The 54993-nt window shown below is 60.0% G+C and carries 71 protein-coding genes and 1 other annotated feature (1 of these 72 only partly in view); of the genes, 4 read left to right on the top strand and 67 right to left on the bottom strand.

The window, feature by feature from the left end:
- Positions 1-147: the end of a polysaccharide deacetylase family sporulation protein PdaB gene (gene pdaB / locus BM063_RS12230; protein ID WP_092039410.1), read on the top strand. 618 nt of this gene lie to the left of the window's left edge; the window shows 147 of its 765 coding nt (coding positions 619-765); the start codon falls outside the window, past its left edge; the stop codon is at positions 145-147.
- 62 nt (positions 148-209) lie between these two features.
- On the opposite strand, the gene BM063_RS12225 is transcribed toward pdaB, so the two are convergent.
- Entirely contained in the window at positions 210-845 is a 636-nt protein-coding gene (locus tag BM063_RS12225) for a KinB-signaling pathway activation protein (protein ID WP_092039408.1), read from the bottom strand.
- A gap of 166 nt (positions 846-1011) precedes the next feature.
- Between BM063_RS12225 and gerD the strand changes: the two genes are divergently transcribed.
- Both gerD and BM063_RS12215 read left to right on the top strand, forming a co-directional pair.
- The gene (gerD, locus tag BM063_RS12220) at positions 1012-1626 is read left to right on the top strand and encodes a spore germination lipoprotein GerD (RefSeq protein WP_342713751.1); all 615 of its coding nucleotides are present in this window, start codon (positions 1012-1014) and stop codon (positions 1624-1626) included.
- A gap of 403 nt (positions 1627-2029) precedes the next feature.
- Complete coding sequence (locus BM063_RS12215; protein ID WP_092039403.1) at positions 2030-3067, top strand: ImmA/IrrE family metallo-endopeptidase; 1038 nt, start codon at positions 2030-2032, stop codon at positions 3065-3067.
- Between the two features lie 65 nt (positions 3068-3132).
- On the opposite strand, the gene BM063_RS12210 is transcribed toward BM063_RS12215, so the two are convergent.
- The 3 genes from BM063_RS12210 to BM063_RS12200 all read right to left on the bottom strand — a co-directional run bounded on the left by BM063_RS12210 (position 3133) and on the right by BM063_RS12200 (position 5596).
- Positions 3133-4239 (bottom strand): P-loop NTPase, encoded by a 1107-nt coding sequence (locus tag BM063_RS12210; protein WP_092039428.1) that lies wholly within the window; start codon positions 4237-4239, stop codon positions 3133-3135.
- A gap of 48 nt (positions 4240-4287) precedes the next feature.
- Complete coding sequence (gene cwlD, locus BM063_RS12205) at positions 4288-5034, bottom strand: N-acetylmuramoyl-L-alanine amidase CwlD (RefSeq protein WP_092039401.1); 747 nt, start codon at positions 5032-5034, stop codon at positions 4288-4290.
- A 97-nt stretch (positions 5035-5131) separates the two neighbouring features.
- Positions 5132-5596, bottom strand: a complete 465-nt coding sequence (locus BM063_RS12200) for a hypothetical protein (RefSeq protein WP_143085336.1) — start codon at positions 5594-5596, stop codon at positions 5132-5134.
- Positions 5597-5765: 169 nt separating this feature from the next.
- On the opposite strand from BM063_RS12200, the gene BM063_RS12195 reads away from it, so the two are divergent.
- Positions 5766-6080, top strand: coding sequence for a YbjQ family protein (locus BM063_RS12195; RefSeq protein ID WP_092039397.1), 315 nt, complete (start codon positions 5766-5768; stop codon positions 6078-6080).
- 257 nt (positions 6081-6337) lie between these two features.
- Here the strand turns inward: BM063_RS12195 and rpsI are convergent, their stop codons facing one another.
- The 63 genes from rpsI to BM063_RS11875 all read right to left on the bottom strand — a co-directional run bounded on the left by rpsI (position 6338) and on the right by BM063_RS11875 (position 54684).
- Positions 6338-6730 (bottom strand): 30S ribosomal protein S9, encoded by a 393-nt coding sequence (gene rpsI / locus BM063_RS12190; RefSeq protein ID WP_092039395.1) that lies wholly within the window; start codon positions 6728-6730, stop codon positions 6338-6340.
- Positions 6731-6754: 24 nt separating this feature from the next.
- The gene (rplM, locus tag BM063_RS12185; protein WP_092039393.1) at positions 6755-7198 is read right to left on the bottom strand and encodes a 50S ribosomal protein L13; all 444 of its coding nucleotides are present in this window, start codon (positions 7196-7198) and stop codon (positions 6755-6757) included.
- Between the two features lie 147 nt (positions 7199-7345).
- Positions 7346-8146, bottom strand: a complete 801-nt coding sequence (gene truA / locus BM063_RS12180; protein WP_092039391.1) for a tRNA pseudouridine(38-40) synthase TruA — start codon at positions 8144-8146, stop codon at positions 7346-7348.
- Between the two features lie 96 nt (positions 8147-8242).
- Entirely contained in the window at positions 8243-9040 is a 798-nt protein-coding gene (locus tag BM063_RS12175; protein WP_092039389.1) for an energy-coupling factor transporter transmembrane component T family protein, read from the bottom strand.
- A gap of 68 nt (positions 9041-9108) precedes the next feature.
- Entirely contained in the window at positions 9109-10011 is a 903-nt protein-coding gene (locus tag BM063_RS12170) for an energy-coupling factor transporter ATPase (protein WP_092039386.1), read from the bottom strand.
- Positions 9987-10832: an energy-coupling factor transporter ATPase gene (locus BM063_RS12165; protein ID WP_092039426.1), complete on the bottom strand. Its 846-nt coding sequence runs from the start codon at positions 10830-10832 to the stop codon at positions 9987-9989. The genes BM063_RS12170 and BM063_RS12165 overlap by 25 nt, the downstream gene beginning before the upstream one ends.
- A gap of 114 nt (positions 10833-10946) precedes the next feature.
- Positions 10947-11336, bottom strand: a complete 390-nt coding sequence (gene rplQ / locus BM063_RS12160; RefSeq protein ID WP_092039384.1) for a 50S ribosomal protein L17 — start codon at positions 11334-11336, stop codon at positions 10947-10949.
- 21 nt (positions 11337-11357) lie between these two features.
- Positions 11358-12302 carry a DNA-directed RNA polymerase subunit alpha gene (locus BM063_RS12155; protein ID WP_092039382.1) on the bottom strand — a complete coding sequence of 315 codons (945 nt, stop codon included), beginning with the start codon at positions 12300-12302 and terminating at the stop codon, positions 11358-11360.
- Positions 12303-12432: 130 nt separating this feature from the next.
- Positions 12433-12831, bottom strand: a complete 399-nt coding sequence (rpsK, locus tag BM063_RS12150; protein WP_092039380.1) for a 30S ribosomal protein S11 — start codon at positions 12829-12831, stop codon at positions 12433-12435.
- A gap of 18 nt (positions 12832-12849) precedes the next feature.
- A complete protein-coding gene (rpsM, locus tag BM063_RS12145; protein ID WP_092039373.1) occupies positions 12850-13218 on the bottom strand; it encodes a 30S ribosomal protein S13 in 369 nt (122 codons plus the stop codon).
- 16 nt (positions 13219-13234) lie between these two features.
- Entirely contained in the window at positions 13235-13348 is a 114-nt protein-coding gene (gene rpmJ, locus BM063_RS12140; RefSeq protein ID WP_003322638.1) for a 50S ribosomal protein L36, read from the bottom strand.
- 50 nt (positions 13349-13398) lie between these two features.
- Positions 13399-13617, bottom strand: coding sequence for a translation initiation factor IF-1 (infA, locus tag BM063_RS12135; protein ID WP_092039372.1), 219 nt, complete (start codon positions 13615-13617; stop codon positions 13399-13401).
- A 4-nt stretch (positions 13618-13621) separates the two neighbouring features.
- The gene (locus tag BM063_RS12130; RefSeq protein WP_092039371.1) at positions 13622-13936 is read right to left on the bottom strand and encodes a KOW domain-containing RNA-binding protein; all 315 of its coding nucleotides are present in this window, start codon (positions 13934-13936) and stop codon (positions 13622-13624) included.
- On the bottom strand, positions 13936-14697 hold the full coding sequence (gene map / locus BM063_RS12125; RefSeq protein ID WP_092039370.1) for a type I methionyl aminopeptidase: 762 nt from the start codon (positions 14695-14697) through the stop codon (positions 13936-13938). Before map ends, BM063_RS12130 begins: the two co-directional genes overlap by 1 nt.
- Positions 14694-15347, bottom strand: coding sequence for an adenylate kinase (locus BM063_RS12120; protein WP_092039369.1), 654 nt, complete (start codon positions 15345-15347; stop codon positions 14694-14696). Before BM063_RS12120 ends, map begins: the two co-directional genes overlap by 4 nt.
- Before the next feature lie 115 nt (positions 15348-15462).
- The gene (gene secY, locus BM063_RS12115; protein WP_092039368.1) at positions 15463-16776 is read right to left on the bottom strand and encodes a preprotein translocase subunit SecY; all 1314 of its coding nucleotides are present in this window, start codon (positions 16774-16776) and stop codon (positions 15463-15465) included.
- On the bottom strand, positions 16776-17216 hold the full coding sequence (gene rplO / locus BM063_RS12110) for a 50S ribosomal protein L15 (RefSeq protein WP_092039366.1): 441 nt from the start codon (positions 17214-17216) through the stop codon (positions 16776-16778). Before rplO ends, secY begins: the two co-directional genes overlap by 1 nt.
- 31 nt (positions 17217-17247) lie before the next feature.
- Entirely contained in the window at positions 17248-17436 is a 189-nt protein-coding gene (gene rpmD / locus BM063_RS12105) for a 50S ribosomal protein L30 (RefSeq protein ID WP_092039364.1), read from the bottom strand.
- Between the two features lie 12 nt (positions 17437-17448).
- On the bottom strand, positions 17449-17940 hold the full coding sequence (gene rpsE / locus BM063_RS12100) for a 30S ribosomal protein S5 (RefSeq protein ID WP_092039424.1): 492 nt from the start codon (positions 17938-17940) through the stop codon (positions 17449-17451).
- A 17-nt stretch (positions 17941-17957) separates the two neighbouring features.
- Positions 17958-18326 carry a 50S ribosomal protein L18 gene (gene rplR, locus BM063_RS12095; protein ID WP_092039362.1) on the bottom strand — a complete coding sequence of 123 codons (369 nt, stop codon included), beginning with the start codon at positions 18324-18326 and terminating at the stop codon, positions 17958-17960.
- Between the two features lie 30 nt (positions 18327-18356).
- Positions 18357-18893: a 50S ribosomal protein L6 gene (gene rplF / locus BM063_RS12090; RefSeq protein WP_092039360.1), complete on the bottom strand. Its 537-nt coding sequence runs from the start codon at positions 18891-18893 to the stop codon at positions 18357-18359.
- A 27-nt stretch (positions 18894-18920) separates the two neighbouring features.
- Positions 18921-19319 (bottom strand): 30S ribosomal protein S8, encoded by a 399-nt coding sequence (gene rpsH / locus BM063_RS12085; protein ID WP_092039358.1) that lies wholly within the window; start codon positions 19317-19319, stop codon positions 18921-18923.
- Between the two features lie 24 nt (positions 19320-19343).
- Positions 19344-19529 (bottom strand): type Z 30S ribosomal protein S14, encoded by a 186-nt coding sequence (locus BM063_RS12080; protein ID WP_092039356.1) that lies wholly within the window; start codon positions 19527-19529, stop codon positions 19344-19346.
- 81 nt (positions 19530-19610) lie between these two features.
- Positions 19611-20159, bottom strand: a complete 549-nt coding sequence (gene rplE, locus BM063_RS12075; protein ID WP_092039354.1) for a 50S ribosomal protein L5 — start codon at positions 20157-20159, stop codon at positions 19611-19613.
- Between the two features lie 28 nt (positions 20160-20187).
- Entirely contained in the window at positions 20188-20544 is a 357-nt protein-coding gene (rplX, locus tag BM063_RS12070; RefSeq protein ID WP_245752257.1) for a 50S ribosomal protein L24, read from the bottom strand.
- Positions 20545-20592: 48 nt separating this feature from the next.
- Positions 20593-20961 (bottom strand): 50S ribosomal protein L14, encoded by a 369-nt coding sequence (gene rplN / locus BM063_RS12065; RefSeq protein WP_092039351.1) that lies wholly within the window; start codon positions 20959-20961, stop codon positions 20593-20595.
- Between the two features lie 30 nt (positions 20962-20991).
- The gene (rpsQ, locus tag BM063_RS12060) at positions 20992-21255 is read right to left on the bottom strand and encodes a 30S ribosomal protein S17 (RefSeq protein WP_092039350.1); all 264 of its coding nucleotides are present in this window, start codon (positions 21253-21255) and stop codon (positions 20992-20994) included.
- On the bottom strand, positions 21252-21464 hold the full coding sequence (gene rpmC, locus BM063_RS12055) for a 50S ribosomal protein L29 (RefSeq protein WP_092039349.1): 213 nt from the start codon (positions 21462-21464) through the stop codon (positions 21252-21254). Before rpmC ends, rpsQ begins: the two co-directional genes overlap by 4 nt.
- Positions 21454-21888 carry a 50S ribosomal protein L16 gene (rplP, locus tag BM063_RS12050; RefSeq protein WP_092039347.1) on the bottom strand — a complete coding sequence of 145 codons (435 nt, stop codon included), beginning with the start codon at positions 21886-21888 and terminating at the stop codon, positions 21454-21456. The genes rpmC and rplP overlap by 11 nt, the downstream gene beginning before the upstream one ends.
- Before the next feature lies 1 nt (position 21889).
- A complete protein-coding gene (rpsC, locus tag BM063_RS12045) occupies positions 21890-22546 on the bottom strand; it encodes a 30S ribosomal protein S3 (protein ID WP_092039345.1) in 657 nt (218 codons plus the stop codon).
- 14 nt (positions 22547-22560) lie between these two features.
- Positions 22561-22893, bottom strand: coding sequence for a 50S ribosomal protein L22 (rplV, locus tag BM063_RS12040; protein ID WP_092039343.1), 333 nt, complete (start codon positions 22891-22893; stop codon positions 22561-22563).
- Between the two features lie 31 nt (positions 22894-22924).
- Complete coding sequence (rpsS, locus tag BM063_RS12035; RefSeq protein WP_092039341.1) at positions 22925-23206, bottom strand: 30S ribosomal protein S19; 282 nt, start codon at positions 23204-23206, stop codon at positions 22925-22927.
- A gap of 153 nt (positions 23207-23359) precedes the next feature.
- Positions 23360-24190 (bottom strand): 50S ribosomal protein L2, encoded by an 831-nt coding sequence (rplB, locus tag BM063_RS12030; RefSeq protein WP_092039339.1) that lies wholly within the window; start codon positions 24188-24190, stop codon positions 23360-23362.
- A gap of 25 nt (positions 24191-24215) precedes the next feature.
- Positions 24216-24503, bottom strand: a complete 288-nt coding sequence (rplW, locus tag BM063_RS12025; protein ID WP_092039337.1) for a 50S ribosomal protein L23 — start codon at positions 24501-24503, stop codon at positions 24216-24218.
- Positions 24500-25126, bottom strand: coding sequence for a 50S ribosomal protein L4 (rplD, locus tag BM063_RS12020; RefSeq protein ID WP_092039335.1), 627 nt, complete (start codon positions 25124-25126; stop codon positions 24500-24502). Before rplD ends, rplW begins: the two co-directional genes overlap by 4 nt.
- A 29-nt stretch (positions 25127-25155) precedes the next feature.
- Entirely contained in the window at positions 25156-25782 is a 627-nt protein-coding gene (rplC, locus tag BM063_RS12015) for a 50S ribosomal protein L3 (RefSeq protein ID WP_092039333.1), read from the bottom strand.
- 37 nt (positions 25783-25819) lie between these two features.
- On the bottom strand, positions 25820-26128 hold the full coding sequence (rpsJ, locus tag BM063_RS12010) for a 30S ribosomal protein S10 (RefSeq protein WP_092039331.1): 309 nt from the start codon (positions 26126-26128) through the stop codon (positions 25820-25822).
- Between the two features lie 704 nt (positions 26129-26832).
- Positions 26833-28446, bottom strand: coding sequence for a peptide ABC transporter substrate-binding protein (locus BM063_RS12005; protein ID WP_245752253.1), 1614 nt, complete (start codon positions 28444-28446; stop codon positions 26833-26835).
- A gap of 414 nt (positions 28447-28860) precedes the next feature.
- Positions 28861-30051 carry an elongation factor Tu gene (tuf, locus tag BM063_RS12000; protein WP_092039327.1) on the bottom strand — a complete coding sequence of 397 codons (1191 nt, stop codon included), beginning with the start codon at positions 30049-30051 and terminating at the stop codon, positions 28861-28863.
- 117 nt (positions 30052-30168) lie between these two features.
- Positions 30169-32244: an elongation factor G gene (gene fusA, locus BM063_RS11995; protein WP_092039325.1), complete on the bottom strand. Its 2076-nt coding sequence runs from the start codon at positions 32242-32244 to the stop codon at positions 30169-30171.
- Between the two features lie 36 nt (positions 32245-32280).
- Positions 32281-32751 (bottom strand): 30S ribosomal protein S7, encoded by a 471-nt coding sequence (gene rpsG, locus BM063_RS11990; RefSeq protein ID WP_092039323.1) that lies wholly within the window; start codon positions 32749-32751, stop codon positions 32281-32283.
- Between the two features lie 53 nt (positions 32752-32804).
- On the bottom strand, positions 32805-33218 hold the full coding sequence (gene rpsL / locus BM063_RS11985; protein WP_092039321.1) for a 30S ribosomal protein S12: 414 nt from the start codon (positions 33216-33218) through the stop codon (positions 32805-32807).
- A gap of 169 nt (positions 33219-33387) precedes the next feature.
- Positions 33388-33639, bottom strand: coding sequence for a 50S ribosomal protein L7ae-like protein (locus BM063_RS11980; protein WP_092039319.1), 252 nt, complete (start codon positions 33637-33639; stop codon positions 33388-33390).
- 163 nt (positions 33640-33802) lie between these two features.
- Positions 33803-37423 carry a DNA-directed RNA polymerase subunit beta' gene (gene rpoC, locus BM063_RS11975; protein ID WP_092039317.1) on the bottom strand — a complete coding sequence of 1207 codons (3621 nt, stop codon included), beginning with the start codon at positions 37421-37423 and terminating at the stop codon, positions 33803-33805.
- Positions 37424-37541: 118 nt separating this feature from the next.
- Positions 37542-41090 carry a DNA-directed RNA polymerase subunit beta gene (gene rpoB / locus BM063_RS11970; protein WP_092039314.1) on the bottom strand — a complete coding sequence of 1183 codons (3549 nt, stop codon included), beginning with the start codon at positions 41088-41090 and terminating at the stop codon, positions 37542-37544.
- A gap of 253 nt (positions 41091-41343) precedes the next feature.
- Positions 41344-41952: a class I SAM-dependent methyltransferase gene (locus BM063_RS11965; RefSeq protein ID WP_092039311.1), complete on the bottom strand. Its 609-nt coding sequence runs from the start codon at positions 41950-41952 to the stop codon at positions 41344-41346.
- 166 nt (positions 41953-42118) lie between these two features.
- Positions 42119-42484, bottom strand: coding sequence for a 50S ribosomal protein L7/L12 (gene rplL / locus BM063_RS11960; protein ID WP_092039308.1), 366 nt, complete (start codon positions 42482-42484; stop codon positions 42119-42121).
- An 87-nt stretch (positions 42485-42571) separates the two neighbouring features.
- Complete coding sequence (rplJ, locus tag BM063_RS11955) at positions 42572-43078, bottom strand: 50S ribosomal protein L10 (protein WP_092039306.1); 507 nt, start codon at positions 43076-43078, stop codon at positions 42572-42574.
- A 16-nt stretch (positions 43079-43094) separates the two neighbouring features.
- Positions 43095-43233, bottom strand: a sequence feature (ribosomal protein L10 leader region).
- 55 nt (positions 43234-43288) lie between these two features.
- Positions 43289-43987, bottom strand: coding sequence for a 50S ribosomal protein L1 (rplA, locus tag BM063_RS11950; RefSeq protein WP_092039303.1), 699 nt, complete (start codon positions 43985-43987; stop codon positions 43289-43291).
- 123 nt (positions 43988-44110) lie between these two features.
- Entirely contained in the window at positions 44111-44536 is a 426-nt protein-coding gene (gene rplK / locus BM063_RS11945; protein WP_092039300.1) for a 50S ribosomal protein L11, read from the bottom strand.
- 241 nt (positions 44537-44777) lie between these two features.
- Positions 44778-45311, bottom strand: coding sequence for a transcription termination/antitermination protein NusG (nusG, locus tag BM063_RS11940; protein ID WP_092039422.1), 534 nt, complete (start codon positions 45309-45311; stop codon positions 44778-44780).
- A gap of 76 nt (positions 45312-45387) precedes the next feature.
- Positions 45388-45609 carry a preprotein translocase subunit SecE gene (gene secE / locus BM063_RS11935; RefSeq protein WP_092039296.1) on the bottom strand — a complete coding sequence of 74 codons (222 nt, stop codon included), beginning with the start codon at positions 45607-45609 and terminating at the stop codon, positions 45388-45390.
- A gap of 26 nt (positions 45610-45635) precedes the next feature.
- Positions 45636-45785, bottom strand: coding sequence for a 50S ribosomal protein L33 (rpmG, locus tag BM063_RS11930; RefSeq protein WP_092039294.1), 150 nt, complete (start codon positions 45783-45785; stop codon positions 45636-45638).
- A 550-nt stretch (positions 45786-46335) separates the two neighbouring features.
- Entirely contained in the window at positions 46336-46995 is a 660-nt protein-coding gene (sigH, locus tag BM063_RS11920; protein WP_092039420.1) for an RNA polymerase sporulation sigma factor SigH, read from the bottom strand.
- Between the two features lie 83 nt (positions 46996-47078).
- Entirely contained in the window at positions 47079-47582 is a 504-nt protein-coding gene (locus tag BM063_RS11915; protein WP_092039290.1) for an NYN domain-containing protein, read from the bottom strand.
- Positions 47582-48331, bottom strand: coding sequence for a 23S rRNA (guanosine(2251)-2'-O)-methyltransferase RlmB (gene rlmB / locus BM063_RS11910; protein WP_092039288.1), 750 nt, complete (start codon positions 48329-48331; stop codon positions 47582-47584). Before rlmB ends, BM063_RS11915 begins: the two co-directional genes overlap by 1 nt.
- Positions 48328-48747: a Mini-ribonuclease 3 gene (locus tag BM063_RS11905; protein WP_245752252.1), complete on the bottom strand. Its 420-nt coding sequence runs from the start codon at positions 48745-48747 to the stop codon at positions 48328-48330. The genes rlmB and BM063_RS11905 overlap by 4 nt, the downstream gene beginning before the upstream one ends.
- Before the next feature lie 50 nt (positions 48748-48797).
- Complete coding sequence (gene cysS / locus BM063_RS11900; RefSeq protein ID WP_092039286.1) at positions 48798-50201, bottom strand: cysteine--tRNA ligase; 1404 nt, start codon at positions 50199-50201, stop codon at positions 48798-48800.
- The gene (gene epsC, locus BM063_RS11895; RefSeq protein ID WP_092039284.1) at positions 50170-50901 is read right to left on the bottom strand and encodes a serine O-acetyltransferase EpsC; all 732 of its coding nucleotides are present in this window, start codon (positions 50899-50901) and stop codon (positions 50170-50172) included. Before epsC ends, cysS begins: the two co-directional genes overlap by 32 nt.
- A 748-nt stretch (positions 50902-51649) precedes the next feature.
- Positions 51650-52129: a 2-C-methyl-D-erythritol 2,4-cyclodiphosphate synthase gene (ispF, locus tag BM063_RS11890; RefSeq protein WP_092039282.1), complete on the bottom strand. Its 480-nt coding sequence runs from the start codon at positions 52127-52129 to the stop codon at positions 51650-51652.
- A complete protein-coding gene (ispD, locus tag BM063_RS11885; RefSeq protein WP_245752251.1) occupies positions 52104-52814 on the bottom strand; it encodes a 2-C-methyl-D-erythritol 4-phosphate cytidylyltransferase in 711 nt (236 codons plus the stop codon). The genes ispF and ispD overlap by 26 nt, the downstream gene beginning before the upstream one ends.
- A gap of 187 nt (positions 52815-53001) precedes the next feature.
- Positions 53002-54087, bottom strand: coding sequence for a PIN/TRAM domain-containing protein (locus BM063_RS11880; RefSeq protein ID WP_092039280.1), 1086 nt, complete (start codon positions 54085-54087; stop codon positions 53002-53004).
- Positions 54088-54168: 81 nt separating this feature from the next.
- Entirely contained in the window at positions 54169-54684 is a 516-nt protein-coding gene (locus BM063_RS11875; RefSeq protein ID WP_245752250.1) for a CarD family transcriptional regulator, read from the bottom strand.
- Between the last annotated feature and the right edge of the window lie 309 nt (positions 54685-54993).

Genomic DNA, 54993 nt, shown 5'->3' with positions numbered 1-54993 from the left:
ATCCTGATGCACGCCAGCGATTCCTGCCGCCAAACCCATGAAGCGCTGCCGGAAATCATCGACAAGCTCCGGGACAAGGGATATGAATTCGTGACGGTCTCCGAGTTGATCGCCGGGACCAAAGTGAAAACCGATCCGATCGAATGACGCGCGAAAAACGCTTCATCCGATGCCGAACCCCTGACTTTCCATCAGCGGATTCGGCTGTTCTATTTTTTGGAGCCGGCCGCCGCCGGAGCAGCCACGCCCTTTTTCTTCCGGCCCTTTCCGCCCTCGGCCTTCGGAGGAGCCACCAGGCGGTGGATCCACAGGATCTGCCATGCATTGCAGACCAGGATCGTCAACACCGTGTACAGCATCATCATCAGGGAGTCCTGTTTGAGGGCGGTGCCGGATTCGAGCAGCGTCGCCACCACCATGAAGAAGAGGGCCGGCACGAACCCCCGACCGTTCGTCAGTTTCATTTTCCAGAAGGCCACCAGCAATCCGGCGGCCAGGGTGATAAATCCGACAAGGGCCTCGGGCACCAGAATCCTCCCCTCGGCATCGGCCAGGTACCCGAAAACGACCACCTCACCCAGCACCAGGAGGAGAAGCAACACCTGGACGGCATGAAACCAGAAATCCTTCCGGAAAAATCCGGAGGCGACCCAATTGAAGATCAGGTAGGCAAAAAAGCCCATCTGCGCCACCGCGCCGAAAAGCAGACCGGCGAGCAGCCGCTGAGACAGGTCGAGTCCCATTTCCCCCATGAAAAGTTCCAGTAAAAAGCCGATCAAAAGCGCCGCGACGCCCCCCAGGGCCAGGGTGGTGACAAACAAAAAAAGCCAATTCCGTATCGTCATTTTCGGTCTCTCCCATCACATTCCGTCCCTTTGATTGTACCAAACCCCTTGTCGCAACGCCAACACGTGCGGCATAAACCGCCCCCCTCCGCCCCATATTAAGGGTAGAGGTTGCATCCCGAACCGTTTAAAAACGCTTCAGTTCATAAAGAAACGGGGGCTTCCCATGCGACACCTTTTATTCTCCGCAATGATCCTCATTCTTGCCACCGCATGCAGCAGTCCGGCCCAACGACCCGAAAGCCAGGGGCCGGATTACCAGCAGATAAAGGAAATGGTCGTGGACGTCCTTGAGACCAACGAAGGGAAAAAGGCTATCCGGGAAATGATGAAGGACCCGGAATTCAAGCGGGAAGTAGTCATCGCCGACAAGGATGTGGAGAAGGCCGTCGCCAAAACGATGCAGGATCCGAAGACGAAAAAGCAACTGGAAGAGATCCTCAAAAAGAGGGAAGTGGCCAAAAACCTGGCCGAAGTGACCCGCAAGGAACAGGAAAAGCTGATGAAGCAGCTGATGAAGGACCCCGAGTACCAAAAACTTCTGCTGGATGTCCTGCGGGATCCGGAATTTGAGGAAAACCTCCTCCACCTGATGAAAAGCCGTCAATACCGCAAAGAGATGACCAAGGTGATGGAAGACGCCCTGGAAACCCCGTCTTTCCAGAAGAAATTCGAGAAGCTCCTGGAGGAGGCGGTAAAAAAAGCGGAACAGAAAAAGAAAAAGGGCGGATCCCAGGACGGCGGCGAACAAGAACAGCAGGGAGGAACCAACAGCGCCTGAGAAAGGGCGCAAAAGGACTCCGATCCGGGAGTCCTTTTTTTGCGGGGCCGTTTTGACGCAAACTTCGCCTCCCGACGGGCCTCGCTTCTTTCATCCGGCTTCCGTCAGCAGGACCACCCCTTCCTATGTACTCCCCGCTCTCTTGCCCGCAGCTGACTTTCCCCCTCCGGATTGCCCGCTTCTCCCGCTCCCGTCTTTCCGGAAGCGGCACAAATTCGACCGCCTCCTGCTTCCGACCTCGGAAGGGAGACTTGCCCCCTCGGTCCGCCGCGCCGACTCCGGAGTCGGTGAAGTCCGCGCCCGCCGGGCATCCATCGACGGATGCGGAAGAAGCGCGCCCCCAACTTTTCCGACCCGAGCGACAGCGTGTACAATGGAGGAGAAGAGGGAGTGTGCAAGCCCCATGGAAACGATGGAAAAAGACCGCATCGGGACCATCCGGGACAACGCCTGGCAACTGATCCGCGAAACGGATATCCGCTGGTTGCCCGTCGATCCCTTTCTCCTCGCCGAACGATTGGGAGTCCGGATCATTTCCGCCCGCCGGATCGCCAAAAGCGCCCATTTCGACCCGCGATCGATGGAAGAGGGGCGCGGCGCGTTCCTTCTCGTTCACCGGGAAAAGGAAACGTTCACCATCGTCCTGGATGACGGGCTGCGTTCCGGGGAGGTTCTCCGCTGGACCGTCCTGCGCGAACTGGGACATATCCGGCTCGGACACGCAGCCGCACCGGCGAAAGACGGGGTCCCCCCGAAGCGTTCCCCCCGTCAAGTCCTGGAAGCGGAACGGTTTGCGGCGGAGGTGCTCGCCCCCTTGCCCCTGCTGCGGGCGGCCGGTGCCACCCGACGGGAGTTGATCGCCTTCATGTGCGAGATCCCCGATGCGGTGGCGGAAGAGAGGGAACAAGCCCTGAACGGATACGACGAAACCTGTCGGGCGGCGGAGGAGTGGATGAGGCGGCAGTTCGCGGACTACCTGAAACCGGTGGCCCACTGTGCCAGTCCCGACGGGTATTACGGCCTGCTGGGAACGATAAAACGAAATCCGGAGGGAAGACCGATGAATCAAAAGCACGCCTACGTCGAAACGGACGAAAGGGGACGGTTCCTCTATTGCCCCCGTTGCGGAAACCGGAATTTTTCCGAGGACGCCAAGTATTGCAAGATGTGCGGGATCTACCTGTTCAACGAATGCACCAACCAGTCCCGGTTTGACGAGCGCATCGGCGCAGACCACTGGTGCGGCCGCATCAATCCGGGGGATGCCCGCTATTGTGAGCACTGCGGGGCGGAAACGATCCTCACTCAGCTCGGACTGCTCAAACCCTGGCAGGAAGTGATGATTCCCAAGAAGGAAGTGGCCACCTCCCGGATTCCCGATCCGATGGAGGAAAACGACGGAAAACCGATCGAAATCTCCAAGGATGAGATGCCCTTTTGAATCGACCGGGAAAGAAAAAGCCGGCGGAGCCCGATGTTCCGCCGGCTTTTCGTATGGGAACCTTTTCAGTTTTTGACCTCTGCAGGGGTCTTTTGAATGATCCTGCGGGCCAACTCGGCATAAATTCGCCCCGTCTCCGTATCGGGAGCATAAACGGAGGGAGAGAAATCGGGATCGTTGATGTCGTTGTCCGGAGCGCCCAGGGGAATCTGGGCGAGCAGCTCCGTTCCCAGTTCCTTGGCCAGCTTTTCGCCGCCGCCGCGGCCGAAGACGTAATCCTTCTTTCCGCAGGCGGAGCAGGCATACCAGGACATGTTTTCCACCACGCCCAGGATCTCGTGTTTGGTGTGCAGAGCCATGTTCCCCGCCCGGGCGGCGACGAACGCGGCCGTGGCGTGGGGGGTGGTGACGATGATCTCCTTGCTCTGGGGAATCAGCTGGTGCACATCCAGCGCCACATCACCGGTTCCCGGGGGCAGGTCGAGAAGCATGTAGTCGAGCTCGTCCCAATGAACTTCGGTGAAGAAGTTGCGAAGCATTTTGCCCAGCATCGGACCCCGCCAGATCACCGGAGCGTTGTCCCGGACGAAGAAGGCCATCGACATCACCTTCACCCCGAACCGCTCGACGGGCAGAATCGTCTTGTCGATCACGACGGGACCCTGCTCGATTCCCATCATGTCGGGCACGCTGAAACCGTAGATATCGGCATCGATGATTCCCACTTTTTTCCCTTCCCGGGCCATCGCGACCGCCAGATTGACGGTGACGGTGGACTTGCCGACCCCACCCTTGCCGCTGGCGATGGCGATAAACTGGGTTTTGGAATCCTCGGCCAACAGCGGCGAGAGGGGAGCGCCGGGTTTGGGCGCGGAACCTGCCCCCGCGCGCTGCTGCCGCAGTCTGGCCGACAGAGCGGCGCGCTCCTCATCCGTCATCGAACCGAAGCGGATATTTACCTCCTCCGCGCCCAGGGCACGGATCGCCTTCTCCACGTCTTCCTGAATCTTCACCTTGAGCGGACAACCCTGTATGGTCAAAATGACGTCCAAAGACACCCGGGAGCCGTCGATCCGGATGTTGCGAATCATGCCGAGCTCCACCAGGCTCATGCCCAGCTCCGGATCCTTCACTCCCCTGAGGGCATCCAAAATCTTTTCCTGCGTGAGCATCGGGAACACCCCATCATCATTTCAGTGCTTTCTGTTTATTATATCATACTATCCGGCGTTCATTTCCGGAGGAATCTTCTCCTCGCTGTAAAACCGCAGAATTCCGAAATATATCGCCGCGGCCAGCTTCTTCTGATACTTCTCGTCACCCAGCCGGGCCGCCTCCTCCGGATTGGACAAAAATCCCACCTCCACCATGGCCGCAGGCACCGGTGAGGCCTTCAGGATAAAAATGTCCCCGCTCTGCTTGGGAAGCCGTTTGGTGTTTTCCAAGGTGCGGATCAGTTCCGCCTGTATGAATGAAGCCAATTTTTTGTTTTCTTCGTTTCCGGGATGGTAAAAGGTTTGCGCCCCCTTCCAGCGGGGAGAGGGAATCGCGTTGAGGTGAATGCTGATCAGGGCATCCGCGCCGCTCTCCTTGACGATCCGCACCCGCCGCATGAGGTCCTGGGTTTTGCGCCGGCTCAGGCCCCGGACGGAGCTGTCCGCCAAATCGGTGTCCTTCTCCCGGGTCATGATCACCAGCGCGCCCGCCTCCTGAAGGTAATCCCGGAGATGCAGGGCGATTTTCAGGGTCACTTCCTTTTCCACCACGCCGGATTTACTGACGGCACCTCCGTCCACCCCCCCGTGGCCGGGGTCGAGAACGATCACCCGGCCGGCCAAGGGCATGTGCCAGACGGTCCGGCTCCACTCCCGGAAAAACGACAATAAGAGCAAAGCCACGAGCGCGGCGGCGACGGCTCCCGCACACAACAGCCTCCATCGATGCTCCTTGAGCGCATCCCAGCTCATTTGTCATCGCCGTCCTTGTCTGACAGGGTTCTGATCCCATGTATATGGGACGAGTCGCCCCTTTATGTGGGAAAACCCGCCCCGGCATGGCGGCGATTCAGATCCTTCGCTGTTTCCGGAGCAGGAGGCCGTACTCCACGCCGCGGATCAGCCAGCGGGGCATCAGATCCTCCATCACGACGATCACCGATTGGCTGAGCCATTCGTCCAGGACTTGAAACAGCTGAAAGTCGTGGGCCGTCTGGCTGATCAAGCGGTCCCCCTCGGCGAGGAAATCCCTTTCCACCCTTTCCTTCCACTGGGATTTCTCCGCCCCGCCCCCCATTTCCCGGTAGATTTTCCGGCTCGCCTGAATCCCCAGCAGGAAGGACTCATAGGCGAGCCGATACACGCTTTCCTCGATCATCCACCGCTTGTTCACGGGCAGTCGGGCGGTGACGGGATTCAAGATCACCCGGGTGTATTCCATCAATTCGTTCCAGGGAAAGCCGGCAAGGGCCCGCTGCCGCAACCGCTTCGCGTGCTCCGCCCTTCTCGATTCCAGGGAGATGATCTTCGCCACCTGCACCGCCCCGTTTCTTCCCCATTTTGTAGAATAGTCTTTCCGAAGCGGCGCGGGCGTCATACTTCGACCCGTTGGCCAAGGCGGGCAATCGGCAAAACCATGTTGAAACGGCCTGTTTTGAGATATATTGAAATAAGGGATGTTTTATCAAGGAAGGAGGATTTCCGTGCTCATCACCACCACCAACACCCTCCAGGGAAAAGAAATCGTGGAATATCTCGGGGTTGCCAGCGGTCAGGCGATCATGGGGGCCAATGTGGTCCGCGATTTTCTGGCGGGAATCACCGATGTCATCGGCGGCCGAAGCGGCGCTTACGAAAGCAAGTTGAACGACGCGAAGGAGATCGCCCTCAGGGAGATGGCTCAGGAGGCGCGAGCCATGGGCGGCAATGCGGTGATCGGAGTGGATCTGGATTTTGAAACGATCCGGGACGGCATGATCATGTGCATTGCAACGGGGACCGCCGTCCGGATAAAATAAGCGGGAAAAATGAAGGTGGCGCGATTGTTCGCTCCTCTCCATGCAGCAGGGCCCTTCGACGACACATCGCACTTCCCGCCCACTTGAGTTGGACAGATCTCAGAGGAGACGTTTCCGCGCGCTCAATCAGAACACTTCATATCACGCCGGAGAAAGTGCCGTGACCTCCCGGCGCTCCCCGCCCGCACGGGTGCAAGGCGGACCTCCGTCAAAAGACAAAAATCCCCGCAGGCTTGCGGGGATTTTTTGTGTCCAAATTACCGTTTGGAGAATTGGGGAGCGCGACGGGCCTTTTTGAGACCGTACTTTTTCCGCTCTTTCATCCGCGGGTCGCGGGTCAAGAAACCGGCCCGCTTCAGGGTCGGACGCAGTTCCGGATCCACCTTCAACAGCGCCCGGGCGATTCCATGGCGGATGGCTCCCGCTTGACCGGTGAATCCGCCTCCGCGCACATTCACCAGCACATCGTAGCGGTTCACCGTATCCGTCAACACCAACGGCTGGCGCACGATCGCCTTCAGGGTTTCCATGCCGAAATAATCGTCCAGGTCACGGCCGTTGACAACGATCCGGCCATCCCCGGGAACCAGCCGCACGCGGGCGACCGACTCCTTGCGCCGACCCGTTCCGTAATATTGGACTTGGGCCACGATCCGATTCCCTCCTTATCCCGATTATTTCAATCCGCGCAGTTCCCACACCTCAGGCTTTTGCGCCTGATGGGGGTGTTCCGGGCCGGCATATACCTTCAGCTTCCGCAGCTGACGGCGTCCCAGGCTCGTCTTGGGAAGCATCCCCTTCACCGCCAGTTCAATCATCCGTTCCGGCCGCGTATTGCGCATGTCGGCGGCGGTGGTCTTCTTCAGCCCGCCCGGCCAGCCGGAATGCCGGTAGTAAATCTTGTTGGCAAGTTTCTTCCCGGTCAGCTGCACTTCCTTGGCGTTGATGACGATGACGAAATCTCCCGTGTCCACGTGGGGGGTATATTGGGGCTTATGTTTACCGCGCAGGAGCGCCGCCACTTCGGAGGCCAACCGTCCGAGGGTTTTGCCCTTGGCGTCGACCACATACCACTTGCGCTCCACTTCGCCGGGTTTGGCCATGTAAGTGGTCCGCATCGTTTTCCCTCCCTTTCCTCGCGGGGCCATTTCACAGGAACGACCTGTATCGTTGAATCACCGATTTCTTACGCGCCGAAAAATGTTTCAAACGGGGCTGTCGTGGAAAAATACCAAAATTCATCTTATCCGATCGCATAGGCGATGTCAAGAAGAGCAAGCATTTTCGCACCGCCGCCCGGACGCCGGATCACCTTCCTTTTCCACCCAGGGCACATAGCCCACCTCGACCATTGTCAGCCCTTCGGGAGGCAGCGTTTTTCCCGCGGCGGCGCGGTCTCTGGCCCGGATGATGCCGGGCATCTCCTCCGGGCGGCGCTTTCCCCTGCCCACCTCCAGGAGGGTGCCGGCGATGATCCGCACCATGTTGTACAAAAAGCCGTTTCCGACGACCTCCACCAAAACGAGAGGTCCCTCCCTTTCCACCCGACAGCGGTGGATCGTGCGGACGCGGTTTTCCACCGGAGACCGGGCCGAAGAGAAGGAAGTAAAATCGTGGGTCCCCTCCAGATGCGCCGCCGCCCGGCTCATCGCATCCACGTCCAGGGAAAAGGGGAAGTGGAGTCGGAAGCGCCGGGTGAACACGTCGGGGACGGGCCGGGTGTCGATGGCGTATCGGTAGATTTTCCAGCGGGCATCCTTCCGCGCGTGAAATTGGGCGGGCACCTCCTCGACGGAGAGGACGGCCACATCCCGGGGAAGCGTTCGATTCAAAACAGGCACCCAACGGTCCAGGGGCATCGGATGGGACGTGTCAAAGTGACACACCTGTCCCCGGGCGTGCACGCCCGCATCGGTCCGCCCCGCTCCGACCACCCGGACCGGACGTCCGCAGATCCGGGAGATCGCCTCCTCCAGCACGCCCTGCACCGTCCGGCGGTCCGGCTGGCGCTGGAAACCGAAAAAATCCGTCCCGTCGTAGGCGACGACCATCTTCAGCCTCGGCATGTTCGCACCTCCCAGGATGGCGGTGGAAAGCGTTTCCCCCCGACCGCTCTTTGCACCGAAATCCCGGCGGACGGCCGTTTTCCGCCGAGCCGTCCCCTACAGCAGCCCGACCGCCGCAACCACCCCCGCCAGCAGCGCCCAAAGCGCCGCGTCCAGCCGGGAAAGGCGCAGCTCCCGCAGACGGGTTCGCCCTTCTCCCCCGCGCCAGCAGCGGGATTCCATCGACACGGCCAGTTCCTCCGCCCGGCGGATGGCCGAGACAAACAGAGGAATCAAGAGGGAAACGGCATGTTTCAACCGGCGAAAGAGGCTTCCCCGATCCAGCCCGCCTCCCCTGGCCCGCTGGGCCAACCGGATTTTCTCCGCCTCCTCCTGGACGGTGGGGATGAAGCGGAGGGTGATGGACATCATCAAGGCCAGTTCATGAACGGGAATCCCCAGCCGCCGCAAAGGAGAGAGCAGCCGTTCCAGCCCGTCGGTCAAGGCGAGGGGAGCGGTGGTCAGGGGGAGAAGGGACGCCGTCAGAACCATCAGGAAAAAGCGGGCGGCGGTCCACGCCGCCTGCTTCACCCCCGCCTCGTGGAGGGCAAGCGGCCCCCACTGCCACACCACATCGCCTCCCCGGGTAAACATCAGGTGGAAGAGGGCGGTGAGGGCGATCAGAAACAGCAGCGGCTTCAGCATACCGTACAACACGCCGGGGGAAATCCGGGAAAGCAGCGCTCCCCCCAGGGCCACCGCCGACAGCAGCGCCAGATCCGCCGCGCTGTCGGCCAGCAGGACCAGGGGCAGATACACCGAAACGAAAAGGATCTTGGTCCGGGGATCCAAACGATGCAGCGGAGAATCGCCGGGCACGTACTGGCCGAGGACCGGACTGGCGATCCGGTTCATAAGACATCACCTGCCGCATGGTCAAGGGAAAAGAAGGACGTCGTTACGCAAGACGCAGAACCTCCCGCTTAAACGGCGCTTCCATCCTCCCGGACCGAGGGAACGCTCCCCCTGTCCGGCTTTGCGGATCTCAGTCGCCGGACCAATGCCTTCTCCAGGTCGTCCAGGGTGCAGCGATCCAGGGGCAGGGGAGGCTCCAACCGCTCGTTGAGCCTTTGGATCAGCCGGACCGTCTCCGGCGGGTTCAGCCCCCACCGGAGCAGCCGCTCTCCCTGGGCAAACAACTCATGCGGCGTGCCGGCAAAAACGCACCGCCCCTTCGACAGGACGAACAGGCGATCCGCATGGCGAGCCACCTCATCCATGTCGTGGGAGACGAGGACCACCCCCATCCCGCGCTCCCGGTGGAGGAGGCGGATGCGCTCCATCAGCTCGCGGCGGCCCGACGGATCCAGACCGGCGGCAGGCTCGTCCAACAGGAGAAGCCGCGGTTCCATCGCCAACACGCCGGCGATGGCCGCGCGGCGCATCTCCCCGCCGCTCAGACGGAAGGGCGAGCGGTCCGCCACTTCCGGAGGCAAGCCGACCCACTCCATCGCCCTTCGGACCCGGTCCGCCGCCTCTTCTTCCGAAAGTCCCAGATTGCGGGGGCCGTAGGCGATATCCTCGGCCACCGTCCCGGCGAACAGTTGGTGTTCGGGAAACTGGAATACCACGCCGACCTTGCCCGCCAAGCAGGGAGGTTGACGCTCGGGGGTGATCAGGACGCGTCCGATGCGGACCCTGCCCCGGGTGGGCCGGAGAAGCCCGCCGAGCACCCGAATCAAGGTGGATTTGCCCGATCCCGTCGCCCCGACCACCCCCGCGAAGGAGCCGGCGGGAATGGTCAGAGAAAGGTCCGAGAGCGCCTCCCGTTCCGGGGAGATCCCCCCCTGGTAACAAACGCTCAGCCCCTCGACAACAATCTCCATATCTCCTCCACCCATCTCTCCGGATCCAGCGTTTCCGAAAGGGGCCATCCCCGCCGGCGGAGACGGCCGGTGAGCTCGGCGAGGACCGGCACCTCCAGGCCAAGGTGACGAAGCTCCTCATCCCGGAGAAAAACCTCCTCCGGCGGGCCGTCCAGGACGATGCGGCCGCGGTCCAGCACGGCCACCCGCCCGGCCCGTGCCGCTTCTTCGGCCGAATGGGTGATGTGAATGACCGCCATCCCGCCTTCGTTCAGCCGCCGGACCACTTCGAGCACCCGGCATCCGGCCGCCGGATCCAGCATGGAGGTGGCCTCGTCCAGGACGATCGCCTCCGGCCGCATGGCGATCACGCCGGCGATGGCCAGAAGCTGCTTTTGCCCCCCGGACAGCTGATGAATCTGCCGCTCTTCCATCCCGGACAATCCCACCGCCTCCAGGGCTTCGTCGATGCGCCGGAGCATCTCCTTTCGGGGCAGGCCCAGGTTTTCCAATCCGAAGGCGACATCTTCCCGAACGGTGGGGGCGACGTGCTGGTTCTCCGGATTTTGAAACACCATGCCCACGGTTTTCCTGACCGTCCACAAACGCTTCGGATCGTCCGTGGGAATTCCCTTCACCCGCACCCGCCCCTCCGTCGGGACCAGCAGTCCGTTCAGCATGCGGGCCAGGGTGGACTTTCCGGAACCGTTGCGGCCCATCAGGGCCACATATTCCCCCGGCTCGACGGTCCAGTCCACCTTGCGGAGAATCCAGTCCGCCCGCGCCCGCGCTTCCGGGCGAAAGTCAAACCAGACCCCCTGCACCTCAATCAGCGGGGCCATCGCCTTCCCTCCCCGGAAACCGGTCGTTCCTGATCCGGACCAACCCAAAAAAGAAAAAAGGGCAGGTTTGGGAACCGTCCGCGCGATCCCTCCCTCTCCCTTTTCCCGGTTCAATCATTTCACCAATTCCAGGTACACCATCGGCGCTCCGTCGCCGCGGCGCGGACCGATCTTGATGATCCGGGTGTATCCTCCCTGACGCTCCGCGTAACGGGGAGCAATTTCGTCAAACAGTTTCTTCACCGCATCCACCTGGTGATGCACCGTCTCCTCCCCGTCTCTCTCGGTATAGGAGCGGTTTTTGCGCACAAAAGCGGCCGCCTGCCGGCGGGCGTGGAGGTCACCGCGCTTGGCCAGGGTGATCATCTTTTCGGCGATGGAACGAACTGCCTTGGCCTTTGCCTCCGTGGTCTTGATCCGTTCGTTCAAAATCAGGTCCGTCACCAGATCGCGAAACAGCGCTTTCCGTGCCGCCGAATCACGACCCAATTTCGCATATGCCATTGGATCCTTCCCTCCCCCAACTCATTCTTCTTTGCGCAGGGACAGCCCCAGTTCGGCCAGTTTTTCCTGCACTTCCTCCAGGGATTTGCGCCCCAGGTTGCGCACTTTCATCATGTCTTCTTCCGTTTTTTGAATCAGTTCCTGGACCGTGTTGATGCCCGCACGCTTGAGGCAGTTGTAAGACCGGACGGAGAGATCCAGTTCCTCGATGGTCATTTCCAACACTTTTTCTTTCTGATCCTCTTCTTTCTCGACCATGATCTCCGCTTCCTGGGCCTCGCTGTTCAACCCGACGAACAGCATGAGGTGTTCCGTCAGGATCTTGGCGCCAAGGCTTACGGCCTCATCCGGCCCCAGGCTGCCGTTGGTCCAGACCTCCAGCATCAGTTTGTCGTAGTTGGTCACCTGACCGACCCGCGTGTTTTCCACTCGGTAGTTGACTCGTTCGATGGGCGTATATATGGAATCGATCGGAATCACCCCGATCGGCTGATCCTCCCGCTTGTTTCGTTCAGCCGGAACGTATCCCCGTCCGCGATTGGCCGTCATGCGAATATGCAGCCGGCCATCCTCGGCCAGGGTTGCGATGTGAAGGTCAGGGTTCAAGATCTCCACGTCGCTGTCTGCACGAATGTCTCCGGCGGTGACTTCCCCCGCCCCCTCAACGTCGATTTCCAACACTTTTTCCTCATCGGAATGAATCTTGAGAACGAGCTGCTTCAGGTTGAGGATGATCTCCGTGGTATCCTCCACCACGCCGGGGATCGTGGAAAATTCGTGCAGGACCCCGTCGATCTGGATGGAAGTAACGGCCGCGCCGGGAAGAGAAGACAGCAGGATGCGGCGCAGGGAATTGCCCAGGGTGGTGCCGTAACCGCGTTCCAAGGGTTCTACGACAAACTTCCCATACCGGTTGTCGTCACTGATTTCAACCGCCTCAATTTTCGGCTTTTCAATTTCAATCATACGGATTCGAACCCTCCTTCAGAACGTGCGTTCCGGCGCGATTTCGCCAACAGGACACCACCTTCGTCCTATCCAGTATGGTCGTAAAACTGGAGATTTAAACCAAAACCGGGCCACGCACGAAAATGGGTCAGACGCGGCGCCGCTTTGGCGGACGACAACCGTTGTGGGGAATGGGCGTCACGTCTTTGATCAAATTGACATCCAGTCCGGCAGCCTGCAGGGAGCGAATGGCCGCCTCCCGGCCGGCGCCCGGTCCCTTGACCAGCACCTCCACCGATTTCATCCCGTTTTCCATCGCCTGTTTGGCCGCCGACTCCGCAGCCAATTGGGCGGCATAGGGAGTGCTTTTCCGGGAACCCTTGAAGCCCATCGAACCCGCGCTGGCCCAGGCGATGGTGTTGCCGCGGGGATCGGTAATGGTGACGATGGTGTTGTTGAAGGTGGAGCGAATGTGGGCCACTCCGTGTTCCACGTTTTTGCGCGCACGACGTTTGACGCGCTGCGTCGTCGTTTTCCGTTTGGCCATCCTTTTCCCTCCTCAAGGTCATTTCTTCTTGTTGGCCACCGTTCGACGCGGTCCTTTGCGCGTACGGGCATTGGTCTTCGTACGCTGCCCCCGCACCGGCAGTCCGCGGCGATGGCGAATTCCGCGATAGCAACCGATCTCGATCAGCCGTTTGATGTTGAGGGCCACCTCGCGGCGGAGATCCCCCTCGACGACCAGGTTCTTGTCGATGTAGCTGCGCAGTTTGGTCACTTCGTCTTCCGTCAGGTCGCGCACCCGGGTGTCCGGATTGATCCCCGTCTCCTGGAGGATTTGTTTGGACCGGGAGCGGCCGATTCCGTAAATGTAGGTCAGGGCCACTTCCACCCGCTTGTCGCGCGGAAGGTCAACGCCCGCAATCCGTGCCATCCTGTTCCCTCCCGTCTTATCCCTGTTTTTGCTTGTGTTTCGGATTTTCACAGATCACCATGACCGTGCCTTTCCGTCGAATCACTTTGCACTTTTCGCAGATCGGCTTCACCGACGGCCGAACTTTCATGTGAATCCCTCCTTATGACCAAGCCCCATCCCGGCGACGACACATTCCCGTCACTTGTAGCGGTAGGTGATCCGGCCGCGGGTCAAGTCGTACGGGGAAAGTTCCACCGTCACCTTGTCACCGGGCAGAATCCGGATGAAATGCATGCGAATTTTGCCGGAAACATGGGCGAGTACCTTGTGACCGTTTTCCAGTTCAACCCGGAACATGGCGTTGGGCAGCGGTTCAATCACCCTGCCTTCCACCTCGATCACATCTTCTTTGGACATCGACTCACCCTCCTTTCTCCTCGTCGTTTCCGTGATGGAGCAGGTACTGGTTTAAGGCGTGCCTCAGTTTGGCGTTGGGAACGCGACCGTTTTTTTCCAGGGCTTCAACCACTTCCTCGGCGATGCAGTTCGTCGGCTGGACATGCTTCACGTTCTTCTTCTTGGGCTTGTCGGCCTTTCGCGTGCATCCGTCAGCCAACCAGACAAACCGGGGCTTTTCCACACCGATGACGATTGCGAAATTGCCCGCCTCCCGGCCCCTGAGAATCCGAACAATCTGGCCCAGGCGGGGCAGACCCTCGGAATCCGTCACACCCATCACCTTTCTCCTGCATCCCAGGAAGTTAAGATTTCACATCCCTCTTCGGTAATGGCGATCGTATGCTCAAAGTGGGCGCACAGGGAACCGTCGACGGTCACAACGGTCCAGTTGTCACTCAGTGTGCGCACATGGCGGCTTCCCTCGTTGACCATCGGTTCGACGGCCAACGTCATCCCCGGTTTCAAGCGGGGACCGCGCCCCGGAGGGCCGAAGTTGGGGACACTGGGCTCCTCATGTAGCTCGCGGCCGATTCCGTGGCCGACATACTCCCGGACGACCGAAAAGCCATGGGCTTCCACATAGCTCTGGATCGCGTGGGAGATGTCGCCGATGCGCGCGCCGGGCACCGCCTTGGCCAGCCCGCGGTAGAGGGACTCCTCCGTCACCCGGAGAAGCTTTTGCGCCGCCTCGGAGATGCGCCCGACGGGATAGGTCCACGCCGAGTCTCCGTGGTAGCCCTCGTATTGGGCACCAATGTCGATGCTGATGATGTCCCCTTCCCGGAGCACGCGCGTCCCCGGAATGCCGTGAACCAGTTCGTCGTTGACCGAGGTGCAGATGCTGCCGGGAAAGCCGTTATAGCCCTTGAAGGAAGGAATCGCTCCGTGCTTGCGGATCACCCGGTCGGCGATCCGGTCCAGCTCCTTCGTGGTGACGCCGGGGCGGATCGCCTTCTGGACTTCCCGGTGGGCTTCCCGGACAATCCATCCCGCCCTTCGCATGCGTTCCAGTTCCTTGGCGGATTTGAGCACGATCATCCGTTTTCCCCTCGAATCCGCGACAAAATGGAACGGGTGACCTGCTCGATCGGCTGCTCGCCGTCGATCCGGCGCAGGTTCCCCTTCCCTTCATAATACGAGAGCAGGTGCTTCGTCTGCTCCATGTTGACCTCCAGCCGCTTGGCCACCGTTTCTTCCCGGTCGTCATCCCGCTGGTAGAGAGACCCTCCGCACCGGTCGCAAATCCCCTCCCGCTTGGGCGGGGCAAACACGAGATGGTAGGTGGCCCCGCATTCCCGGCAGATGCGCCGGCCGGTCAACCGTCGGATCAGTTCTTCCTCACCGACTTCGATGTAGAGCACATGATCCAGGGACTTCCCCATTTCGGCGAGCACCTCATCCAGGGCCTCCGCCTGGGGAACGGTGCGCGGAAAACCGTCCAGCAGAAAACCGTCGGCACAATCAGCTTTGCCAAGCCGTTCCCGGACGATACCGATCGTCACCCGATCCGGCACCAGCTGCCCCTGATCCATGTATTTTTTGGCCTCTTGCCCGAGGGGAGTCCCCTCCTTCACCGCCTGACGAAACATGTCTCCGGTGGAAATGTGCGGGATCTTCAGTTCATCGACGATTCGTTCCGCCTGGGTTCCCTTTCCGGCTCCGGGCAATCCCATCAAAACGATATTCAAAAGCCTTCCCTCCCGGTTTGATTCCTCCGCCCACGGAGGGTGGATGCGACCGCTTCACGCGGCTAGCCGCACCGGCTTTGCGCAACGCGCCCCCGGACGGGTTCTCCGCGTCCGACTACTTGATGAAGCCCTTGTAGTGCCGTTTGATCAGCTGGCTTTCGATGTTTTTCATCGTCTCCAGGGCGACCCCGACCACGATCAAGAGGGAGGTTCCCCCGATCTGCACCGTTTGGGGAAGGTCCGCAAGACCCGTGAAGAAGACGGGCAGAATCGAGACCGCCGCCAGGAACAGGGCTCCGGTCAGGGTGATCCGGTTGATCACCTTGGTCAGATAGACCGTGGTGTTCCGCCCCGGCCGAATCCCCGGGATGAACCCGCCGTTTTTCTTCATCTGGTCCGCCAGCTGCACCGGGTTGATCTGGACGAAAGTGTAAAAGTAGGTAAACCCGATGATCAAGAGCACGTACAGGGCCATTCCCAGCGGCTCAGAGTAGTTGAAATTCGTGATGATCCACTGGGAAACGGGGCTGTTGGGCCAGAAGCTGGCGATGGTGGTGGGAAAGATCAGCAACGACAGGGCGAAAATCACCGGAATCACGCCGGCGGCATTCACCTTCAGCGGGATATGGGTCGACTGGCCGCCGTACATCCGGCGCCCGACGATCCGCTTGGCGTACTGGACGGGAATCCGGCGGACGCCCTGCTGGATGAAGATGACGCCGGCCACGATCAGCAGAATCACCGCCAGAATGATGACCAGCTTCACAATGTGAAGGAAGATCTGATCCCCGGCATTGGTAAATTCATACTGATAAATCTGCACCGCTCCCGGAGGGATCGCGGCGACAATCCCGGCGAAGATGAGAATCGAAATCCCGTTGCCGATTCCCTTGTCGGTAATCTGCTCGCCGAGCCACATCAGAAAGGCCGTTCCCGCCGTCAGAGTGAGGGAAATCAGCGCCAGGCTAGCAATGCTGTCGTCTTCAAGCAGCTGGAGCCCGCCTCCTCTGGCGGTGATCCTGTCAAACCCGATGGTGAGACCGATCGACTGGATCAAAGCCAGTACAATGGTACCATACCGGGTCACCTGTGCCAACTTGCGGCGCCCCACTTCCCCCTCCTTGGCCCACTGGGCAAATTTGGGGATGACGTCCATCGTCAGCAGCTGCACGATGATCGATGCGGTGATGTAGGGCATGACCCCCATGGCAAAGATGGAGAAATTCAGAAAGGAACCGCCGGAGAAGGTGTTCAAAAGGCCGAACAAGCCGGCCCCCTGTCCCTCAGCGAGGGCCTTCATCGCCTCACTGTTGGTGTTGGGAACGGGAATGTAGCTGCCGATCCGGAACACGACGAGCATCATCAGGGTGAAAAGAATCCGGCGGCGAAGGTCCTCCACCTTGAAGATATTGCTCAGAGTCTGAAACATCAGAGCACCTCCGTCGCCCCACCCGCGGCGGCAATTTTCTCCTCGGCTGTGCGGGAGAATTTATGCGCCTTCACCGTCAGCTTCACGGAAAGATCTCCGTCACCGAGCACCTTCAACCCGTCCTTCAGGTTTTTCACGATGCCCTTTTCCTTCAGGAGCTCCGGCGTCACAACGGTCCCCTCATCGAACCGGTTGAGGTCTTTTACATTGATCACCGCGTACTCCTTGCGGTTCGGGTTGGTGAAACCGCGCTTCGGCAAACGGCGGTACAGCGGGTTTTGTCCCCCTTCAAAGCCGGGGCGGACGCCGCCTCCCGCACGGGCTTTCTGCCCCTTGGTCCCCCGGCCGGCGGTTTTGCCTTGACCGGCGGCGATGCCGCGTCCCACCCGTTTGCGCGGCCTGCGGGAACCGGGAGCAGGCTTCAGCTCATGCAGTTTCATGGCATGGCACCTCCTCTGCGGGAATTCCCGATTATTCGTCGACCTCTTTCACTTCGACCAGATGTTTCACCTGAAAGATCATCCCGCGGATGGCGGGGTTGTCCGGTTGAATCACCGTCTGTTCCCGTTTCCTAAGTCCAAGGGTGCGCAGGGTGACCCGATGGGCTTCCGGACGGCCGATCATGCTCCGCTTGAGGGTGATAGCCAATTTTTTCGCCACGGTCAACCCTCCTTATCCTAGCAATTCCTCGACGGTCTTGCCCCGGAGTCGCGCCACCTCTTCCGGCGTCTTCAGCTGCCGGATTCCGTCCAGGGTGGCCCGGACCATGTTGATGGGGTTGTTGGATCCCGTCGATTTGGTCAAGATGTCTCCGACCCCCGCCACCGTCAGCACATCGCGCACCGCACCGCCGGCGATCACTCCGGTACCTTTGGAGGCGGGCTTCATCAGGACGCGACCGCTCCCGAACTTGCCGATCACTTCATGCGGGATGGTCGTTCCCTGAAGCGGGACACGAATCATATTCTTCTTGGCTTCCTCAATCCCCTTCCGGATCGCTTCCGGCACCTCCGCCGCTTTTCCGATCCCGGCGCCGACCATTCCCTTTCCGTCTCCGACGACGACCAAGGCGCTGAAGCTGAACCGCCTTCCGCCTTTGACCACCTTGGCCACCCGGTTGATGTTCACCACTTTCTCGATCAGTTCAGGGGCTTCGGTCTTCATCGGTTTGGTTTCCTTGCTCAAAAGTCAAGCCCTCCTTCCCGGGCACCTTCGGCCAGGGCCTTCACCCGTCCGTGGTAAAGATAGCCTCCGCGGTCGAACACCACGCGTTTGAAGCCTTTCTCCAACGCCCGTTTGGCGATCAACTGACCAACCTTGCGCGCCGCTTCCACATTGCCGCCGTTTTCGATCTCGCCCCTCAGTTCCGGATCCAGGGTGGATGCGGAAACGAGGGTGTGGCCGGCCAAGTCGTCGATCAGCTGCGCGTAGATATTTTTGGAGGAGCGGAACACGTTCAGGCGGGGACGCTCCGGCGTGCCGAAAACTTTCTTGCGCACCCGCAGGTGACGCTTTTTCCGCTTCTTGTTGCGGTCCACTTTGGTGATCACGCCGCGTTCACTCCTTTCCTAAGCAACTTGTTACTTGCCGGTTTTCCCTTCTTTGCGACGGATGCGCTCGTCGGAGTATTTGATCCCTTTGCCCTTGTAGGGTTCGGGTTCACGGATCGCCCGGATGTTGGCGGCCACCGCTCCCACTTTTTCCTTGTCAATCCCTTTGACGATGATCTGGGTGGCGGACGGCACTTCCAACTCGATTCCCTCCGGCTCCGGCACTTCCACCGGATGGGAATAGCCCACGTTCAGCACCACGGCTTTTCCTTTCTTCTGAGCGCGGTATCCGACACCCACCAGCTCCAGCGTCTTGCTGAAGCCGTTGCTCACCCCCTCCACCATGTTGGCGATGATGGAGCGGGTGGTTCCGTGCAGCGCCCGATGGAACCGATCATCGCTGGGGCGTTCCACCTTGATCACGTTGTCTTCCTTCTTGACCGTCATGTCCGGATGAATCTGCCGGGTCAAAGTGCCCTTGGGTCCTTTGACGGTCACGGTGTTTCCGTCGATCGTCACTTCCACCCCGCTGGGGATGGTGATCGGTTTCTTGCCGACCCGAGACATGTTCTCACCTCCGTCCGTTTCCGCCGATTACCAGATGTAAGCCAGGACTTCGCCGCCCACCTTGGCCTGACGCGCTTCCTTGTCGGTCATCACGCCCTTCGAGGTGGACAGGATGGCTATCCCCAAGCCGCGCAACACCCGCGGAACTTCCGTGCTCTTGACATACACGCGCAATCCCGGTTTGCTGATCCGCTTCAGCCCGGTAATCACCCGTTCGTTGTTGGGGCCGTATTTCAGGAAGATCCGGATGATCCCCTGTTTTCCATCGTCAATGTATTCCGCGTCCCGGATAAATCCTTCCCGCTTCAAGATCTCCGCGATCTGCCGCTTGATTTTGGACGCCGGCACTTCCACGCTCTCGTGGCGCACCGCATTGGCATTGCGGATCCGGGTCAACATGTCGGCGATCGGGTCCGTCATCACCACTGGCATTCCCTCCTTCCTTATCCATCACCAGCTGGCTTTTTTCACGCCGGGAAGCTGCCCTTTGTAGGCCAGCTCGCGGAAACAGATCCGGCAGAGGCGAAACTTGCGGAGCACCGCGTGCGGACGCCCGCACCGCTCGCAGCGCGTGTATGCGCGCACTTTGAATTTCGGCTTCCGCTTCGCCTTGGCGATCATCGATTTTTTGGCCACCGCGTTCCCTCCCTTTCCACGTTTTTCATCGGAACGATTCCATGAAGCATCCGAAAGGGCATCCTGTCCGAAGGCCCGGAATCACTGCTTCCTAAACGGCATGCCGAACGCCTGCAGCAGTTCCCGCGCCTCTTCGTCCGTCTCGGCGGTGGTGACGATGATGACGTCCATTCCCCGCACTTTGTCCACTTTGTCGTAATCGATCTCGGGGAAGATGAGCTGCTCCTTCAGCCCGAGGCTGTAGTTTCCGCGCCCGTCAAAGGACTTCGGCGAAACGCCCCGGAAGTCGCGCACCCGGGGAAGCGCGATGTTGATCAGCTTGTCGAGGAAATAGTACATCCGGTCGCCGCGCAGGGTGACTTTGCAGCCGATCGGCATCCCTGCCCGCAGTTTGAAGCCGGCGATGGACTTCTTGGCCCGGGTGACGGCCGGTTTTTGGCCGGTGATCAGGGCCAGGTCCTGCATGGCCCCGTCCAGGACCTTCGGATTTTGCACCGCTTCCCCCACGCCCATGTTGATCACCACTTTTTCCAAGCGGGGAACCTGCATCGGGGAACGGTAATTGAACCGCTTCATCAGCGCCGGAATAATCTCTTCGCGGAATTTCTGCTTCAGTCGGGGTGTCGCCAACACTTTTCCCTCCCTTCCCTGCCAGGGGTCACTTGTCGATCACTTCGCCCGATTTTTTGGCATAGCGCACTTTTTTCATCTTGCCGTCCTTGCCCTCCACGAATTTGTAGCCAATCCGTGTCGGTTCCTTGGTCTTCGGATCTTCCAGCATCAAATTGGAGATGTGAATGGGCGCTTCCACCTCAATGATGCCCCCCTGCGGGTTCTTCGGCGAAGGACGGGTGTGTTTCTTCACCATGTTGCACCCTTCCACCAGCGCCCGCTGCTCTTTGGGGAACACTTTCAGCACCCGGCCGCGGGTGTAGACCACTTTGCCGTCCTTGTTCCGGGTGGGGGCATCTTTGCCGCGCATCACGATGACGGTATCCCCAGCCTTGATGTGCAACTTGTTGGGACGCTTGGCTCCCATCTCGGCACCTCCTCACCTATGGATTCACAGCACTTCCGGCGCCAGGGAAATGATCTTCATGAAATCCCGCTCCCTCAGTTCCCGGGCGACCGGTCCGAAAATCCGCGTTCCGCGCGGACTTTTGTCTTCACGGATCACCACGGCGGCATTCTCGTCAAACCGGATGTAGGAGCCGTCGCTCCGCCGGGTCGGCCGGGTGGTGCGAACCACGACCGCCTTCACCACATCCCCCTTCTTGACAACGCCGCCGGGTGTGGCTTGTTTCACGGAAGCAACAATGATGTCTCCGATCCCTGCGGAATACTTTTTCGATCCGCCCAGCACCCGAATGCACATCAGCTCTTTCGCGCCGGAGTTGTCGGCAACGCGCAGGCGGCTTTGCGGCTGAATCATCGGTTACCCTCCTTCCCGACCGTCCGCTTCTTAGATGGTGACTGCCTTTTCAAGGATTTCCACGAGGCGCCAGCGCTTCTCCTTGGAAAGGGGACGCGTCTCCATGATCTTGACCACGTCTCCCACCTTGGCCTTGTTTTCCTCATCGTGGGCCTTGAACTTCTTCGTGGAGCGCACGCGCTTTCCGTACAACGGATCCCGCTTGTAGGTTTCCACGGCGACGACGATGGTTTTGTCCATCTTGTCGCTCACCACTTTGCCGATCCGCACCTTCCGCTGATTTCGGCCGCTCATCCTTTTCGCCTCCTTTCAATGCCCAGTTCGCGCTCCCGGAGAACCGTCTTCACCCGGGCGATATCTTTGCGAACCTGACGGATTCGGGCCGGGTTTTCCAACTGCCCGGTCGCCTTTTGGAAGCGAAGGTTGAACAGTTCCTCCTTCAGCGAACGCAACTTCTGTTCGATTTCCGCGGTGGTCAGTTCCGCGAGCTCCTTAGCTTTCATCCGACTCACCACCCGCTTTCTCCCGAGCGACGAACTTCGTCTTGATCGGCAATTTGTGCCCTGCCAAGCGAAGAGCTTCCCGGGCCACCTCTTCCGACACGCCGGCCAGCTCAAAAAGCACTTTCCCCGGTTTCACCACGGCGACCCATTTTTCCGGGGAACCTTTCCCGCTTCCCATCCGAACCTCCAGGGGCTTCTGCGTCACCGGCTTGGAGGGGAAGATTTTGATCCAGACCTTCCCGCCCCGCTTGATGTAACGGGTCATCGCAACCCGGGCGGCCTCGATCTGCCGGTTGGTGATCCAGGCCGGCTCCAGGGCCTGCAGGCCGTATTCGCCGAAGGTCACCTCGGTTCCGCCCTTGGCCCGTCCCTTCAAGCGGCCCCGGTGCTCCTTGCGAAACTTGGTCCGTTTGGGCATCAGCATGTCACTCGCCTCCTTCCGCCTCTTCCTTCTTCTTCGGAAGAACCTCGCCGCGATAAATCCACACTTTCACGCCGATCCGTCCATAGGTGGTATGGGCTTCCGCAAAGCCGTAATCAATGTCCGCCCGCAGCGTGTGAAGGGGAACCGTCCCTTCCGTATAGCCTTCCGTCCGGGCGATATCGGCACCGCCGAGGCGTCCGCTCACTTGGGTGCGCACCCCTTTGGCCCCGGCCCGAAGCGTCCGCTGAATGGCCTGTTTCATCGCGCGGCGGAAGGAAATGCGGCGTTCCAGCTGTTGGGCGATATTCTCCGCGACCAACTTGGCATCCAGTTCCGGAACCTTGATTTCGCTGATGTTGATGTGCACCTTTTTCCCGGTCATCTTGACCAGTTCCTGGCGCAAGGCTTCCACTTCCGCTCCGCCCTTGCCGATCACCATGCCGGGCTTCGCGGTGTGAATGGTGATGTTCACCCGGTTGGCGGCCCGCTCGATCTCGATGGTGGAGACGGCGGCATCCTTCAACCGGCGATAGATGTATTCGCGAATGCGGATATCCTCATGCAGCAGGTCGGCATAATCCTTTCCGGCGTACCATTTGGACTCCCAGTCGCGGATGATTCCGATCCGGAGTCCGACCGGGCTTACCTTCTGACCCACCGATCCATCCCTCCTTATTCATCGGACACAACCACGGTGATGTGGCTGGTCCGTTTGTTGATCCGGCCGGCCCGTCCCCTGGCCATCGGGCGGTACCGCTTCATCGTCGGACCTTCGTCCACATAAGCCTTTTCAACGTAAAGGCGCGAGGGGTCCATGTTGTAGTTGTGCTCCGCGTTGGCCACCGCCGAGCGCAACACCTTTTCAATGATCGGCGAGGCGGCCCGGGGGGTGAAACGCAGGATCGCCAAGGCTTCTTCCACGGATTTTCCGCGGATCAGGTCGATCACCAGCCGCGCCTTGCGCGGTGCGATCCGGACGTAACGTGCGACGGCTCTCGCTCGCATCTTTCAAACCTCCTCTCTCGCGACCGGTCCTCTACCGTTTGCGCGTCTTTTTGTCATCGCCTGCGTGACCGCGGAAGGTGCGGGTGGGTACGAATTCGCCCAGCTTGTGCCCCACCATGTCCTCCGTCACGTACACCGGGACGTGCTTCCTGCCGTCATATACGGCGAAGGTGTGCCCGACGAATTCGGGGAAGATGGTGGAACGGCGGGACCAGGTCTTGATCACGCGCTTTTCATTTTTCTCGTTCAGCTCCCGCACTTTTTTCAGCAAGTGCTCATCGGCAAAGGGGCCTTTTTTCAGGCTGCGTCCCATGCATGCGACCTCCCTTCGGGCAGTTTTTCTCCGGGTGAAGAAGGGGAAAGAAATAGATACGACCTTGCGTCGAACGCGCCACTTTCTCGAACCTTTGGTTCCCGGCGAAAACCGAAGCGTCGGCGAAACGCCGCCTCCACCTCGGAAGGAAGCTCAGCCCTTGCGCCGCCGGATGATGTATTTGTCCGAAGGCTTGTTCTTCTTCCGGGTCTTGAAACCGAGGGTCGGTTTGCCCCACGGGGTCATCGGCGATTTCCGCCCGATGGGAGCCTTCCCTTCACCACCGCCGTGCGGGTGGTCCACGGGGTTCATCACCGAACCGCGAACCGTCGGACGGCGTCCGAGCCAGCGCGCCCGTCCCGCTTTACCGATCGTGATCAGTTCGTGATCCAGGTTGCCCACCTGACCGATGGTGGCCCGGCATTCCTTGCGAACCATGCGGACTTCGCCGGATGCGAGACGGATGATGGCATAGTCGCCTTCTTTCCCCAGCAGCTGCGCCTGGGCGCCCGCCGCACGCACCAACTGTCCGCCGCGGCCCGGCTTCAGCTCGATGTTGTGGATCACCGTACCCACCGGGATGTTGGCGAGGGGCAGGGCGTTCCCCACCTTGATGTCCGCGTCGGGACCGGACATGATCTTGTCTCCCACCTTCAAACCGTGGGGAGCCAGGATGTACCGCTTTTCGCCGTCCGCATAATGGATGAGGGCGATCCGCGCCGAACGGTTGGGATCGTATTCGATCGTCGCCACCTTGCCGGGGATGCCGTCCTTATCCCGCTTGAAATCGATGATCCGGTATTTCCGCTTGTGCCCGCCCCCGTGGTGCCGCACCGTGATCTTCCCTTGGTTGTTCCGGCCCGCTTTCCGAATCAGCGGCACGGTGAGGGATTTTTCCGGCTTGTCGGTGGTGATCTCCTCAAAGGTGGAGACCGTCTTCTGCCGCACACCCGGAGAGGTGGGCTTAAAATGCTTGATACCCATGGTTCTCCCTCCTTCGCTCAGGGGATCAGACTTCGAAGACTTCGATCGCCTTGCTGTCTTCCGTCAGCTTCACAATGGCCTTTTTCCAGTTGCGCCGCCGTCCGCTGTAACGGCCGAACCGCTTCACTTTCCCGCGGACGTTCATCGTGTTCACCTTTTCCACTTTTACTCCGAAGATCTGTTCCACCGCCTGCTTGATCTCCGTCTTGTTGGCCTTGGGATCCACTTCGAAGACGTATTTCTTCTCGGCCATCAGATCCGTCGATTTTTCGGTGATCACCGGACGGCGGATGATGTCGCGAGGGTCTTTCACCGGCCCCACACCTCCTCCACGCGGGCCACTGCGTCCCGGGTGAGGATCAGCTTGTCGTGATTCAAAATGTCATACACGTTGAGCCCTTCCGCCTGCACGAACTTCACTCCCGGAATGTTGCGGGCGGACAAGGCCACGTTCTCGTCGTAGGTGGAGCTGACCACCAGCGCTTTCCGGTCCACCTTCAGATTGCCCAGAACCTTCACCATTTCGCGGGTTTTGGGCTGTTCCATCTTCAAATCGTCCAGCACGATCAGTTCATCATTCTTCACCTTGGACGACAGGGCCGATTTCATCGCCAGACGGCGCACCTTTTTCGGCAATTTGTAAGCATAGCTGCGGGGTTTCGGCCCGAAGACAACCCCGCCTCCCACCCACAGAGGCGAGCGGATGCTGCCGTGACGGGCGCGACCGGTCCCTTTCTGCCGCCAGGGTTTGCGTCCTCCCCCGCGCACGGCCGCCCGGTTTTTCACCGCGTGGGTCCCCCGTCGCATCGACGCCAGCTGCATGACGACGGCATCGTGGAGGACGGCGGCATGGGGCTCGATACCGAACACGGCGTCGGACAATTCGATTTCGTCCACCTGGCTGCCGTTCATGTCGTACACTGCCACCTTTGGCATGACGGATCCTCCTTTCCCTTTGACACGCATCACTTGCTCTTGACGGCGGACTTGACGATGACGTAGCCGTTCCGCGGTCCCGGCACCGAACCCTTGATCAGGAGCAGGTTGCGCTCGGGATCCACCTTGACCACCTTCAGGTTTTGGATGGTCACGCGTTCGCCCCCCATGCGTCCGGGAAGCGTTTGCCCCTTGAACACGCGGTTGGGCGCGATCGATCCGAGGGAACCGGGTCCCCGGTGATACCTGGAACCGTGGCTCATCGGTCCGCGGGCCTGGTTGTGCCGCTTGATCGCTCCGGTAAAGCCCTTCCCTTTCGACGTGGCGGTGACATCCACGAGTTCGCCCTCGGCGAACAGATCCACCTTCACTTCCTGACCCAGTTCGAACTCCGCCGGATTCATTCCGCGAATTTCACGGATAAAGCGCTTCGGAGTCGTCCCCGCCTTTTTCGCGTGGCCGATCTCCGGACGGTTCGCCCGATGTTCCTTTTTGTCTTCAAAGCCGAGCTGAACGGCTTCGTACCCGTCCGTCGCCTTTTCCTTCTTCTGGAGGACAACGCAAGGACCGGCAGCGATCACCGTGACCGGAACCACCGCGCCCTCGGCATCGAATACCTGCGTCATCCCCAGCTTCTTGCCGAGAATGCCCTTCACCTCAAACACCTCCTGACGGCCTGGGTTGCATCAACCTCTATAGCTTGATTTCGATATCCACACCGGACGGCAGATCCAACCGCATCAGCGCATCCACCGTCTGCGGAGTCGGATTGACGATGTCGATCAACCGCTTGTGGGTCCGCATCTCAAATTGCTCACGGGAATCCTTGTACTTGTGGACCGCCCGCAGGATCGTGATCACCGACCGCTCCGTCGGCAGCGGAATCGGCCCCGAAACGCCGGCCCCCGTCCGCTTGGCCGTGTCGACGATCTTCTCCGCAGACTGATCCAGAATGCGGTGGTCGTACGCTTTGAGCCGGATGCGAATTTTCTGTTTGGCCATCGATGCCCCTCCCTTTCGCCCATTTTGACAATGGACTTCTCCGCGAAAATTTCCCGACCACCCATGGCAAAGGGGCCGGGTGTGTCGGCAACCTTCCGCTTCATCGCTGTCCACAAACCAACGTGTTATATTATATAAAAAGGCCGGGACAGATGCAAGAAAAAGTCGGCATCTTACCCGGCTTTTCATTTTCTCATTATATTATATATATCGCTACAGGGGGATTGATCTTCCCCCGGTCAACCGGTTCCCCGTTTCCGGATCCGGTTTCTCCTCGACCCGCCCGGCCCTTTGAACGGCCACGTCCGATCCACCGCCCCCATGCAGATCACGTCGCGGGAATGTTCCCCGAAGCTGCCATCCCGCCGTCGACATGACGGCTGCGGCGCTTCTCGCCCTTCACCCAGTCGGCTCAAAAAGCGCGGAGGCGCCCGCACTTTTCCGCGCCCGCCCCGGAGGCGGCGCGTGGGCAGGCCCCATCCACCCGGACGCGGTCGCCGAAATGCTCCGTCGGCCCCCCATCAACCGTCTGCGTTCCGGAAAAGCGCATCCCTCATCCGAAACGGGCGATCCCCCCGATCCGACCCCAGCAGCCGCCGGCCATGGGCATGTCCTCCCGGACCAAGAGCACAGGAACCGGTTCCACGTCTCCCCCCGATACCATTCCGGAAAAAAATCAGCGGTCTTCGTTCATGCCCCCTTCATCAGGGCTTCCCTTCGATGCGGACCCACTTCAGGGTGTACTTGGCCCCGACCGGATGGCGGACCAGATTCTTGACGTAAGTCTTTTGAAGGAACGCTTCCTTTTCGTAATATAGGGGAACCGCCCCCGCCTCCTCCACCAGGATTTTCTCCGCCTGAATCAGGTCCTTCTCCCGTTTTTTGAAGTCGGCGTTTCCGCGGGACCGTTCGATCAGTTCGTCATACCGCCCGTTGCTCCACCGGCCGAAGTTGAGGGCGTTTTTGGAATGCCACATGTCGAGGAAGGTCATCGGATCGTTGTAATCCCCCGTCCACCGAAAGAAGGAAAGCTGGAATTTTCCCCGCTCCTCCATTTCCATTTTCTGTTTTTGCGGAAGGGGATTGATCCGGATCTCCACGCCGAGGACCTTTTTCAATTGCTCCTTCAGGGTGAGGGCGATATGTTTCCGGTCATCGTCATAGACGAGCAGCTCGATGGCCGGGAGGGTATCGATACCCAGTTCCCTCATCCCCTCCTGCAGCAGAATTTTGGCTTTTTCCGGCTCATATTTCACGTATTCCTTCGCATGATCCCGGAAATACCCCTCGTGCCCCATCACGAGCGGGGGCACCATGCCCCCTGCGGGCACATCGTCCTTCAACCCCTTTGCGATCAGCTCCTCCCGATCCACCGACAGGCTGAAGGCTTGGCGGATTTTTTTGTTGCCGAAGATCGAAAAGTTCGTGTTGAACCGGAGGAAATAGATGGTTCCGCTGTTGGCCGAGACGAACTCCTTGGTGTCTTTGAAGGCGTCGATCAGATCGTTGTTCAGCATCACCACGTCCGCCTGATTGGAAACGTACATCCCCATCGCTTCTTCCGCATCGGGGACGATCCGGACGTTCACCACGTCGAGGTGGACGTTTTCCCGGTCCCAGTAATGCTTGTTTTTGACAAACTGGTAACTGTGCTGATGCTTCCAGTCCGACATCACAAAGGGCCCGTTGTAGACCATCTTGTCCGCATCCTTGGCGTAGTCGTCCCCATATTTTTCCACAATATCCTTTCGCTGAGGAGAATAGGTGATGAAGGAAGTGAGACTGAGAAAATAGGGAATGGGCTCCTTCAGCCGGACCTGGAGGGTCCTGTCGTCAAGGGCCTTGACCCCCACATCCTCCGCCCGCCCCTTGCCCGTGTGGTATTCTTCCGCCCCATCAATCGGATACAGGATAAAGGCGTAGGCCGACTTGGTTTGGGGATTGAGCGCCCGTTTCCAGGCATATTCGAAATCGTGGGCCGTCACCGGCCGACCGTCGCTCCATTTCGCATCCCTCAGCTTGAAGGTATAGGTTTTTTTATCCTTGCTGATCTCCGGAAAATCGGCGGCCATCCCCGGTTCCGGCCGGTTGTCCGGACCCAGGCGCATCAGGCCCTCCAGCACATTGGTCGCAATTTTCACCGAGCTGTCGTCGATCAGCTTGGCCGTGTCCAGGTTGATCGGTTCCGCCTTTTCCACCAAGTTGAGCACCTGTTTTTCGCCGTCGCCGTTAAAGGTGTCTCCCAGAAAAGTGCCGCATCCCGCAAGCGATGCCGCGAGCAAAATCAGCATGGCAAAAGCGGACAACCTTCTCTTCACCGTCTCCCTCCCGTAAACGGAATATTTCGGTAAGACAAAATAAATGATAATTCAATCAAATGGGATCTCTTAGTATTATAACGGGCTTGTTTCAATTGATAAAGTATTTTTCATTAAGCGGCGCCGGATGTCGGCTTTTTCCTGATCTGGGCCGGCATTGTCTTGTCGCCGACCTAAACCTGCCCGTACCGTTCCCCCGCACATGCCCGGCCCGAAAAGCATTCCCCCTGAGGGACGGGCGAATTCAAGGACCGAAATCATTCGGCGGATCGTTGCCCGCAGGTTTGCCCGCTTCCGCCGGAGACTAAAGCCGTTTTTGCAAACGGCGGAATTGGATTGGCAGCGACTCAAGCACAACACAAAAAAGCCGCCGACCTGTACAGGTCGACGGCTTTTTAAAGCCAGGCGCAAATCTTATTCGACGACTTTCGTCACCGAACCGGCTCCGACCGTGCGGCCGCCTTCGCGGATCGCGAATTTGGTTCCCTGTTCGATGGCGATCGGAGCGATCAGTTCCACTTCCAGGGTGACGTTGTCGCCGGGCATCACCATTTCAGTGCCTTCCGGCAGCTTGACGACACCGGTCACGTCGGTGGTGCGGAAGTAGAATTGGGGACGATAACCGTTGAAGAACGGGGTGTGACGTCCGCCCTCTTCCTTGGTCAAGCAGTAGACTTGAGCGGTGAACTTGGTGTGCTGTTGAATGCTGCCGGGCTTGGCCAGCACTTGTCCGCGCTCCACTTCTTTCCGCTCGACCCCGCGGAGCAGGACACCGATGTTGTCGCCGGCCTCGGCTTGGTCAAGCAGCTTCCGGAACATTTCCACCCCGGTGACAACCGTTTTCTTCGGTTCTTCGTTCAGGCCGACGATTTCCACTTCGTCCCCGACTTTGACGGTTCCGCGTTCCACACGACCCGTGGCCACCGTACCGCGCCCGGTGATGGAAAACACGTCTTCCACCGGCATCATGAAGGGCTTGTCGACATCCCGCTGGGGCGTCGGAATGTATTCGTCCACGACCTTCATCAGCTCGCGGATGCTGTCGGCCCATTCGCTTTCCGGGTTTTCCAGGGCTTTGAGGGCGGAACCCTTGATGACCGGCACTTCGTCGCCGGGGAAATCATATTCGGAGAGCAGGTCCCGCACTTCCATTTCAACCAGCTCGAGCAGTTCTTCGTCGTCCACCATGTCCACCTTGTTCAGGAAGACGACGATGTAGGGAACGCCCACCTGGCGGGCAAGCAGGATGTGCTCCCGGGTTTGCGGCATCGGACCGTCAGCGGCGGAAACGACGAGGATCGCTCCGTCCATCTGGGCAGCCCCGGTGATCATGTTTTTCACGTAGTCGGCGTGACCCGGGCAGTCCACGTGAGCATAGTGACGATTTTCGGTTTCATACTCGACGTGGGCGGTGGAGATGGTGATCCCCCGCTCTTTTTCTTCCGGCGCCTTGTCGATCTCATCATAGGCGGTGGCAACCGCTCCGCCGGTTTTGGAAAGCACGGTGGTGATCGCCGCGGTCAGCGTGGTTTTTCCGTGGTCGACGTGACCGATGGTGCCGACATTGACGTGCGGCTTGGTGCGCTCAAATTTGGCTTTAGCCATGATACTGCATCCTCCTTTGTGTGTTTCAGATTCTCATCTCCACCCGAACCGCCCGGCCGGGTGCTTCAAATTATAGCTGGAAGCGGCAGGCCGCTTCGGAACTGGTTCATGTCGGGATCACTGGCCCGACGCCTTGGAGATGATCTCATCGGCGATGTTCTTCGGCACTTCCTCGTAATGGTCAAACTGCATGACGTAGGTGCCGCGGCCCTGGGTGCGCGAGCGCAGGTTGGTCGCATACCCGAACATCTCCGCCAAGGGGACGAAGGCCCGGATCACCTGGGAACCCGACCGGGAATCCATGCCTTCGACTCGGCCGCGCCGGGAGTTGATGTCCCCGATGATGTCCCCCATGTATTCTTCGGGGACGGTGACTTCCACCTTCATGATCGGCTCCAGCAGAACCGGGTCGCACTTGTCCTTCGCCGCTTTCAGGGCGAGGGAGCCGGCGATCTTGAAGGCCATTTCCGAGGAGTCCACTTCGTGGTAGGACCCGTCGAAAAGGGTGGCCTTGATGTCGGTCATGGGATACCCGGCCAGGACGCCGTTTTGCATGGCTTCCTCGATGCCGGCCTGAACGGCGGGGACGTACTCCTTCGGCACGACGCCGCCGACGATCTTGTTCTCAAATTCGAAGCCGGATCCTTCAGGCAGCGGCTCGAACTCGATCCAGACGTGGCCGTACTGACCGCGTCCGCCGGTCTGCCGGATGTATTTTCCTTCCACCTTGGCCGACTTGCGGAAGGTCTCCTTGTAGGCCACCTGGGGTGCGCCCACGTTGGCCTCCACCTTGAACTCCCGCTTCAGCCGGTCGACGATGATGTCCAGGTGGAGTTCGCCCATCCCGGAGATGATCGTCTGCCCCGTCTCCTCGTCGGTATGGGTGCGGAAGGTGGGATCTTCCTCGGACAGTTTGACGAGGGCCAGCGCCATTTTGTCCTGATCGGCCTTGGTCTTCGGCTCGATGGCCACCGAAATGACCGGATCGGGGAAGACCATCGATTCCAGGATGATCGGATGCTTTTCATCGCACAGGGTGTCCCCCGTCGTGGTGTCCTTCAGCCCGACGGCGGCGGCGATGTCACCGGCATACACGGTGCTGATCTCTTCCCGGTGATTGGCGTGCATCTGCAGGATTCGGCCGATCCGTTCCCGCTTGCCCTTGGTGGAGTTGAGCACGTAGGTGCCGGAATTGAGGGTGCCGGAATAGACGCGGAAGAAGGTGAGCTTCCCGACATAGGGGTCGGTCATGATCTTGAAGGCCAGCGCCGCGAAGGGCTGGTCGTCCCCCGTTTTCCGGTGAGACTCCGTGCCGTCCGGAAGCTCGCCCTGGATGTCCGGCACGTCCAGCGGAGACGGCAGATAATCGACCACCGCGTCCAAAAGGAGCTGAACCCCTTTGTTCTTGTAGGAGGAGCCGCACAGGACGGGAACAATCTCAACGTTGACCGTTCCCTTCCGGAGGACGCGCTTGATCTCCTCCTCGGTGATCTCTTCCCCTTCCAGGTACTTCATCATCAGCTCGTCGTCCAGATCAGCCACCTTTTCCAGCAGCTGCATCCGGTACTCTTCCGCCTTCTCCTTGTATTCGTCGGGGATCTCCCGCGCCTCGCTGCGGGTTCCGAGATCGTCCAGATAGTAATAGGCGCAGTTCTTGATCAGGTCGATGATCCCTTCAAAGGTATCCTCGGCCCCGATGGGCAGTTGGATGGGCACCGCGTTGGCCCCGAGCCGCTCGCGGATCTGCTCGACGGCACCGTAAAAATCGGCCCCGACAATGTCCATCTTGTTGATGTAGGCGATCCGGGGGACGCGGTACTTGTCCGCCTGCCGCCAAACGGTTTCGGACTGGGGTTCCACGCCGCCCTTGGCGCAAAAGATCCCCACCGCTCCATCCAATACGCGCAGGGACCGCTCCACCTCGGCGGTAAAATCGACGTGTCCCGGAGTGTCGATGATGTTGATCCGATGACCTTTCCACTGGCACGTGGTCGCTGCGGAGGTGATGGTAATCCCGCGCTCCTGCTCCTGCTCCATCCAGTCCATGGTGGCCGCGCCCTCGTGCACCTCTCCGATCTTGTGCACGCGGCCGGTGTAGAACAGGATCCGTTCCGTGGTCGTCGTCTTACCGGCGTCGATGTGAGCCATGATCCCGATGTTGCGCGTGTTTTCCAACGAAAATTCACGTGCCATCGGAATGTCTCCTTTCAAACTCCGCTTGCAGAGGGATTACCAGCGATAGTGTGCAAACGCCCGGTTGGCTTCCGCCATCCGGTGGGTTTCTTCCTTCTTCTTCACCGCCGCGCCGGTGTTGTTGGCCGCATCCATGATTTCGTTGGCCAACCGCTCCTGCATGGTCTTCTCATTGCGCAACCGCGCATAGTTGACCAACCAGCGCAGTCCCAGGCTGGTGCGCCGGTCCGGCTTCACTTCGACGGGCACCTGATAGTTGGCCCCGCCGACGCGGCGAGCCCTCACTTCGAGGACAGGCATCACGTTTTTCAGCGCCTGCTCAAACACTTCCATCGGATCCTTGCCCGTCCGTTCGCGGATGATGTCGAAGGCTTCGTACAGGATCCGCTGGGCTTTCCCTTTCTTTCCGTCAATCATCAGCCGGTTGATCAGCCGTGTCACCAGCTTGCTGTTGTAAATCGGATCGGGAAGGACTTCCCGACGGGGTACCGGTCCCTTGCGTGGCATGCGTTTCCCTCCTTTACCGCGCGGTATGTCTCCTTCGATGGTTCATGCTGGCGTCACTTCTTCGGCCGTTTGGCTCCATATTTGGAGCGGCCTTGTCTCCGGTTCTCCACGCCGGCCGTGTCCAGCGCACCGCGGACAATGTGATAACGCACACCAGGCAAGTCCTTCACCCGTCCGCCCCGCACGAGAACAACCGAGTGCTCCTGAAGATTGTGGCCGATCCCCGGAATGTACGCGGTCACCTCAATCCCGTTGGAGAGGCGAACCCGGGCGTATTTGCGAAGCGCGGAGTTCGGCTTTTTCGGGGTCATCGTCCCCACACGGGTGCAAACGCCGCGCTTCTGCGGAGAGTTCTGGGAAATCAGCTCCTTGCGGAAGCTGTTGTATCCGTATTGCAGGGCCGGCGCCGCCGATTTGGATTGCTTGCGCTTCCGTCCTTTCCGAATCAGCTGGTTGATTGTGGGCAAATATGCCACCTCCTCCCCATCGAATTCAAGACCACAGAACCAGGCGGTTCATTTGTGGACAAAGGAAGGGCATCGTCCCTTTGCGCACAACAGGTACGCATCCCGCAAAAGCGGCATGCATCTTCCGCACCACCCGATGGCACCGGACCGGAACAAACGCGCCGGAAGCTTACTCCTTCAAGATCGCCGCCGTGGCGGCACCCACTTCGATTCCACAGGCTTTCCCCAGCTCCTTCATGGAATCGACGTAGGTGACGGCGATTCCCCGGTTCCGGCACATGGAGATGACCGGCGAGATCACGTGTTGGTCTGCATCCTGCGCAACGACGACTTCCTGCACCTTCCCTTGTTCAATTGCTTTTTTCGTCTGCTTGGTACCGATCAATAAGGACTTCGCCTCTTTCACTTTTTCATAAGACACGGGTAGCCCTCCAAAGTGAAATTTACCAAGCACACGACGATATCTTAACACCTTGCCGAAACGTTGTCAATAAGGTCCAACACCGGAAAGGAAAGCCGACGGATCGGGACAATTGCCGCTGCCCCGATCCGTCCTTCCCGCCCGCTTAGGGCATGGCGACGCGTCAGTCTACCAGCACCTTCTCCTGTTCCGCTCCTTCGCCGTCGCTTTGCCCTTCGTCGCGAACCTTGGCCTTCAGGTTGCGGTAGCGGGCCATGCCCGTGCCGGCCGGGATCAGCTTTCCGATGATCACGTTTTCCTTCAGCCCCAGCAGCCGGTCCACCTTGCCCTTGATCGCGGCGTCGGTGAGCACCCGGGTCGTCTCCTGGAAGGAGGCCGCCGACAAGAAGGATTCGGTTTCCAGGGAGGCCTTGGTGATCCCCAGGAGGATGGGCCGGGCAACAGCCGGCTCTTTTCCTTCCAGCAGCACCTTCTTGTTGGCCTCTTCGTACTCGTGGATGTCGACGTAGGACCCCGGGAGGAGATCGGTGTCCCCCGCGTCGGTGATGCGCACCTTGCGCATCATCTGACGGATCATCACTTCGATGTGTTTGTCGTTGATCTCCACCCCCTGCATCCGGTACACCTTCTGCACTTCCTGCAGGAGGTAGTCCTGAACGCCGCGGATGCCCTTGACGCGGAGGAGCTCCTTCGGATCGATCGATCCTTCGGTCAGTTCGTCTCCGGGCTCCACCCGGTCCCCGACGGAAACCCGCAGGCGCGACCCGTAGGGAATGCCGTAGACCTTGGTTTCCACTTCGCCCTTGATCTCGATTTCCCGGCGATCCCGCGTCTCGCGGATGTCCACGACTTCCCCGCTGATTTCGGAAATCGTCGCCTGTCCTTTCGGGTTGCGGGCCTCAAACAGTTCCTGCACCCGGGGCAGACCCTGCGTGATGTCGTCCCCGGCCACGCCGCCGGTGTGGAAGGTCCGCATGGTGAGCTGGGTTCCCGGCTCGCCGATCGACTGGGCGGCGATGATCCCGACCGCTTCGCCGATCTCCACCGGGGTGCCGAGGGCCAGGTTGCGGCCGTAGCACATCTTGCACACCCCGTGCCGGGTCCGGCAGGAGAGGACGGAGCGGATCTCCACTTCCTCGATGCCGGCATCCACGATGCGCCGGGCGATGTCCTCGTCGATCATCTTGTTCCGCTCGACGATCACTTCCCCGGTCTCCGGATGGCGGATCGTCTTGAAGGCGTAGCGGCCGACAATCCGGTCGTAGAGCTCCTCGATCACTTTCCCCTCGTCTTCGATCCGGCGGACGGTGAGTCCCTTGTCGGTGCCGCAGTCCTCTTCGCGGACGATCACATCCTGGGCCACGTCCACGAGACGGCGGGTGAGGTAACCCGAGTCCGCCGTCCGGAGCGCCGTGTCCGCCAGCCCCTTCCGGGCGCCGTGGGTGGAGATGAAGTACTCCAACACGGTCAAGCCTTCCCGGAAGTTGGACTTGATAGGAAGCTCGATGATCTTCCCGGCCGGGTTGGCCATCAGACCGCGCATCCCCGCCAGCTGGGTGATCTGGGAAACGTTCCCCCGGGCTCCGGAGTTGGCCATCATGTAGATCGAGTTGAATTTGCCCAGTTTCTTCATCAGGATGTCGGTGATCTCATCCTTGGCCTGACTCCAGATGGAGATGACGCGATCGTACCGCTCTTCGTCGGTGATGAGCCCGCGCCGGTACTGCTTCATCACCAGATCGACCTTTTCTTCGGCCTTTTTCAGAATCTCCTTCTTCTCCTCGGGCACCACCACGTCGGTGACGGAAATGGTGATCCCCGCCTTGGTGGAGTAGGAGTAGCCCAGTTCTTTGATCTTGTCCAGAACGATGGTCGTCTGGGTGGTGCCGAACCGGCGGAAACACTCGGCGATGATCGTGCCCAAGAACCCTTTCTTCACCGCGTCGGTTTCCGGAAGGCTCCGGATTTTCTCCAGAATGTCGACACCCTTTTCATAGATGAAGTACCGGTCAGGGGTTCCTTCCGTCAGGTTCTTTTTGGTCGGCTCGTTGATGTAGGGGAATGCTTCAGGGAAAATCTCGTTGAAGATCAGCTTGCCGACCGTGGTGATGAGCAGCGCGTTCTTCTGTTTTTCGGTGAAGGACGTCTTTTTCAGGCTGCGGACCGGGATGACGATCCGCGCGTGCAGGGTGACGAGCCCCTGCTGATAGGCATTGATCGCCTCACCCGGCGTGGCGAAGCGGCGTCCTTCCCCTTTGTCCCCTTCCTTCTCCAGGGTCAGGTAGTAGCAGCCGAGCACCATGTCCTGGGAGGGGGTCACCACCGGTTTTCCGTCCTTCGGGTTGAGGATGTTGTGGGCCGCCAGCATCAACAGCCGCGCCTCCGCCTGGGCTTCGGCGGAAAGGGGAACGTGGACGGCCATTTGGTCCCCGTCGAAGTCGGCGTTGTACGCCGTACATACGAGGGGATGCAGCTTGATCGCCCTTCCTTCCACCAGCACCGGCTCGAAGGCCTGAATCCCCAGGCGGTGCAGCGTGGGGGCCCGGTTCAGGAGGACGGGGTGCTCCTTGATCACTTCCTCCAGCACATCCCACACTTCGGGGTGAAGCCGCTCCACCTTCCGCTTGGCGCTCTTGATGTTGTGGGCCAGCCCCTTGGCCACCAGCTCCTTCATCACGAAGGGCTTGAACAGTTCCAGCGCCATCTCCTTGGGCAGGCCGCACTGATACATCTTCAGGTTGGGGCCGACGACGATCACCGACCGGCCGGAGTAGTCCACCCGCTTACCCAGCAGGTTTTGGCGGAAGCGCCCCTGTTTCCCCTTCAGCATGTGGGAAAGGGATTTGAGGGTGCGGTTGCCGGGACCGGTCACCGGACGGCCGCGGCGGCCGTTGTCGATCAGGGCGTCCACCGCTTCCTGCAGCATCCGCTTTTCGTTCTGGACGATGATGTCCGGGGCGCCCAGATCCAACAGGCGCTTCAGGCGGTTGTTCCGGTTGATCACCCGGCGGTACAGGTCGTTCAAATCCGAGGTGGCGAACCGGCCGCCGTCCAGTTGAACCATCGGCCTCAGTTCCGGCGGAATCACCGGGAGCACTTCGAGCACCATCCACTCCGGACGGTTGCCGGAATTCCGGAAGGCTTCGAGCACTTCAAGCCGCTTGATCGCCCGGTTGCGGCGCTGCCCCTGGGCGGTGGCCAGCTCCTGCTTCAGGGCCTCCACTTCCTTGTCCAGATCGATCTCCTGCAGGAGCCGCTTGATGGCCTCCGCCCCCATCATCGCCGTGAAGGCGTTGCCGTACTTCTCCCGGTAGCTGCGGTACTCCTTCTCGGACAGGAGCTGCTTTTTCTCCAGGGGCGTCGGGCCGGGATCGACAACGACGTAGGAGGCGAAATAGATCACTTCCTCCAGGGAGCGGGGAGACATGTCCAGGACCAGCCCCATCCGGCTGGGAATCCCCTTCAGATACCAGATATGGGCTACCGGGGCGGCCAGTTCGATATGCCCCATCCGCTCCCGGCGGACCTTGGCCCGGGTCACCTCCACGCCGCAGCGGTCGCAGACAACCCCCTTGTAACGGACCCGCTTGTATTTTCCGCAATGGCATTCCCAATCCTTCGTCGGGCCGAAGATCTTCTCGCAGAACAGCCCTTCCTTTTCCGGCTTCAGCGTCCGGTAGTTGATGGTCTCCGGCTTTTTCACTTCGCCGCGGGACCAGGAACGGATCTTCTCCGGAGAGGCCAGGCCGATTTTCATGAATTCAAAGTTGTTGACGTCCAGCACAGGGCATTCCTCCCTCAGGATCATCCCGATTCACGCCGTGGACTGCGGATCGCGGGCAGGTGCCGTCATTTGCGTTTGATTGCGGTCGTTTTGCTGCGATGCCCGCCGGCGGCGGTCCTTAGGAAGTGGAAGGGGTCTTTTGGACTTCCCCGCTTTGCAGATCCAATCCCAGTTTGTCACCCGCGGACTCCTCTTCCTCCATCTCCTGAATCTCGATCTCTTCCTCGTTTTCCGCGAGGATTTTCACATCCATGCCCAAGCTTTGCAGCTCCTTGATGAGCACCTTGAAGGATTCGGGGACACCGGGTTCCGGAACGTTTTCCCCTTTGACGATCGCTTCATAGGTCTTGACGCGGCCGACCACGTCATCCGATTTGACGGTGAGAATCTCCTGCAGGGTGTAGGCGGCTCCGTACGCCTCCAGCGCCCACACCTCCATCTCTCCGAACCGCTGACCGCCGAACTGCGCCTTCCCGCCCAGCGGCTGCTGGGTGACCAGGGAGTAGGGTCCGGTGGAACGGGCGTGGATTTTGTCGTCCACCATGTGGGCCAGCTTGATCATGTACATCACGCCGACGGTCACGCGGTTTTCGAAGGGTTCGCCGGTCCGGCCGTCATACAGGATCGTCTTCCCGTCCTCATCCAGCCCCGCTTCCTTCAGGGCTTCCATCACGTCGTACTCGTTCGCTCCGTCAAAGACCGGCGTGGCCATGTAGAGACCCAGGGTTTTGGCGGCCATCCCCAGGTGCGTCTCCAGCACCTGTCCGATGTTCATCCGCGATGGCACGCCCAGGGGGTTGAGCACCACTTCCACCGGCGTTCCGTCCGGGAGGAAGGGCATATCCTCCTCGGGCAGGATGCGGGCGATCACCCCTTTGTTCCCGTGGCGGCCCGCCATCTTGTCCCCTTCGGAAATTTTCCGCTTCTGGGCGATGTACACCCGGACCAGCTGGTTGACGCCGGGGGGCAGTTCGTCCCCGTTTTCCCGGGTGAACACCTTCACGTCGACGACAATGCCGCCGGTGCCGTGGGGAACGCGGAGGGAGGTATCCCGCACCTCCCGCGCCTTTTCACCGAAAATGGCGTGGAGGAGCCGCTCTTCGGCGGTCAGCTCGGTCACCCCTTTGGGGGTCACTTTGCCGACGAGGATGTCGCCCGCCTTGATTTCGGCACCGATGCGGATAATTCCCCGTTCGTCCAGGTTCCGGAGGGCGTCCTCCCCGACGTTGGGGATGTCCCGGGTGATTTCCTCGGGACCCAGCTTGGTGTCCCGGGCTTCGCATTCGTATTCCTCGATGTGGATCGAGGTGTAGACGTCCTCCTTCACCAGCTTTTCGCTGAGAAGAATGGCGTCCTCATAGTTGTATCCTTCCCAGGTCATGAAGGCGACGAGGACGTTTTGACCCAGGGCCAGTTCCCCCAGTTCGGTGGAGGGGCCGTCGGCGATGGTGTCCCCCTTCTCCACCCGGTCGCCCACCTTGACGATGGGCCGCTGGTTGATGCAGGTGCCCTGGTTGGAGCGGGCAAACTTGATCAGTTTGTATTTGTCCAAGTCGCCCTTGACGATCCGGCCGTCCACTTCCTCCTCGTGGCGGATCCAGATCTCGTCGGCGGTCACCCGTTCGACCACCCCCGGGCGCTTGGCGATGACGGTGACGCCGGAATCCCGGGCCGCCTTGTATTCCATTCCCGTGCCCACGTAGGGTGCGCGCGGCTTCAGGAGGGGAACCGCCTGCCGCTGCATGTTGGACCCCATCAGGGCGCGGTTGGAGTCGTCGTTTTCCAAAAACGGAATGCAGGCCGTCGCCACGGAGACCACCTGTTTGGGGGACACGTCCATGAAATCGACCCGCTCCCGGGGCACCGAGATCGTTTCATCCTGGTAGCGGACCACCACCTGCTCGTTGACGAAATACCCCTCTTCATCCAGCGGCGCGTTGGCCTGGGCGATGTAGTAGTTATCCTCTTCGTCGGCGGTCAGGTAGACGATCTCGTCCGTCACCCGGTGGGTGTCCGGATCCACCTTCCGGTAGGGCGTCTCGATGAAACCGTACTCGTTCACCCTCGCGTAGGTGGAAAGGGAGTTGATCAGCCCGATGTTGGGACCCTCCGGCGTTTCGATGGGGCACATTCTTCCATAGTGGGAGTGGTGGACGTCCCGCACCTCGAAACCGGCCCGTTCCCGGGTGAGCCCGCCCGGTCCCAGGGCGGAAAGCCGCCGCTTGTGGGTCAGCTCGGCGAGGGGATTGGTCTGGTCCATGAACTGGGAAAGCTGGCTGCTTCCGAAAAACTCCTTGATGGCGGCGATCACCGGCCGGATGTTGATCAGGGCCTGGGGCGTGATGGCGTTGGCATCCTGGATCGACATCCGCTCCCGAACCACCCGCTCCATCCGGGACAAGCCGATGCGGAACTGGTTCTGAAGCAGCTCCCCGACGGAACGGAGGCGCCGGTTGCCGAGGTGGTCGATGTCGTCCGTGCTGCCCACGCCGTGGAGCAGGTTGATGAAGTAGTTGACGGCGGCGACGATGTCGGCCGGTGTGATGTACTTGACCGACGGATCCACCACGGCGTTGGAGATCACGTTGATCACTTTGCCTTCCTGTTCCGGAGAGAAGATCTTGATCGTCTGCAGCCGGCAGGTACCCTCCACGGCGCCGCCGCGCAGGGGATATTCCTTGATTCCGACGGCCTTCTCCCCTTCCAGATAGGGAAGCAGCTTGTTCAGGGTCCGACGGTCCACCACCTGGCCCGCCTCGGCGATGATCTCTCCGGTTTCGACATCGACGATCGGTTCCGCCAGGCGCTGGTTCAGCAGGCGGTTCTTGATGTGAAGCTTCTTGTTGATCTTGTACCGTCCCACACGGGCCAGATCATACCGCTTCGGATCGAAAAACCGGGAATACAGCAGGCTGCGGGCGTTTTCCGCCGTCGGCGGCTCGCCCGGGCGCAGGCGCTCGTAAATTTCGATCAGCGCCTTTTCCGTCGAACCGGTGTTGTCCTTGTCCAGCGTGTTGCGGACAAACTCGTCCTCCCCGAGCAGGTTGAGGATGTCCGCATCGCTGCTGAATCCCAAGGCACGCAAAAGAACCGTCACCGGGATCTTCCGCGTGCGGTCGATCCGCACGTAGAGGATATCCTTGGCGTCGGTTTCAAACTCCAACCACGCCCCTCGGTTGGGGATCACGGTGGCCGTGTACATCGGTTTTCCGTTTTTATCTATCTTCATGCTGTAATAGACGCTGGGAGAGCGTACCAGTTGGCTGACGATCACCCGCTCGGCACCGTTGATGATGAAGGTGCCCGTCTCCGTCATCAGCGGGAAATCGCCCATAAACACCTCCTGTTCCTTCACCTCGCCCGTCTCCTTGTTGATGAGGCGAACCTTCACCCGGAGCGGCGCCGCGTAGGTGACATCCCGCTCCTTCGCCTCCTCCACCGTATACTTCGGTTCTCCCAAGCTGTAGTCGATGAACTCCAGGACGAGGTTGCCGGTAAAGTCCTCGATCGGCGAGATGTCCTGAAACATCTCGCGCAATCCTTCTTCCAGGAACCACTGGTACGATTTCTGCTGGATCTCAATCAGATTGGGCAGCTCCAGCACTTCGTTGATCCTCGAGTAACTCCGCCGCATGCGTCGGCCGTACCGGACCATTTTGCCTGCCAAGAATGCTCCCCCCTCGGTGCCCGATTGGCGCGTCTTCCCGTCAAAAAAAGAAAACGGGCCAATTTTACCGCATTTTCCCACCTGAAACAGTCTATTTATTCATGTTAACCAATCGCGGTGCGGCTTATTCCCGCACCGGGATGGAAATGTTTTGGAAGGAAAAAAGGACACAATACACCCACACATTAGTTGGCATTTTATAACGTTATCACAACGATCTTCCGGTGTCAACCACCGGGGGGCCTCTCCTCCCTCACCGGTCCGCCTTCAGGATCCAGTATCCTTTCTTCTGCTCGACGCGGGTGACGTTCCGAAAATGTTTCGCCAGTTCCCGCTTCGCGGATTCGGCCCCCTGCTTTTTGCGAATCACCGCCCAGAGGGAGCCGCCGGGCCGAAGATGCTCCGCCGCCTCGGCGAACAACCGATAGACCACCGCCTTGCCGGCCCGGATCGGCGGGTTGATCAAAACGGCATCAAAAAGCCGGTCCGAAAGGGCGCACAGTCCGTCGCTCTCCAGGATGGTCACCCGAGCGCTCACGCCGTTGAGCCGGGCGTTTTTCTCCGCCAGCCGGAGCGCCCTTTGGTTCACGTCCACCATGGTCACCCGGCAGGAGGGCGCCGCCTTCGCGCAGGCAATCCCCACGGGGCCGTAACCGCACCCGAGATCCAAAATCTCCCCCGTCTCCGGCAGCCGAACCGTTTCGATCAACAGACGGGTTCCAAAGTCGATCCCCCGTCTGGAAAACACCCCGGCATCGGTCCAGAAGCGCAGCTCATCCCCCCTGAGGCGCGCGGTGATCAGCCGCTCGTCTCCGGAGGTTTCCGGTCGGGAAGTAAAATAATGCTCCCACCGGTCGTCCACCGATGTTCACTCCCCTCTTCTCCCCCGCTCTTCTCCGGCCTCTCCCCGCCCGGGCAAAAGGGTGCACCTCATGGCAGCGGTTTCGACAGTCCAAACCCCGCCTTTCCCGTTCCCCCCAAGGAATAAAAGCAACCCGCCGGCAGTCGCCGGCGGGTCAGCCGGTGGGTCACTTCAACTCGACAGTGGCACCGGCTTCTTCCAGCTTCGACTTGATTTCTTCGGCTTCTTCCTTGGAAACTCCTTCTTTGATCGGTTTCGGAGCTTCGTCGACCAGGGCCTTCGCTTCCTTCAGACCCAATCCGGTGATGGAGCGGACCACTTTGATCACGTTGATCTTGGAGCTGCCCGCATTGGCCAGGATCACGTCGAATTCGGTCTTCTCCTCCGCCGCTTCGGCCGCGGCACCCGGCGCAGCCACCGCCACCGGCGCAGCCGCCGTCACACCGAATTCCTCCTCGATCGCTTTCACCAGATCGTTCAGTTCGAGAACGCTCATCCCTTTGATGGCCTCAATGATTTCTTCCTTGGTCATCTCACATAACCTCCTCATCCAAGTGTCAAAATCCGTGTGCCCGCCGCCGGACCTGAGGGGATCTGCCTTACGGCCGGCGTGGGCAACTCACGCTTCCTGGGCCTCTCCGCCCTCTTTGTCGGCGACCGCTTTGACGGCCAGGGCGAAGTTGCGGATCGGCGCCTGCAGCACGCTAAGCAGCATGGACAAAAGTCCCTCGCGGGACGGCAGATCCGCCAATTCCTTGATCTCGTCGAGGCCGACCACCCGTCCTTCCACGACGCCTCCCTTGATCTCCAGGGCTTCGTGATCCTTGGAGAACTTATACAGAATCTTGGCGGGAGCGACGACGTCCTCAGCGCTGAAGGCGATGGCCGTCGGGCCCGTCAGGTGCTGGTCCAGTTCGCTCAGGCCCGTCTCCGCCGTGGCGCGCCGGGTCAGGGTGTTTTTCAGCACCTTGTACTCCACCCCGGCTTCGCGAAGCTGCTTGCGCAACTCGTTCATTTCCGCAACGGTGAGGCCGCGATAGTCGGTCAGGATCGTGCTCTTGCTGTTTTTCAGTTTCTCGGCGATTTCGGCGACCATCTGTTTTTTCTTCTCCAGGGCCTTGGACATGGAACCACCTCCTCGGTTGGAAATGAAAAAAACCTTCGCAGACACACGAAGGCCGGGAAATCGCAAAGCGTTCCCATAAGGAACGTCACCCGCCTCGGCAGGATATTAAGCGCGGTCTGCGCACCTGCTGTCTACGGCATGCAGTCTCTGTTCGATTGTCACTCTATAACCTTACTCCACCGAAAAGGCCGTGTCAACCGAAGCTTCCTATCAGCGGCTCGCGAAGGCGGCAGGATTGACCCGCACCCCGGGCCCCATCGTGGAAGAGACGGTGACACTGCGCATGTAGGTCCCTTTCGCGGCGGCGGGTTTCGCTTTGATGAGCGCTTCCGCCAGGGTCTTCAGGTTCTCCGTCAGCTTGTCGGTGTCGAAGGAAACCTTGCCGATCGGAACGTGGACGATGCCCGCTTTGTCGGCGCGATACTCCACTTTCCCCGCCTTGATCTCCTGCACCGCCTTGGCCACGTCGAAGGTGACGGTGCCCGTTTTCGGGTTGGGCATCAGCCCTTTCGGACCCAGGATCCGGCCCAGCTTACCCACTTGCCCCATCATGTCGGGCGTGGACACGACGACGTCGAAATCGAGCCAACCCTGGCTCACCTTGTTGATCAGATCGTCGTCGCCGACAAAGTCGGCTCCGGCCTGTTCCGCTTCCTTGGCCTTTTCTCCCTTGGCGAACACCAAAACCCGCTTCGTCTTTCCGGTCCCGTGCGGCAGAACGACGGCTCCCCGCACCTGCTGATCGGCCCGTTTGGTGTCGATCCCCAGGCGGAAAGCCACCTCCACCGTCTCGTCAAATTTGGCCGGGGCGATGGATTTCACCAGTTCCAGAGCCTCCCGGGGCTCGTACATTTTCTCCCGGTCCACCTTTTTCGCCGCTTCCAAGTACCTTTTACCATGTTTCGCCACGGTTCATCCTCCTTTCGTGGTCGTAGCGGAAATTCCTCCCACACGCGCGCAGATTGCCCGTGGCGGCAACCGTCACGCTCGCTTGCCGGATTCCGGCAACGTCCCGCAGAGCCTGATGGCGGCTCAATCTTCGATTTCGATGCCCATGCTGCGGGCGGTGCCCTCCACGATCCGCATCGCCGCTTCCACGTCGTTGGCGTTCAGGTCGGGCATCTTCATCTCGGCGATTTCCCGCACTTTGCTCCGCTTGATGGTGGCCACCTTGTTCTTGTTGGGTTCGCCGGAACCCTTCTCGATTCCGGCCGCCTTCTTCAGCAGAACGGCCGCCGGCGGCGTTTTGGTGACAAAGGTGAAGGAACGATCCTCATACACGGTGATCTCCACCGGGATGATCAGGCCGGCTTGATCCGCGGTGCGCGCGTTAAACTCCTTGCAGAAAGCCATGATGTTGACGCCGGCTTGACCGAGGGCCGGTCCCACGGGGGGCGCCGGGTTCGCTTTGCCGGCGGGAATCTGCAGCTTCACCACTTTAACCACTTTCTTGGCCACAATGACCAACCTCCTCCTCATGTGTGGTTCCTTCGGGTCATGCCCTCCCACTGGCGGCCGGCGACTGCTCCGGTCGGCCGGAACTCGAAAGGAGCAGGAGATCCGGTCGCCAATCCATTCCTTTACGAAAAGCCTGTTTTACTTGCGGCGGACGAGCGGCCGCCTTCCACCGAACAACGGGCGCACCATGGGCTTACAGACGGCAATTGTAACACATTCACCGGCAAAGGAAAAGAGAAAATCAAAGTTTCTCCACTTGGTCAAACTCCACCTCCAGCGGAGTCTCCCGGCCGAACATGTTGACCAGGACCCGAAGCCGCTGGCGGTCCAAATCCACTTCTTCCACCGTTGCCACGAAATCGGTGAAGGGCTCCTTTTTCACCCGGACGCTCTCACCCACGGAAAAATCAACCTGGGGTCGGGTTTCTTCCATCCCCATCTGACGGAGGATGGCTTGCACTTCTTCCGGCATAAGGGGGGTCGGTTTGGACCCTGCCCCGGACGAGCCGACGAACCCGGTCACACCCGGCGTGTTGCGCACGACGTACCAGGAGTCGTCCGTCATGATCATCTCGACCAGGACATAACCCGGAAAAACCTTGCGCATCACGGTTTTCCGCTTTCCGTCCTTGTGTTCCACCGCCTGTTCCACGGGCACCAGAACGCGAAAGATCTTATCCTGCATCTCCATGGAACGGACGCGCTTTTCCAGGTTGGTCTTCACTTTGTTTTCATATCCGGAATAGGTGTGGACCACATACCACTTTTTCTCCATGGCCTGATCGTTCCTGTCCATGCCTGGGGCTTCGCCGCCCTGTCCCCCCCTTATGGCGTTTTCCTCCCCGACAGCTTCAGGTGATCATGTCCACCAGTTTGGCGATCCCTAAATCGATCACCGTGAAAAAGAGAGCCAACAGCAGCACCGTGATCACCACGACGGCGGTGTAGCTGATCAGCTCCTTCCGGTTCGGCCAGCGAACCTTCTTGAGCTCCGTCACACTGCCTTTAAAAAAATCGATGATGCCGGTAAAGCTTTTCCGTATCCCGATTCCGAGGCGGCCGATAAAACCCATGGAACCGTCACTCCCATCTCCATCGCTCACTTGGTTTCACGGTGAACCCGGTGTGCATTGCACCGAGGGCAGTACTTCCTGAGCTCCAACCGGTCCGGATGTTTCCGCTTGTTTTTGGTCGTGGTGTAGTTCCGCTCCGAGCATTCCGTGCAGGCCAGCGTAATGATCACACGCATGGAACGCACCTCCTTGCCGCAGAAATTGGCGTAACCGCCAAAGGATGTATACCCACAAAACTTTATCACAAGGCCGACGACCTGTCAATTCAATCCGTCGGATCCGTGAACGCACCGAGGGCGGGACGAAAAGGGGATGTTCGGCAGTCGGCCGTCCGTCTTTCCATTATGCACCGGATGGACGCCGTTATAAACCGCCCGCGGCAAGCAAAGAAAAGCTTTCCGAAAAATCCGGGGGAAAAATGCCGCAAGTCCCGAAAAAAAGCCGGGTCCCGCGTCTTTCCCCAAAAAGAAAAGGCCCCTCCCCGGGGCCGAGGGGGGCGCACCCGCCGACAAAAACGGGGGAAAATCGCCTTTCCCCGCCGGATTTTCCGACGGAAAGGCGGATGGAAATCAATACCTCTTCATTGTTTTACATTTTCTTTTGTAAAACAAGGAGGAAATTGCGGACTCGTGTCGAAGGAGTCTATAACAAAACAGGGCGAGGTGGCCCGATCGCGCGTCTTTCGCGCGAGCTGGACATCCGACGGGAACCGGGACGGCGCGCGGCTTAAGAGCTGACCTCGCGGATTTCCAGATAACGCTCCAGTTTCCGCTTGACCCGCTGCAGAGCGTTATCGATCGATTTGACGTGTCGATTCAGGTCGACCGCGATTTCCTGATAAGAGCGGCCGTCCAGGTAAAGCATCAGCACTTTTCGTTCCAGTTCGCTCAGGATCTTTGCCATTTTGTCCTCGATGTCCTCGTGCTCCTCACGGTTGATGTACAATTCCTCAGGATCCGTCGCACTGCCGCCCGTCAGGACGTCCTGCAGGGTGCGTTCCGAATCCTCATCGTAAATGGGCTTGTCCAGAGAAACGTATGAATTGAGCGGAATGTGCTTCTGGCGCGTCGCCGTCTTGATCGCGGTGATGATTTGCCGCGTGACGCACAATTCGGCGAAGGCCTTGAAGGAAGCCAGCTTGTCCCCCCGGAAATCGCGAATCGCCTTGTACAGGCCGATCATGCCTTCCTGGAAAATGTCCTCGTGATCGGCGCCGATGAGAAAATAGGAACGCGCCTTCGCCCTGACAAAATTTTTGTACTTATTGATCAAATACTCCAGCGCCCCGGTATCCCCCAACCGTACACCGTCCACCAATTCTTCGTCAGTCATCGTTCGGTAGTTGTTGTGCGGGATCATTTTGCTGGATTGAAGGTCAACGCTCACCATCATCCCTCCGACCCTGTTTGCTCGAAGCCCCATAGTAATTTCATTATATCTGAGTCGCTACAAAAACGTCAAATTTCCGCCTATTTTTTCCTCCTCCAGCGTTCCAGCCGCTGTCTGTCCTCCTCGGACAGCCCCTCCATTCCCGTTTTCCGCGGCTTTGGGCGGAGCAGCGCATCCCGCCTCAGATTTTCCCGGGCCGCTTCCATTTCCCTCAAAAGCTCCCGGGAAGAGATCCGGTATGCCCCCTGCCCGAACACCATCCGTTGTTCCAAATAATCCGACGTGGCGACAAAAATTTGCCGACCGGGCCGCCGAAGCTGTCGCACCAGCTTTTCGATCCGCTCGTCGGCCGTTTCCCGGTGGCGGGTGTAGTGGACTTCGATCTGCTCCAGCTCCTGTTTCGTTCCCGCTCCCGGCATGCGGTGGGCGTCGAAAACGAGGATCACCTTCCTCCCCGATATCGCCTGATACTCCGAAAGCCGCCGGATCAGCCGGTCCCGGGCCTCCTCCAGGGAGCCGGATTGAGCCGCCTCGGGGGAAGCCCCCAGGACATTGTAACCGTCAACAATCAGCCATTCCTCCATCAGCGATCCCCCTGGCTCCTCCGGCGGCGCAGCACCTCGTACATCAGAAGGGCGGCGGCCACGGAAGCGTTGAGGGAGGCGACGCGCCCGGCCATGGGCAAGCGGACCAGCAGATCGCAGGTTTCCTTCATCAGCCGGCTCATGCCCCGCCCTTCGCTGCCGATGACCAGCGCCAGGGGCAGGGTGTAGTCCGCTTCGGTGAAATCCGAAGCCGCCTCCGGAGCGCTGCCGATGATCCACAATCCCGACTCCTTCAGCTCCTCCGCCGTCCGATGGAGATTGGTCACGCGAACCACCGGGACGTATTCCACGGCGCCGGCCGAGGCTTTGCCGACGGCGGGGGTGAGGCCCGCGGCCCGGCGCTTCGGGATGATCACCCCGTGGGCCCCCGCCGCGTCCGCCGTCCGCAGAATGGAGCCCAAATTGTGGGGATCCTCGATTCCGTCCAGAAGAATGAAAAAGGGCGCCTCTTCCCGCTCTTCGGCCCGGCGGAAAAGGTCCTCCAGCCGGGCGTATTTGTACGCGGCCGCTTCCGCCGCGACCCCCTGGTGATTGGCACCCTCCGCCAGGCGGTCCAACCGGCTGCGGGGGACCTGCTGGACGGGAATCCCCTTCTGCCGCGCCTGCCTGATCAGGTCGGCCAATCCGCCCTTGGCGGCCCCTTCGGCCACCAGCAACTTCTCCAGTTCGCGCCCCGCCTTCATCGCCTCCAAAACGGAGCGCCGTCCCACAATCCATTCCGTGTTCATCCGCTTTCGCCCTCTTCCATCCGGTGCAATATCGCATGCATCATCTGATGAAGCCGCTCGGACTGTCCCGTCAGATACCAATAGCCGACCAAGGCCTCCAGACCCGTGCTGGCGCGGTAGTCGGCCGGCGCCGCCCGCCGGGGGATGCTTCCGGGTCTCGCGTTTCTGCCCCGCCGAAGGATGTCCCGCTCCTCTTCGGTCAGCATTTCCTCCGTCCGCCGGACCGCCTCGGCCTGGGCCGCCGCCGAAACGTAGGCGGTCGCGCTCCGCTGCAGTTCGTCCGGCCGGAGAATGCCCCGGGCGAGCAGATGGTATCGCACGTACAGTTCATACACCGCATCCCCGATGTAGGCCAGAAGCAGCGGATTCATCTCCTCGGGCCTTTTGGGGAGCTTTTCGTCCGTCATTCCGATCATAGGCGTCAAATCCTCGCTTTTCCCGGATTCACCGCTTCCTTCTCCCCCGCTCAGGATTTCCGCCGCCAACGGACCCCCTGCGGTGTGTCTTCCACGATGATCCCCATCGCCGCCAGCTGGTCGCGAATCGCGTCGGCCTCCGCGAAATCCCGGCGTCTCCGGGCCTCCTGTCGCTTCCGGATCAATGCCTCCACCTGTTCGTCGGTCTCCTCTTCCGCCTTGGCCTCCACCAGACCGAGGATCTCCCCGCCGTAGCGCTCCAACCAATCGGCGACCGCCTGAAGGGTGCCGCGGGAAACCACGTCCCGGCCGACCAGCTCGTTGGCCAACCGGACCGCGTCGAACAGGACCCCGATGGCGCCGGCGGTGTTGAAGTCGTCATCCATCGCCCCCTCAAACGCCCGGGTCAGCTCATCGAGGGCCTTCGTCGTTTCCGGCGACGCCGCCCCCTCCATGGATGCCTTCATCCGGTGCCGAAGGTTGGTCCAGGCCGTGTCGATCCGCTCGATTCCCCGCTCCATCTGCTCCATCGTTTCCCGGGTGAACTGGATCGGGTTGCGATAGTGGGCGGAGAGGAGGAAATGGCGGATCGTCCGGGGAGAAAATTCCCTGCGCAGATCCTTCACCAAAACGATGTTGCCCAGGGACTTGGACATCTTTTCGTTCCCCAGATTGATATAACCGTTGTGCATCCATTGAAGCGCGAAGGGTTTCCCCGTGAGCGCCTCGCTTTGGGCGATCTCGTTTTCGTGATGGGGGAAGGTGAGGTCGGTTCCCCCCGCGTGGATGTCAAAGGTGTCCCCCAGATACTTCCGGGACATCACGGAGCACTCGATGTGCCAACCGGGCCGGCCCCGCCCCCAGGGGCTTTCCCAGCTGATTTCACCGGGTTTGGCCCGTTTCCAGAGGGCAAAATCCAGGGGGTTCTCCTTTTGCTCGTTGACCTCCACACGGGCCCCGGCCTTCAGCTCCTCCAGGGACTGATGGGAAAGCTTTCCGTACCCCTCCTTGGCCATGGCCCGGAAATAGACATCGCCGTTCCGTTCATAGGCGTAGCCCTTGTCGATCAGCGTGCGGATCGCCTCGATCATCTCCGGGATGTGCTCCGTCGCCCGGGGATGGACATCCGCCCGCTCCACTCCCAGGCTGTCCATGTCCTCGAAGAAAGCCCGGATGTATGTTTCGGCGATTTCCGGAACGGGACGCCCCGTCTCCTTGGAGGCTTTGATCAGCTTGTCGTCCACGTCGGTAAGGTTTTGCACGTAGGTGACCGCGTACCCCCGGTATTTCAAATAGCGGCGGACCACGTCAAAGAAGACGAACACCCGGGCATTGCCGATGTGAATGTAGTTGTACACGGTGGGACCGCACACGTAGATCTTCACCTTGCCGGGCTCCACCGTCCTGAGGGGCTCTTTTTTTCTAGTCAGTGTGTTGTACAGTTGAATAGACATCCTCTTGTTCCTCCCGAACTGTTTCCATCTGTTTCTTCAGCGAATCCACTTCTTTCCGCAGGCGGGTGATCTCCTCCTGCATCTTGCTGAGCATCTCGTTGACGGGGTCCGGAAGGTTGCAGTGATCCAGATCGTTGGGAACGCGCACCCCGTTCTGCACCACCACGCGTCCGGGAACGCCCACCACCGTCGAATTGGGAGGCACCTCCCGCAGGACCACGGAACCGGCGCCGATCTTGGAGTTTCGGCCGATCCGCATCGAGCCCAGCACCTTAGCGCCCGATGCGATCAACACATTGTCCTCAATGGTCGGATGCCGCTTCCCCTTTTCCTTGCCGGTCCCCCCCAGGGTGACCCCCTGGTAGATCGTCACATTGTCTCCAATCTCGCAGGTTTCCCCGATCACCACGCCCATCCCGTGATCGATGAACAATCCCTTCCCGATTTTGGCTCCCGGGTGAATCTCGATCCCGGTGAGAAACCGGTTGAACTGGGAAAGCATCCGGGCGAGGAGAAACCACTTCTTTTTGTACATCCAGTGGGCGAGGCGGTGCATCCAGATGGCGTGCAGCCCGGAATAGGTGAGCACCACCTCCAGGACGCTGCGGGCCGCAGGATCCCGGTCGAATACCGCCTGTATATCGGAACGAAGGGTTTCACGAATCCCTTCCCACTTTTCCCTGATCCGCCTAAAGGACATGCATCTTCCCCCCTCCGGTGACGTGTTCCGGCCCCATGCCCGGCCAAGTACGGCTCGCGGCGCTAAGGGCCTTCATCCGCCCAACAAAAAATCTCTGCAGCAATCGCTGCAGAGACGGGATGTCCGCGGTTCCACTCTGCTTGAACCCCCCGGCGGGAGTTCCCCTCAAGGCCGGTAACGGCGGCGCCCGTCCGCGCCTACTCCCGCCGTTCCGGCGGTTTCGGGCGGCAACTCGCGGGTGCATTCGGATGCGTCCCGAGCAGGGTGCTTGCAGCCGGCGGCACCCCTCTCTGCAGCTGCGGTCCGCAACCTACTCTCCCGGTCATCGCTTTTTTCGTTCGGATGGATTCCGACAGCCTATAGGATGCGTTTCGATCTTTCAATTTATTTTCCATCAAGCCGTCCCCGTTGTCAACCGGCGAACCCCTGCATCCGCGCCGACTTTCAAGGAGAAAGACCCCGCCCGCACCGCCCGTGGGGGGCACGGGACGATCAATCGCAAGTGTCGGCATCCTTCCGGGGAAAGACACCGCCGATCCGTACGGGACTCCCTGCCGGGCCGGTCCGGGACGTCCCGGCGGCAGGGCCTGGCCGCGCGGCCTCGCGGGCGATGTCCGATCCTTGACCGGCCGAACGTTTAGGGGAAGCCCTCCTCTTTCGCGGAAACCCCTTAGGCGATGCCTTACACGTATGGGAACCGGGATGCCGACGCGGGGCGAGGCGCGCATGCCCCGGGCAGGAGAAGGCTTCAGCCCTCTTTCACCAGACAGACGACCGCCAGGGAAGCGATGCCCTCCTCCCGGCCGGTGAACCCCAACCGTTCCGTGGTGGTCGCTTTGACATTCACCCGTTCCACGTCCGCCTCCAACAACTCGGCGATCCGTTCGCGCATGGCCGGAATGTGGGGAAGCATTTTGGGACGCTGGGCGATGATGGTGGCATCCGCGTTGCCCAGCGTGTACCCTTCCTTCCGGGCCATCTCCCAAACCGCCTTCAGGAGTTCGGCGCTGTCCGCGTCCTTGAAGGCGGGATCCGTGTCGGGAAAATAGGTGCCGATATCCCCTTTGCCCAGAGCACCCAGCACCGCATCGGCGATCGCATGCAGCAAGACGTCCGCGTCGGAATGGCCGATCAGCCCGCGGGAATGGGGAATCCGCACGCCTCCCAGGATCAGGGGCCGCCCCTCCTGGAATCGGTGCACGTCAAAACCTTGTCCGATTCTTATCATGGCTGTTTCTCCTCATGGTCAAGATCGCTTCGGCAATGGCCAGGTCTTCCGGCGTCGTCAATTTGATGTTGGCATAATCCCCCGGAACCACCCGGACCTCCGCCCCCAGTTCCTCCACCAGCATCGCGTCGTCCGTCCCCACAAGTCCGACTTCCGCGGCGCGCCGGTGGGCATCCTCCAGCAGGGTGCGGCGAAAAGCCTGGGGGGTTTGCACCGCCCACAGTCGTCTGCGGTCCGGCGTCTTCTCGACCACTCCCGCTTCCCCCACCATCTTCACCGTGTCCTTCAGGGGGACGGCCAAGACGGCCGCTTCGTGGAGGCGGACGGCCCGAAGCAGGGAATCGATCAGCTCGTGGGTGACAAAGGGGCGAACCGCGTCGTGGACGAGCACCCATTCCGTGGACAGGACCTTCAGTCCCCGGAACACGCTTTCCTGACGCTCAGCCCCTCCGGGAATCACCTGCGTCACCTTGGACAAACCCTGATTCCGCAAAAGTTCCTTCACCCGTTCCGTCTCCCGGGCGGCGGAAACGACCACGATTTCATCCACCTGCGGGTGGGTGTCAAAAACGCGAAGGGTGTGCAAAAGCACCGGCTGTCCGCCGAGGGGCAGAAAGGGCTTGTTCACGGGAGCCCCCATCCGCTTCCCCCGGCCCGCCGCCGGAATGATGACACCGACGGTCACGACGACTTGTCCCCTTTCACAAAATGCAGAGAACGCCCAAACGCCAGGAGCCACCCGACGCGGGCGAATCCGCTTGCCTGAATCGATGCGGAAATTTTTCACACAGGGGGCATTGCAAAATGCCGGCAGGCCCCCGCCCCGCAAAGGCCGACCGCCGCCTCATTCCGGCAGCAAAGCCCGAAGGGGCTCAGAGGGCCTTCTCCAGCAATTTCGGCTTGGCAAAAATCATTCTCCCCGCAGATGTTTGTAACACACTGGTGACCAACACGTCAATCTTTTCGCCGATAAATTCGCGACCGCCCTCGATGACGATCATCGTCCCGTCATCCAGATAGGCCACTCCCTGCCCATGCTCCTTCCCGTCCTTGATCACCTGCACGTTGATCTCTTCGCCCGGAAGCACGACGGGTTTCACCGCGTTGGCCAGGTCGTTGATGTTGAGCACCTTGACCCCTTGCAGCTCACAAACCTTGTTCAGGTTGAAGTCGTTGGTGACCACTTTGCCCGAAAGCACCTTGGCCAGTTTGACCAGCTTGCTGTCCACTTCGTTGACTTCCTCGAAGTCCCCCTCGTAGATGAGGACCTCCATCTTCAATTCCTTCTGGATCTTGTTCAGGATGTCGAGCCCGCGGCGTCCCCGGTTTCGCTTCAGCACGTCGGAGGAATCGGCGATGTGCTGCAGTTCCTCCAGAACAAAACTGGGAATCACCAGCGTCCCCTCCAGAAAGCCCGTCCGGCAGATGTCGGCAATCCGGCCGTCGATAATCACGCTGGTGTCCAGGATCTTGTGATCCACATCCCGGGTCTCTTTCTTTTTATCCTTGTTTTGACGACCCATCGTGAAAATCGACATCAGCTCATCTCGCTTCTTGTACCCCACCCGAAACCCGAGATATCCCAAGAGCGCGGAGGCCAAAATGGGAAGGACCGATGAAAGGCCTGGCAGGGGAAGACGGGAAAGGGAAGACTCAATGAGAAAAGCGACGATTAAACCGAGGATCAGTCCCAAGGCGCCGAACAGAAAGTCCGCCGCGGGAATCTTCACCAACCGTTCCTCGCTCCACCGGATCCACCTGACGACATTGCCCGAAAGCCAGATCGTGGCCACATACAGGAGGAGCGCCCCCAACAATGCTCCAATGTAGTGTGGTGCAGGCACTTCACCGAGCTTGAGGGGTGACTCGCGAAGCAGCTCGAAGAACGCAGGGCCAAAATGGTATCCCAGCGTTGCTCCGACCAATGCGAAGGCAAGCTGAACCGACCTCTTCAACACGGGGCTTCACCTCCTCTGGTATTCATTATAGGCAAATGAAAAAATGGTAAACGCTACAAATATCAGTTCACAAAAAATCTTTCACTCCGCGGGATCTTCCGAACAAACCAGCTCATCCAACAGCCGCGATGCCTCTTCTTCGTCGATTCCCTTGGCCAAGACCAATTCGCTGATCAGAATCTGGCGGGCATTGTCCAACATCTTGCGTTCCCCGGTGGATAACCCCTTCTCCCGGTCGCGCAGCATCAGGGACCGGACCACATCGGCCACTTGGTAGATGTCTCCGCTTCGCATCTTGTCCATGTTGGCGCGGTAGCGCCGGTTCCAGTTGGCGGTGGTGCCGCCGTCCCGTTTTTTCAGCCGTTCCAGCACCCGGGACACCGTCTCCTCATCCACCACTTCGCGCAGACCGATCGACTTGACATTCTTCATCGGGACCATGACCTTCATGTCCCCGATGGGCATTTTCATGATGTAATACTTCTGCCGCTCGCCCAGAATCTCTTTTTCCTCGATCGATTCGATCACGCCGGCCCCGTGCAGGGGATAAACCACCTTGTCGCCGATGTTGAACAAAAAACCCACCCCCAGAGGCATAATCTGCTTCCAATATATCACAAAAGGCGGGGGTATGTCAATAAATCAAAAAAATTATGTTATCACACAACCAAACTGTCGTCAATATATTTCCTTCCTTTAAAACAGAGAAACATGCCTGTCACCCTTACGGAGGAAAAGGGCCGCCGGCGGCGGCCCATCCCCCATCTCCCGGCATACAACCTCTGCACTAACGTAAACGAAGCAAGATGGTAAAATGTTTCCTCAAATTTAAAAAATAAAAAACCCCGAAGGATCGGGGTTTGAGGCTGTTGACAAAGAAGGGTCAACAGCCTTTTTTGTTGAATT

It is taken from the genome of Planifilum fulgidum, from assembly GCF_900113175.1.
GTDB classification, from domain to species: Bacteria; Bacillota; Bacilli; order Thermoactinomycetales; family DSM-44946; genus Planifilum; species Planifilum fulgidum.
Note: the sequence above shows the minus strand (reverse complement) of the source record. Positions and strands in the feature narration are given on the sequence as shown.

Bases quoted from the DNA above. Each gene is read 5' to 3' on its own strand.
- BM063_RS11875 (WP_245752250.1), bottom strand. From the start codon at position 54,684: ATGCCTCTGGGGGTGGGTTTTTTGTTCAACATCGGCGACAAGGTGGTT.
- rpsJ (WP_092039331.1), bottom strand. From the start codon at position 26,128: ATGGCCAAACAGAAAATTCGCATCCGGCTCAAAGCGTACGACCACCGC.
- gerD (WP_342713751.1), top strand. From the start codon at position 1,012: ATGCGACACCTTTTATTCTCCGCAATGATCCTCATTCTTGCCACCGCA.
- rpsK (WP_092039380.1), bottom strand. From the start codon at position 12,831: ATGGCCAAACGGAAAACGACGACGCAGCGCGTCAAACGTCGTGCGCGC.
- rpmJ (WP_003322638.1), bottom strand. From the start codon at position 13,348: ATGAAAGTTCGGCCGTCGGTGAAGCCGATCTGCGAAAAGTGCAAAGTG.
- rplB (WP_092039339.1), bottom strand. From the start codon at position 24,190: ATGGGTATCAAGCATTTTAAGCCCACCTCTCCGGGTGTGCGGCAGAAG.
- BM063_RS12175 (WP_092039389.1), bottom strand. From the start codon at position 9,040: ATGAACCGGATCGCCAGTCCGGTCCTCGGCCAGTACGTGCCCGGCGAT.
- rplJ (WP_092039306.1), bottom strand. From the start codon at position 43,078: ATGTCCAAGGCCCTGGAGAAGAAAAAACAGATGGTCGCCGAAATCGCC.
- rplL (WP_092039308.1), bottom strand. From the start codon at position 42,484: ATGACCAAGGAAGAAATCATTGAGGCCATCAAAGGGATGAGCGTTCTC.
- fusA (WP_092039325.1), bottom strand. From the start codon at position 32,244: ATGGCACGTGAATTTTCGTTGGAAAACACGCGCAACATCGGGATCATG.
- BM063_RS12130 (WP_092039371.1), bottom strand. From the start codon at position 13,936: ATGGGTGTGACGGATTCCGAGGGTCTGCCCCGCCTGGGCCAGATTGTT.
- rplN (WP_092039351.1), bottom strand. From the start codon at position 20,961: ATGATTCAGCCGCAAAGCCGCCTGCGCGTTGCCGACAACTCCGGCGCG.
- tuf (WP_092039327.1), bottom strand. From the start codon at position 30,051: ATGGCTAAAGCCAAATTTGAGCGCACCAAGCCGCACGTCAATGTCGGC.
- rpmG (WP_092039294.1), bottom strand. From the start codon at position 45,785: ATGCGTGTGATCATTACGCTGGCCTGCACGGAATGCTCGGAGCGGAAC.
- rplV (WP_092039343.1), bottom strand. From the start codon at position 22,893: ATGCGAGCGAGAGCCGTCGCACGTTACGTCCGGATCGCACCGCGCAAG.
- BM063_RS12225 (WP_092039408.1), bottom strand. From the start codon at position 845: ATGACGATACGGAATTGGCTTTTTTTGTTTGTCACCACCCTGGCCCTG.
- ispF (WP_092039282.1), bottom strand. From the start codon at position 52,129: ATGATAAGAATCGGACAAGGTTTTGACGTGCACCGATTCCAGGAGGGG.
- epsC (WP_092039284.1), bottom strand. From the start codon at position 50,901: ATGTCCTTTAGGCGGATCAGGGAAAAGTGGGAAGGGATTCGTGAAACC.
- secE (WP_092039296.1), bottom strand. From the start codon at position 45,609: ATGGGTTTTATCGGCCGCCTCGGAATCGGGATACGGAAAAGCTTTACC.
- rpsG (WP_092039323.1), bottom strand. From the start codon at position 32,751: ATGCCACGCAAGGGACCGGTACCCCGTCGGGAAGTCCTTCCCGATCCG.
- BM063_RS12210 (WP_092039428.1), bottom strand. From the start codon at position 4,239: ATGCTCACGCAGGAAAAGATTTTGGATGCCCTCAGGGGAGTGAAGGAT.
- rpsQ (WP_092039350.1), bottom strand. From the start codon at position 21,255: ATGAGCGGCCGAAATCAGCGGAAGGTGCGGATCGGCAAAGTGGTGAGC.
- BM063_RS12165 (WP_092039426.1), bottom strand. From the start codon at position 10,832: ATGGCCCCGCTGATTGAGGTGCAGGGGGTCTGGTTTGACTTTCGCCCG.
- rlmB (WP_092039288.1), bottom strand. From the start codon at position 48,331: ATGAACACGGAATGGATTGTGGGACGGCGCTCCGTTTTGGAGGCGATG.
- rplQ (WP_092039384.1), bottom strand. From the start codon at position 11,336: ATGGCATATGCGAAATTGGGTCGTGATTCGGCGGCACGGAAAGCGCTG.
- BM063_RS12170 (WP_092039386.1), bottom strand. From the start codon at position 10,011: ATGGAGATTGTTGTCGAGGGGCTGAGCGTTTGTTACCAGGGGGGGATC.
- rpsS (WP_092039341.1), bottom strand. From the start codon at position 23,206: ATGGGACGCAGCCTGAAAAAAGGCCCCTTTGCCGATGAGCACTTGCTG.
- BM063_RS12215 (WP_092039403.1), top strand. From the start codon at position 2,030: ATGGAAACGATGGAAAAAGACCGCATCGGGACCATCCGGGACAACGCC.
- cysS (WP_092039286.1), bottom strand. From the start codon at position 50,201: ATGTCTATTCAACTGTACAACACACTGACTAGAAAAAAAGAGCCCCTC.
- truA (WP_092039391.1), bottom strand. From the start codon at position 8,146: ATGCCGAGGCTGAAGATGGTCGTCGCCTACGACGGGACGGATTTTTTC.
- rplM (WP_092039393.1), bottom strand. From the start codon at position 7,198: ATGCGGACCACTTACATGGCCAAACCCGGCGAAGTGGAGCGCAAGTGG.
- cwlD (WP_092039401.1), bottom strand. From the start codon at position 5,034: ATGAGCTGGGATGCGCTCAAGGAGCATCGATGGAGGCTGTTGTGTGCG.
- rpsE (WP_092039424.1), bottom strand. From the start codon at position 17,940: ATGAAGACCGAAGCCCCTGAACTGATCGAGAAAGTGGTGAACATCAAC.
- BM063_RS12155 (WP_092039382.1), bottom strand. From the start codon at position 12,302: ATGATTGAAATTGAAAAGCCGAAAATTGAGGCGGTTGAAATCAGTGAC.
- rplO (WP_092039366.1), bottom strand. From the start codon at position 17,216: ATGAAACTGCATGAGCTGAAGCCTGCTCCCGGTTCCCGCAGGCCGCGC.
- rpsM (WP_092039373.1), bottom strand. From the start codon at position 13,218: ATGGCACGGATTGCGGGCGTTGACCTTCCGCGCGACAAGCGGGTGGAA.
- BM063_RS11915 (WP_092039290.1), bottom strand. From the start codon at position 47,582: ATGGAGGAATGGCTGATTGTTGACGGTTACAATGTCCTGGGGGCTTCC.
- rpmC (WP_092039349.1), bottom strand. From the start codon at position 21,464: ATGAAAGCTAAGGAGCTCGCGGAACTGACCACCGCGGAAATCGAACAG.
- rplP (WP_092039347.1), bottom strand. From the start codon at position 21,888: ATGCTGATGCCCAAACGGACCAAGTTTCGCAAGGAGCACCGGGGCCGC.
- secY (WP_092039368.1), bottom strand. From the start codon at position 16,776: ATGTTTCAGACTCTGAGCAATATCTTCAAGGTGGAGGACCTTCGCCGC.
- map (WP_092039370.1), bottom strand. From the start codon at position 14,697: ATGATCGTGCTCAAATCCGCCAAGGAACTGGAACGCATGCGAAGGGCG.
- rplF (WP_092039360.1), bottom strand. From the start codon at position 18,893: ATGTCTCGGGTCGGCAAGAAACCGATCACCATCCCCAGCGGGGTGGAA.
- nusG (WP_092039422.1), bottom strand. From the start codon at position 45,311: ATGGAGAAAAAGTGGTATGTGGTCCACACCTATTCCGGATATGAAAAC.
- BM063_RS11905 (WP_245752252.1), bottom strand. From the start codon at position 48,747: ATGATCGGAATGACGGACGAAAAGCTCCCCAAAAGGCCCGAGGAGATG.
- infA (WP_092039372.1), bottom strand. From the start codon at position 13,617: ATGTCCAAAGAAGATGTGATCGAGGTGGAAGGCAGGGTGATTGAACCG.
- rplD (WP_092039335.1), bottom strand. From the start codon at position 25,126: ATGCCAAAGGTGGCAGTGTACGACATGAACGGCAGCCAGGTGGACGAA.